General features: G+C 70.8%; 56 protein-coding genes (2 of these 56 cut by a window edge). 36 read left to right on the top strand and 20 right to left on the bottom strand.

Features of this window, described 5'->3' with window-relative positions:
* On the top strand, positions 1 to 1,157 hold the 3' portion of the coding sequence (locus tag ACWD2L_RS17175) for a haloacid dehalogenase-like hydrolase (RefSeq protein WP_351339606.1). The gene continues 124 nt to the left of window position 1, outside the view; 1,157 of the gene's 1,281 nt are visible here — the last part of the coding sequence; the start codon falls outside the window, past its left edge; the stop codon is at positions 1,155 to 1,157.
* 22 nt (positions 1,158 to 1,179) lie between these two features.
* Here the strand turns inward: ACWD2L_RS17175 and ACWD2L_RS17170 are convergent, their stop codons facing one another.
* Complete coding sequence (locus tag ACWD2L_RS17170; RefSeq protein ID WP_351339604.1) at positions 1,180 to 2,382, bottom strand: amino acid deaminase/aldolase; 1,203 nt, start codon at positions 2,380 to 2,382, stop codon at positions 1,180 to 1,182.
* Positions 2,383 to 2,989: 607 nt separating this feature from the next.
* Here ACWD2L_RS17170 and ACWD2L_RS17165 point away from each other — a divergent pair.
* Both ACWD2L_RS17165 and mycP read left to right on the top strand, forming a co-directional pair.
* Positions 2,990 to 4,090 carry a hypothetical protein gene (locus ACWD2L_RS17165; RefSeq protein ID WP_351339601.1) on the top strand — a complete coding sequence of 367 codons (1,101 nt, stop codon included), beginning with the start codon at positions 2,990 to 2,992 and terminating at the stop codon, positions 4,088 to 4,090.
* Positions 4,091 to 4,095: 5 nt separating this feature from the next.
* Positions 4,096 to 5,256, top strand: a complete 1,161-nt coding sequence (gene mycP, locus ACWD2L_RS17160) for a type VII secretion-associated serine protease mycosin (RefSeq protein ID WP_351339598.1) — start codon at positions 4,096 to 4,098, stop codon at positions 5,254 to 5,256.
* Here the strand turns inward: mycP and ACWD2L_RS17155 are convergent.
* Positions 5,240 to 6,124: a serine hydrolase gene (locus tag ACWD2L_RS17155; RefSeq protein WP_351339595.1), complete on the bottom strand. Its 885-nt coding sequence runs from the start codon at positions 6,122 to 6,124 to the stop codon at positions 5,240 to 5,242. The genes mycP and ACWD2L_RS17155 overlap by 17 nt on opposite strands.
* Before the next feature lie 95 nt (positions 6,125 to 6,219).
* On the opposite strand from ACWD2L_RS17155, the gene ACWD2L_RS17150 reads away from it, so the two are divergent.
* Positions 6,220 to 7,005: an SseB family protein gene (locus ACWD2L_RS17150; RefSeq protein WP_351339592.1), complete on the top strand. Its 786-nt coding sequence runs from the start codon at positions 6,220 to 6,222 to the stop codon at positions 7,003 to 7,005.
* 60 nt (positions 7,006 to 7,065) lie between these two features.
* Here ACWD2L_RS17150 and ACWD2L_RS17145 read toward each other — a convergent pair whose 3' ends face one another.
* Positions 7,066 to 7,428, bottom strand: coding sequence for a DUF1844 domain-containing protein (locus ACWD2L_RS17145; protein WP_351339589.1), 363 nt, complete (start codon positions 7,426 to 7,428; stop codon positions 7,066 to 7,068).
* A gap of 347 nt (positions 7,429 to 7,775) precedes the next feature.
* Between ACWD2L_RS17145 and infC the strand changes: the two genes are divergently transcribed.
* The 10 genes from infC to ACWD2L_RS17095 all read left to right on the top strand — a co-directional run bounded on the left by infC (position 7,776) and on the right by ACWD2L_RS17095 (position 19,022).
* A complete protein-coding gene (gene infC, locus ACWD2L_RS17140; protein ID WP_351339586.1) occupies positions 7,776 to 8,474 on the top strand; it encodes a translation initiation factor IF-3 in 699 nt (232 codons plus the stop codon).
* Positions 8,475 to 8,596: 122 nt separating this feature from the next.
* Entirely contained in the window at positions 8,597 to 8,791 is a 195-nt protein-coding gene (gene rpmI, locus ACWD2L_RS17135; protein WP_266721587.1) for a 50S ribosomal protein L35, read from the top strand.
* A 99-nt stretch (positions 8,792 to 8,890) separates the two neighbouring features.
* The gene (gene rplT, locus ACWD2L_RS17130; protein WP_351339582.1) at positions 8,891 to 9,274 is read left to right on the top strand and encodes a 50S ribosomal protein L20; all 384 of its coding nucleotides are present in this window, start codon (positions 8,891 to 8,893) and stop codon (positions 9,272 to 9,274) included.
* 266 nt (positions 9,275 to 9,540) lie between these two features.
* A complete protein-coding gene (locus tag ACWD2L_RS17125; RefSeq protein ID WP_351339580.1) occupies positions 9,541 to 10,383 on the top strand; it encodes a TrmH family RNA methyltransferase in 843 nt (280 codons plus the stop codon).
* Between the two features lie 46 nt (positions 10,384 to 10,429).
* Positions 10,430 to 11,545 carry a sensor histidine kinase gene (locus ACWD2L_RS17120; protein WP_351339577.1) on the top strand — a complete coding sequence of 372 codons (1,116 nt, stop codon included), beginning with the start codon at positions 10,430 to 10,432 and terminating at the stop codon, positions 11,543 to 11,545.
* Between the two features lie 347 nt (positions 11,546 to 11,892).
* On the top strand, positions 11,893 to 13,020 hold the full coding sequence (pheS, locus tag ACWD2L_RS17115; RefSeq protein ID WP_351339574.1) for a phenylalanine--tRNA ligase subunit alpha: 1,128 nt from the start codon (positions 11,893 to 11,895) through the stop codon (positions 13,018 to 13,020).
* Entirely contained in the window at positions 13,020 to 15,521 is a 2,502-nt protein-coding gene (gene pheT / locus ACWD2L_RS17110; RefSeq protein WP_351339571.1) for a phenylalanine--tRNA ligase subunit beta, read from the top strand. The genes pheS and pheT overlap by 1 nt, the downstream gene beginning before the upstream one ends.
* Before the next feature lie 183 nt (positions 15,522 to 15,704).
* On the top strand, positions 15,705 to 16,790 hold the full coding sequence (locus tag ACWD2L_RS17105; protein ID WP_351339568.1) for a PP2C family protein-serine/threonine phosphatase: 1,086 nt from the start codon (positions 15,705 to 15,707) through the stop codon (positions 16,788 to 16,790).
* 288 nt (positions 16,791 to 17,078) lie between these two features.
* The gene (locus tag ACWD2L_RS17100; RefSeq protein WP_351339567.1) at positions 17,079 to 18,419 is read left to right on the top strand and encodes a tetratricopeptide repeat protein; all 1,341 of its coding nucleotides are present in this window, start codon (positions 17,079 to 17,081) and stop codon (positions 18,417 to 18,419) included.
* Positions 18,420 to 18,491: 72 nt separating this feature from the next.
* Positions 18,492 to 19,022 carry an NUDIX hydrolase gene (locus ACWD2L_RS17095; protein ID WP_351339565.1) on the top strand — a complete coding sequence of 177 codons (531 nt, stop codon included), beginning with the start codon at positions 18,492 to 18,494 and terminating at the stop codon, positions 19,020 to 19,022.
* An 11-nt stretch (positions 19,023 to 19,033) separates the two neighbouring features.
* On the opposite strand, the gene ACWD2L_RS17090 is transcribed toward ACWD2L_RS17095, so the two are convergent.
* Positions 19,034 to 19,291: a hypothetical protein gene (locus ACWD2L_RS17090; protein ID WP_351339563.1), complete on the bottom strand. Its 258-nt coding sequence runs from the start codon at positions 19,289 to 19,291 to the stop codon at positions 19,034 to 19,036.
* 183 nt (positions 19,292 to 19,474) lie between these two features.
* Entirely contained in the window at positions 19,475 to 20,335 is an 861-nt protein-coding gene (locus tag ACWD2L_RS17085) for a 3-hydroxybutyryl-CoA dehydrogenase (protein WP_351339561.1), read from the bottom strand.
* A gap of 186 nt (positions 20,336 to 20,521) precedes the next feature.
* Between ACWD2L_RS17085 and ACWD2L_RS17080 the strand changes: the two genes are divergently transcribed.
* The gene (locus tag ACWD2L_RS17080; protein WP_451190017.1) at positions 20,522 to 21,724 is read left to right on the top strand and encodes a glycoside hydrolase family 10 protein; all 1,203 of its coding nucleotides are present in this window, start codon (positions 20,522 to 20,524) and stop codon (positions 21,722 to 21,724) included.
* Here ACWD2L_RS17080 and ACWD2L_RS17075 read toward each other — a convergent pair.
* Together ACWD2L_RS17075 and ACWD2L_RS17070 are read right to left on the bottom strand one after the other, a co-directional pair.
* A complete protein-coding gene (locus tag ACWD2L_RS17075) occupies positions 21,712 to 21,924 on the bottom strand; it encodes a DUF1918 domain-containing protein (RefSeq protein WP_351339557.1) in 213 nt (70 codons plus the stop codon). The genes ACWD2L_RS17080 and ACWD2L_RS17075 overlap by 13 nt on opposite strands.
* Positions 21,925 to 22,014: 90 nt before the next feature.
* On the bottom strand, positions 22,015 to 22,980 hold the full coding sequence (locus ACWD2L_RS17070; protein ID WP_351339554.1) for a DMT family transporter: 966 nt from the start codon (positions 22,978 to 22,980) through the stop codon (positions 22,015 to 22,017).
* Here ACWD2L_RS17070 and ACWD2L_RS17065 point away from each other — a divergent pair.
* A complete protein-coding gene (locus ACWD2L_RS17065; RefSeq protein WP_351339551.1) occupies positions 22,979 to 24,448 on the top strand; it encodes an aminotransferase-like domain-containing protein in 1,470 nt (489 codons plus the stop codon). The genes ACWD2L_RS17070 and ACWD2L_RS17065 overlap by 2 nt on opposite strands.
* A 10-nt stretch (positions 24,449 to 24,458) precedes the next feature.
* Positions 24,459 to 24,893, top strand: a complete 435-nt coding sequence (locus ACWD2L_RS17060; RefSeq protein WP_351339549.1) for a GNAT family N-acetyltransferase — start codon at positions 24,459 to 24,461, stop codon at positions 24,891 to 24,893.
* Positions 24,894 to 24,953: 60 nt separating this feature from the next.
* On the opposite strand, the gene ACWD2L_RS17055 is transcribed toward ACWD2L_RS17060, so the two are convergent.
* Complete coding sequence (locus ACWD2L_RS17055; protein WP_351339547.1) at positions 24,954 to 25,406, bottom strand: DUF6314 family protein; 453 nt, start codon at positions 25,404 to 25,406, stop codon at positions 24,954 to 24,956.
* 125 nt (positions 25,407 to 25,531) lie between these two features.
* Between ACWD2L_RS17055 and ACWD2L_RS17050 the strand changes: the two genes are divergently transcribed.
* Positions 25,532 to 28,045 carry an alpha-L-arabinofuranosidase C-terminal domain-containing protein gene (locus ACWD2L_RS17050; RefSeq protein WP_351339544.1) on the top strand — a complete coding sequence of 838 codons (2,514 nt, stop codon included), beginning with the start codon at positions 25,532 to 25,534 and terminating at the stop codon, positions 28,043 to 28,045.
* A 17-nt stretch (positions 28,046 to 28,062) separates the two neighbouring features.
* On the opposite strand, the gene ACWD2L_RS17045 is transcribed toward ACWD2L_RS17050, so the two are convergent.
* Positions 28,063 to 29,055, bottom strand: coding sequence for an aldo/keto reductase (locus tag ACWD2L_RS17045; RefSeq protein ID WP_351339542.1), 993 nt, complete (start codon positions 29,053 to 29,055; stop codon positions 28,063 to 28,065).
* 139 nt (positions 29,056 to 29,194) lie between these two features.
* Between ACWD2L_RS17045 and ACWD2L_RS17040 the strand changes: the two genes are divergently transcribed.
* The 6 genes from ACWD2L_RS17040 (at position 29,195) to ACWD2L_RS17015 (ending at position 35,420) form a co-directional block, all read left to right on the top strand.
* Positions 29,195 to 30,415, top strand: coding sequence for a hypothetical protein (locus ACWD2L_RS17040; protein ID WP_351339540.1), 1,221 nt, complete (start codon positions 29,195 to 29,197; stop codon positions 30,413 to 30,415).
* 101 nt (positions 30,416 to 30,516) lie between these two features.
* Complete coding sequence (argC, locus tag ACWD2L_RS17035; protein ID WP_351339537.1) at positions 30,517 to 31,545, top strand: N-acetyl-gamma-glutamyl-phosphate reductase; 1,029 nt, start codon at positions 30,517 to 30,519, stop codon at positions 31,543 to 31,545.
* A complete protein-coding gene (gene argJ / locus ACWD2L_RS17030; protein ID WP_351339535.1) occupies positions 31,542 to 32,693 on the top strand; it encodes a bifunctional glutamate N-acetyltransferase/amino-acid acetyltransferase ArgJ in 1,152 nt (383 codons plus the stop codon). Before argC ends, argJ begins: the two co-directional genes overlap by 4 nt.
* Entirely contained in the window at positions 32,690 to 33,634 is a 945-nt protein-coding gene (argB, locus tag ACWD2L_RS17025) for an acetylglutamate kinase (protein WP_351339533.1), read from the top strand. Before argJ ends, argB begins: the two co-directional genes overlap by 4 nt.
* 14 nt (positions 33,635 to 33,648) lie before the next feature.
* The gene (locus tag ACWD2L_RS17020; protein WP_351339617.1) at positions 33,649 to 34,845 is read left to right on the top strand and encodes an acetylornithine transaminase; all 1,197 of its coding nucleotides are present in this window, start codon (positions 33,649 to 33,651) and stop codon (positions 34,843 to 34,845) included.
* Between the two features lie 14 nt (positions 34,846 to 34,859).
* Positions 34,860 to 35,420, top strand: coding sequence for an arginine repressor (locus ACWD2L_RS17015; protein WP_351339530.1), 561 nt, complete (start codon positions 34,860 to 34,862; stop codon positions 35,418 to 35,420).
* 111 nt (positions 35,421 to 35,531) lie between these two features.
* Here ACWD2L_RS17015 and ACWD2L_RS17010 read toward each other — a convergent pair whose 3' ends face one another.
* The 7 genes from ACWD2L_RS17010 to ACWD2L_RS16980 all read right to left on the bottom strand — a co-directional run bounded on the left by ACWD2L_RS17010 (position 35,532) and on the right by ACWD2L_RS16980 (position 42,332).
* Positions 35,532 to 36,497 (bottom strand): PfkB family carbohydrate kinase, encoded by a 966-nt coding sequence (locus ACWD2L_RS17010; RefSeq protein WP_351339528.1) that lies wholly within the window; start codon positions 36,495 to 36,497, stop codon positions 35,532 to 35,534.
* Positions 36,494 to 37,969 (bottom strand): purine-cytosine permease family protein, encoded by a 1,476-nt coding sequence (locus ACWD2L_RS17005; RefSeq protein ID WP_351339526.1) that lies wholly within the window; start codon positions 37,967 to 37,969, stop codon positions 36,494 to 36,496. The genes ACWD2L_RS17010 and ACWD2L_RS17005 overlap by 4 nt, the downstream gene beginning before the upstream one ends.
* A gap of 58 nt (positions 37,970 to 38,027) precedes the next feature.
* Positions 38,028 to 38,981: an ADP-ribosylglycohydrolase family protein gene (locus ACWD2L_RS17000; RefSeq protein WP_451190014.1), complete on the bottom strand. Its 954-nt coding sequence runs from the start codon at positions 38,979 to 38,981 to the stop codon at positions 38,028 to 38,030.
* Between the two features lie 77 nt (positions 38,982 to 39,058).
* The gene (locus ACWD2L_RS16995; RefSeq protein ID WP_451189978.1) at positions 39,059 to 39,778 is read right to left on the bottom strand and encodes a GntR family transcriptional regulator; all 720 of its coding nucleotides are present in this window, start codon (positions 39,776 to 39,778) and stop codon (positions 39,059 to 39,061) included.
* A gap of 88 nt (positions 39,779 to 39,866) precedes the next feature.
* The gene (locus ACWD2L_RS16990) at positions 39,867 to 40,904 is read right to left on the bottom strand and encodes a bile acid:sodium symporter family protein (protein ID WP_351342968.1); all 1,038 of its coding nucleotides are present in this window, start codon (positions 40,902 to 40,904) and stop codon (positions 39,867 to 39,869) included.
* A gap of 120 nt (positions 40,905 to 41,024) precedes the next feature.
* Positions 41,025 to 41,741 carry a L,D-transpeptidase family protein gene (locus tag ACWD2L_RS16985; RefSeq protein WP_351342970.1) on the bottom strand — a complete coding sequence of 239 codons (717 nt, stop codon included), beginning with the start codon at positions 41,739 to 41,741 and terminating at the stop codon, positions 41,025 to 41,027.
* A 3-nt stretch (positions 41,742 to 41,744) separates the two neighbouring features.
* Complete coding sequence (locus ACWD2L_RS16980; RefSeq protein ID WP_351342971.1) at positions 41,745 to 42,332, bottom strand: pyridoxamine 5'-phosphate oxidase family protein; 588 nt, start codon at positions 42,330 to 42,332, stop codon at positions 41,745 to 41,747.
* Between the two features lie 135 nt (positions 42,333 to 42,467).
* Here ACWD2L_RS16980 and argH point away from each other — a divergent pair, with 135 nt between their 5' ends.
* A complete protein-coding gene (gene argH / locus ACWD2L_RS16975) occupies positions 42,468 to 43,895 on the top strand; it encodes an argininosuccinate lyase (protein WP_351342973.1) in 1,428 nt (475 codons plus the stop codon).
* 63 nt (positions 43,896 to 43,958) lie between these two features.
* On the opposite strand, the gene ACWD2L_RS16970 is transcribed toward argH, so the two are convergent.
* Complete coding sequence (locus tag ACWD2L_RS16970; RefSeq protein WP_351342975.1) at positions 43,959 to 44,228, bottom strand: hypothetical protein; 270 nt, start codon at positions 44,226 to 44,228, stop codon at positions 43,959 to 43,961.
* 121 nt (positions 44,229 to 44,349) lie between these two features.
* Here ACWD2L_RS16970 and ACWD2L_RS16965 point away from each other — a divergent pair, with 121 nt between their 5' ends.
* Positions 44,350 to 44,901: a TetR/AcrR family transcriptional regulator gene (locus tag ACWD2L_RS16965; protein ID WP_351342977.1), complete on the top strand. Its 552-nt coding sequence runs from the start codon at positions 44,350 to 44,352 to the stop codon at positions 44,899 to 44,901.
* Positions 44,898 to 46,430 (top strand): MFS transporter, encoded by a 1,533-nt coding sequence (locus tag ACWD2L_RS16960; RefSeq protein ID WP_351342979.1) that lies wholly within the window; start codon positions 44,898 to 44,900, stop codon positions 46,428 to 46,430. The genes ACWD2L_RS16965 and ACWD2L_RS16960 overlap by 4 nt, the downstream gene beginning before the upstream one ends.
* A 289-nt stretch (positions 46,431 to 46,719) precedes the next feature.
* On the opposite strand, the gene ACWD2L_RS16955 is transcribed toward ACWD2L_RS16960, so the two are convergent.
* Positions 46,720 to 47,409, bottom strand: coding sequence for a lysophospholipid acyltransferase family protein (locus tag ACWD2L_RS16955; RefSeq protein WP_351342981.1), 690 nt, complete (start codon positions 47,407 to 47,409; stop codon positions 46,720 to 46,722).
* A 333-nt stretch (positions 47,410 to 47,742) separates the two neighbouring features.
* Between ACWD2L_RS16955 and ACWD2L_RS16950 the strand changes: the two genes are divergently transcribed.
* From ACWD2L_RS16950 to ACWD2L_RS16940, 3 genes are all read left to right on the top strand, one after another.
* Positions 47,743 to 48,894 carry a glycerophosphodiester phosphodiesterase gene (locus ACWD2L_RS16950; RefSeq protein WP_351343003.1) on the top strand — a complete coding sequence of 384 codons (1,152 nt, stop codon included), beginning with the start codon at positions 47,743 to 47,745 and terminating at the stop codon, positions 48,892 to 48,894.
* Positions 48,895 to 48,967: 73 nt separating this feature from the next.
* Positions 48,968 to 49,486 carry an RNA polymerase sigma factor gene (locus tag ACWD2L_RS16945; protein ID WP_351342983.1) on the top strand — a complete coding sequence of 173 codons (519 nt, stop codon included), beginning with the start codon at positions 48,968 to 48,970 and terminating at the stop codon, positions 49,484 to 49,486.
* A gap of 39 nt (positions 49,487 to 49,525) precedes the next feature.
* Positions 49,526 to 50,029 (top strand): GNAT family N-acetyltransferase, encoded by a 504-nt coding sequence (locus tag ACWD2L_RS16940; RefSeq protein ID WP_351342985.1) that lies wholly within the window; start codon positions 49,526 to 49,528, stop codon positions 50,027 to 50,029.
* A 9-nt stretch (positions 50,030 to 50,038) separates the two neighbouring features.
* On the opposite strand, the gene ACWD2L_RS16935 is transcribed toward ACWD2L_RS16940, so the two are convergent.
* The gene (locus ACWD2L_RS16935; RefSeq protein WP_451189971.1) at positions 50,039 to 50,500 is read right to left on the bottom strand and encodes a hypothetical protein; all 462 of its coding nucleotides are present in this window, start codon (positions 50,498 to 50,500) and stop codon (positions 50,039 to 50,041) included.
* On the bottom strand, positions 50,481 to 50,840 hold the full coding sequence (locus ACWD2L_RS16930) for a hypothetical protein (RefSeq protein ID WP_351342986.1): 360 nt from the start codon (positions 50,838 to 50,840) through the stop codon (positions 50,481 to 50,483). Before ACWD2L_RS16930 ends, ACWD2L_RS16935 begins: the two co-directional genes overlap by 20 nt.
* Before the next feature lie 71 nt (positions 50,841 to 50,911).
* On the opposite strand from ACWD2L_RS16930, the gene ACWD2L_RS16925 reads away from it, so the two are divergent.
* The 6 genes from ACWD2L_RS16925 to cbiE all read left to right on the top strand — a co-directional run.
* Positions 50,912 to 51,562: an HAD-IA family hydrolase gene (locus ACWD2L_RS16925; RefSeq protein ID WP_351342988.1), complete on the top strand. Its 651-nt coding sequence runs from the start codon at positions 50,912 to 50,914 to the stop codon at positions 51,560 to 51,562.
* Between the two features lie 416 nt (positions 51,563 to 51,978).
* Positions 51,979 to 53,019 carry a methionine ABC transporter ATP-binding protein gene (locus ACWD2L_RS16920; protein WP_351342990.1) on the top strand — a complete coding sequence of 347 codons (1,041 nt, stop codon included), beginning with the start codon at positions 51,979 to 51,981 and terminating at the stop codon, positions 53,017 to 53,019.
* Positions 53,016 to 53,747: a methionine ABC transporter permease gene (locus ACWD2L_RS16915; RefSeq protein WP_351342992.1), complete on the top strand. Its 732-nt coding sequence runs from the start codon at positions 53,016 to 53,018 to the stop codon at positions 53,745 to 53,747. Before ACWD2L_RS16920 ends, ACWD2L_RS16915 begins: the two co-directional genes overlap by 4 nt.
* A 61-nt stretch (positions 53,748 to 53,808) precedes the next feature.
* Complete coding sequence (locus tag ACWD2L_RS16910) at positions 53,809 to 54,648, top strand: MetQ/NlpA family ABC transporter substrate-binding protein (protein ID WP_351342994.1); 840 nt, start codon at positions 53,809 to 53,811, stop codon at positions 54,646 to 54,648.
* 176 nt (positions 54,649 to 54,824) lie between these two features.
* Positions 54,825 to 55,463 (top strand): GNAT family N-acetyltransferase, encoded by a 639-nt coding sequence (locus ACWD2L_RS16905; RefSeq protein WP_351342996.1) that lies wholly within the window; start codon positions 54,825 to 54,827, stop codon positions 55,461 to 55,463.
* Between the two features lie 120 nt (positions 55,464 to 55,583).
* Positions 55,584 to 55,763 carry the start of a precorrin-6y C5,15-methyltransferase (decarboxylating) subunit CbiE gene (gene cbiE / locus ACWD2L_RS16900; protein WP_351342998.1) on the top strand. 1,035 nt of this gene lie beyond the right edge of the window, so 180 of the gene's 1,215 nt are visible here — the first part of the coding sequence; the start codon lies at positions 55,584 to 55,586; its stop codon lies off the right edge, out of view.

The raw sequence follows: 55,763 nt of genomic DNA, 5'->3' as shown, positions 1-55,763 counted from the left end.
TGTCGACGAAGCTGCCCTGGTACGGCCAGAACCGGGCCAAGCTCCAGCGCATGATCGACGAACGGGGAATCTGCGGCGGGCACAAGGGCCCGCGTCCCGTCGCCGCGTTCGACTGGGACAACACCGTCAGCAAGAACGACGTCACCGACGCGACCATCGCCTGGTCGCTCAAGCACAACAAGATCCTGCGGCCCGCGAGCTGGAAGAAGACCAGCAAGTGGATGACCGACGACGCCGACAAGGCGCTCACCGCCGCCTGCGGCACGGACGTGCCGGTGGGCACCCCGCTGCCCACCTCCACCGACACCGACTGCACGGACGAGATCTTCAACATCCGTGAGTCCGGCGAGACGATGAGCGGCGCCGCCGCCTTCGCGGGCGAGTGGAACCACCGGCGCACCGTGCCCCAGTACGCCTGGGTGCCGCAGCTGTTCGCGGGCCACACCGTCCCCGAAGTGGAGTCGTACGCCGCCGCGGCCCGCACGGAGGCGCTCGCCGCCCCCGTCGGCTCCACGCAGAAGCTGGGCACGCACACCATCCCCGGCTACGTGCGCTATTACGACCAGCAGCGCGACCTGATCCGTACGCTGCAGCGGGCCGGCTTCGACGTCTACATCGTGTCGGCCGGGTCCGAGCCGGTGACCGAGGTGTGGTCGCGGGGCGTCGGCATCGACCGCAAGCACACCATCGCCATCCGCTCGATCCTCGACCGCGAGGGCCGCATCACCACGTACAACGAGGGCTGCGGCGGCGTCGGTGTGAACCAGGGCGAGGCCATCCCGTACATCGACGGCAAGCGCTGCTGGATCAACCAGGACATCTTCCACATCAAGGGGAAGTCGGCCTGGGAGAAGCAGCGTTGGGACAAGCGCATCGCGCTCGGCGGCGGTGACGCCGACACCGACGTGACCTTCGTCGGCGACGCGACCGGCGCGCACCTCGTCCTCAACCGCAACAAGCCCGAGATCATGTGCCGGGCCTACGACAACGCCGACGGACGCTGGGTCGCCAACCCGATGTTCATCGAGCCGCTGCCGCAGAAGACGGGCACGTACCCGTGCTCCACGGCCGGGTACAACGAGCCGGAGGGCGGCTTCGGGCCGCTGCTCAGGGACGACGGTTCGGTCGTCCCCGACCAGGTCGACTCGATCTTCTGAGCCCTACGTCGGTGGGTGGGGGCTACAGGAACGTGTAGCCCTCGCCCCGGTACGTCGGCACCGTCTCCACGATCCGGTCGCCCGACACCAGGCGCAGTGTCTCGAACCGCTCGCACAGCTCCCCGGCCTTCGCGTGCCGGAACCACACCTTGTCCCCGATGAGCAGGTCGTCGGCGGCGGAGCCCAGCAGCGGCGTCTGCACCTCGCCCGGACCCTCCTGCGCGTCGTAGCGCAGCCCCTCCGGCAGATACGGCACCGGAAGCCGGTCGGCGCCCGCGGCGCCCGAGGCCGGATAGCCGCCGCCGAGCACGGTGACGACACCGACGCCTGGCCTGCGCACCACGGGCTGCGCGAACAGTGCGGCCGGACGCCCCGTGAACGACGTGTAGTTGTCGAACAGCCGCGGTACGTACAACCCCGAGCCCGCGGCGATCTCGGTCACGGCCGCCTCCGCCGCCGTGTGTTGCACGCTCCCCGTGCCGCCCCCGTTCACGAACTCCAGGTCCGGCGCCACGGACCGCACCGCGCGCACCACTTCCGCCCGCCGCACCGCCAGCTCCTTGCGCGCCGCGGCCTGCATCAGCCGGATCGCCCGCGAGCGCACGGGCCGCCCCACGAGCGAGTCCCCGACGCCCGCCACATGGCCCTCGTACGCCATGATCCCCGCGAGCCGGAAGCCGGGGCGGCGGGTCACGATGCGGGCCAGGTCGGCGAGTTGGGACGGCGTACGCAGGGGTGACCTGAGCGCGCCGATCCGGACCCGGCCGCCGACGGCGCGCCACGAGGTGTCCAGCTCCACGCAGACCCGGATCTCCTCGCGGCCGCCGTCCCGCGCGCCCTCGATGAGACGCAACTGGGCCGGGTCGTCGACCATCACGGTCACGGCCGCGGCCAGCTTCGGGTCGTGGGCGAGCTCCGCGAAGCCGGAGCGGTCGGCGGAGGGATAGGCGAGGAGCACGTCGTCGAACCCGGAGCGCGCGAGCCACAGCGACTCGGCGAGGGTGAACGACATGATCCCGGCGAAGCCGTCCCTGGCGAGCACCCGTTCCAACAGGGCGCGGGAGCGCACGGACTTGCTGGCGACGCGGATCGGCTTTCCGGCGGCCCGGCGTACCAGGTCGTCGGCGTTGGCGTCGAACGCGTCCAGGTCCACGATCGCCAGTGGGGCGTCGAGATGAGCGGTGGCCCGGTCGTACCGGGCCCGATCGGCGGCGCGCGGTGTCATGGCCGAAGCCTGCCAGACAGGATTACCGCAGGGTAGGGGGACGGATGGTGATGGATCGGTCGATCCCGTGTACGGAGTACGCGTTGACCTGGTCGGGCCCGTTAGAGTGACGCGCACGTTGGCTTGAGGAGACGGGGGAGGCATGAGCACGGAAGCCCGACGCGTACCACCGCGCCCCACGACGCCGCCCCCCTCCGCCGAACTTCCCCCCACGGCCCCACCGTTGCCTCCCACACCTCCGCAGCCGACCTCGGCCGCTCCGTCGCCCCAGACCCCTTCGTCGTCTCCGGCCGCGTCGTCTCCCGCATCCCCGCCGCCGCCGAGCGCGTCCTCCCGCCTGCCCGACGGGCCGCCGCCGGCCAACAAGGGGGAGGGCCCGACGGCTTCACCGCGAACCCCGGACGGCCACCCCCGGCGCACACAGACGAAGAGCTCCGGCATCCCCCTTCCCCCCGAAACCCCGCCTGCGCAGCGCCCTGCCCCGGGCCAGGCGCCCGGCCTGCGCCCCGCGCCTGCCGGGACTCCCGGGATGACGGCGGCCTCCGATCCGCCGTCAGCCCCCGGCCAGGCGCCCGGCCCGCGGCCTGCTTCTGCCGGAGCTCCCGGTGTGCCGCCCGCTCCGGCGCCCGCCGCCCCGCTGCCGCCCGCCGCCGCCCCTTGCGCGCCGAAGGAAGCCCCCGCCGAGTCCACCACCCGGCTGCGCCCCGTGCCGCCCGCACCGACGGCGCCGCCCGGCACGCCGTCCGCGCCGCCCGGCACGCCGTCCGCGCCGCCCGGTGCGGTGGGAGCGCCGCCCATACCCCCGGCCCCGACCCAGCCGCCGCGGCGACCCGTCGGCGCGGTCGACCTGACGCCGCGCCCGGACACCGCCGGCCGGCCCTTCGTACGGTTCGCGCGCCCGGACCACTACGACGACAGCACCACGCTCCTGCGCCCCGTCGGCCCCCGCCTCAAACCGCGAACCGCGGCCATCGCGGCCTGCCTCGTGCTCGGCCTCGGCCTGCTCGGCGGCGCCACGACCGGCACCCTGCTCACCGGAGACGACAGCGGCCCGCCGTCCGTGCAGACCGCGTACCGGGAGGCGGGCCAGCTCTGGCACGGCGTCCCCGTCGACCAGCTGTTCCCGCGCACGCTGAAGGGCGAAGGCGCAGGCCCCGGCCGGGCCGACCGCACCTGGACGCGGATAGCGGTCGCCCCCGATACGAACTGCGCGGACGCCTTCGACCCGCTGCTGCACAAGGCCCTGCGTTCGGCCGGCTGCCTGCGCCTGCTGCGCGCCACGTACAGCGACGCCACACAGAGCAGCGTCACCACGGTCGGCCTGATGTTCACCAAGGCCGACGCGGAGGCCACCAAGGCGCTGCGCTCCCGCTTCATGGAGCAGGGCCTGGACCGGCGCGACGACCTCATGCCCCGGCCCTACGCCGCCAAGGGCACCCCGGCCGCCGGATTCGGCGACCGCCAGCGCGCCGCTTGGGCGATCAACATCCTGACCGACGCCCCCGTCGTCGTCTACGCGGTCTCCGGCTTCGCCGACGGCCGCACCGTCAGCGAGCCGCAGCCGGCCGCCGAAGCCATGAAGTCCGGTGCCACCAGCGCCCCCGCCCAGGCGGGCCTCGGCCACGACGCGCAGGGCGTCGCCGACCGGATAGAACGCGACCTGCGCAAGACGGTCAAGAAGGCCGCCGACCGGGACACGGAGCAGTAGCAGCCATGAAGCGTCGCCACACGATCGCCGCGGCCGGCACCGCGGTCCTCCTCGCGCTGCTCCCCGCCACCGCCGCCCACGCCGACTCGGTCCGATCACAGCAGTGGGGCCTCACCGCGCTGCACACCGACGAGGCCTGGAAGACGACGCGCGGCAAGGGCGTCACGGTCGCCGTCCTGGACACGGGCGTCGACGACAAGCACCCGGACCTCAAGGGCAGCGTGCTCCCGGGCAAGGACCTCATCGGCTTCGGCGCCGAGCGCGGCGACCGCCCCTGGGCCCGGCACGGCACCGCCATCGCCGGCATCATCGCGGGCCACGGGCACGGCAAGGGCGACGGCGACGGAGTCTTGGGCGTCGCCCCGGAGGCGAAGATCCTGCCGGTCCGGGTGATCCTGGAGGACGGCGACCCGGACCGCTCGAAGGCCCGCGAGACCCGCGGCAACGCCCTGGCCGAGGGCATCCGCTGGGCCGCCGACAACGGCGCCGATGTCATCAACCTGTCCCTCGGCGACGACTCGAACACGGCACATCCCGAGGCGAGCGAGGACGCGGCTGTCCAGTACGCGCTGAAGAAGGGCGTCTCCGTCGTCGCCTCCGCGGGCAACGGTGGCGAGCAGGGCGACCGCGCCTCCTACCCGGCCGCGTACCCGGGCGTCATCACCGCCACCGCCGTCGACTCGACCGGCACCCGCGCCTCGTTCTCCACCCGCCGCTGGTACGCCTCCGTCGCCGCGCCGGGCCGGGGCATCGTCACGGCCGACCCCGACGGCAAGTACTACTCGGCGTGGGGGACGAGCGCCGCCTCCGCGTTCGTGTCCGGCGCCGTCGCCCTGGCCAGGGGCGCCCACCCCAGCCTGGGCCCAGCGCAGATCAAAAAGCTCATGGAGGACACCGCCGACGATCCGCCCTCCGGCGGCCGCGACGACTCGCGCGGATTCGGCCTCGTCGACCCGGCCGCCGCGATCACCGCGGGCGCGAAACTGAAGCCGCAGCGCCTGGCCTCGGCCTCGTACGGCCAGAAGTACTTCGGCCCGGGACCCGACGACGACTCCGCCGGCTCCCTCGCCACCTGGGCGGGCGTGCTCGCGGGCACCGTCGGGGTGCTGCTGCTCGGCGCGGCCGGCTACCTGTGGCGCGGCCACCGCCTCACGCGCCGCCGCTGACCACCCGCACCGCCGCCTTCGCCACGTCCTCGACGAGCTCGACGCCCGCGTCCTTGGTGGCGCTCCCGTTGGACACCACAGAGACCAGGTACCGCTTCCCGTCGACGGTGACCCGACCGACGCTGTTGATGTCCCACAGCCCGGTCGTGCTGCGCCGCAGCCACCCGTTCTTCAGCGCGGCACCCCCGTCCCCGGCCGCGGACACGCCCCACGCCTGATCGCTCTCCACGTTTCCCATGAGCTTTTGGACGTACGCCTGCGAGTCCTCGCTCAGTACGAGACCGTCGCCGACCCCGAACACCTGCTTGAGGAGGGTGAGTTGGTCGCCGGAGGTCGTCTGCGTGAGACCCCACAGCGCCCCGTCCCCGCCGCTGGTGTCCGTCAGGCCCATCCGCTCGTTCGCCGCGTCGAGCGCCTCGGCCTGCCCGATCTCGTCCCACAGCGCGGTCGTCGCGGCGTTGTCACTGTTCTCGATCATCGCGATGGCGTACGTCCGCTCCCGCGCGTTCAGCGTCCGCCCCGCGTCCTGCGCCCGCAGCAGCAAGGTGGCGAGCACGTCGACCTTCACGATGCTCGCGGTGTCGTACGTCCCGGCCCCCGACGCGTATGAGGCGCCGCTCCCGCTCGTCTCGTCGTACACGGCGACGGAGACCTCGCCGCCGTGCCCCTTCGTGGCCGCCTTCACGGCAGTGGCCAGCTCGGCTTCGGTGTCCACGGTCGTGGGACTCCTCTGTGCGGAGGCGGTGTGCGAGACGAGGGCGGTCGCGTCGTGCGGCCGTGTCTGTGCGTAGACCGTAGTGCCGCCGAAGGCGGCGGCGAGTATGACGGCGGCGGCGGCGAAGCCGCGTCTTCTCGTTCGGCGGGACATGCCGCGATGCTCCGTCGCCGCCCTGTGCGGACCCTGAGTTCCGTCTCAGGGTCCGCTGAGAATCCGCCCTCGCCCGCTCGGTAGGCTCGGTGAACGTGGCGAACAAGAACATTCCCGACCCCGGCTTCTCCGACGACGACGGTACGGCGGACCCGCACCTGACCGAGGCCCTGGCCGCGTGGTCGAAGGACCGCACGGCCCACGGCCCGGTCCTGGCGGCGCTCCGGGGCACCCGGCTGCTCGTCCCCGTGGTCGCCGTGCTCGGCGAGGTCGAGGAGGACAGTGAGGAGGGGCGCGAAGCTCCCTGGAAGGGCGGTGGTGGGAGACGGGCGGGCGGCCTGCGCCGCGAGAAGACGTCCGACATGGCGGTCCCGACCCTGAAGGCGGGCGAGCGCACCGCCCTCCCCGCCTTCACGTCCACGCAGTCGCTCGCCCTGTGGGACCCCGAGGCCCGCCCCGTGGCCGTCCCGCTGCACCAGGCGCTCCAGGCCGCCGCCCACGAGCAGGCCGACACCGTCGTCCTCGATATCGCGGGCCCCGTCCCGTACGAGCTGACGGGCCCGGCCCTGTACGCCGTCGCGGAGGGCCGCACCGACGCCGACCCGCTCGCCGACCCGGCCGTCAGGGGCGCTGCGCGCGCGGCGGTCGCCGCCGAGCCGTCCGTGGCCCGCGCCTACCTGGGCCGCGGCCACTCGGATGCGGACGGCGCCCTGGCCCTGGTCCTCGACGCGGCCGCCGACGTCCAGGCCACGGCCCAGGCCGTCGCCGGCCGCATCGCCGCCGACGAAACACTGAGGGCCCGCCTGGTGCGCGGCCTCGATCTGGCACTCCTGCCGACCGAGGCGACGCCGCCGGGCGAGCCCCTCTACGTACGTCAGTGATGCGTACGTCAGTGACTTTCGCTACGTACGTAGTACGTAGCCCATTGATTGCTTGACCGCTCAGCCGTATACGGGGCCCGTGTACTTCTCGCCCGGGCCCTTGCCCGGCTCGTCCGGTACGACGGAGGCCTCGCGGAACGCGAGCTGCAGCGACTTCAGGCCGTCCTTCAGGGGCGCCGCGTGGAAGGAGCTGATCTCCGTCGCGCTGCCGTCGAGCAGGCCCGCCAGGGCGTGGATCAGCTTGCGCGCCTCGTCGAGGTCCTTGTGGGCATCGCCCTCCTCGGTGAGGCCGAGCTTCACCGCGGCGGCGCTCATCAGGTTCACCGCGACCGTCACGATGACTTCTACGGCGGGAACCTCGGCGATGTCGCGGGTCAGCGCGTCGTAGTCGGGGCTGTCGGTTGCGGGGGTCGCGTCACTCATGGGCCCCACGATATGTCGCGCGCACCCGATTGGGCGCACCCCCCAAGTCCTGCTAACCTTGTGTAACGACCGGCCGGACACACGTCCTCGCGGATGCAGTGACCGGCCCACAAGTGGAGGCTCCGATCTCCCACCTGACCGTCCGACCAGGGCGGTGGGTCACCGGTCAGACGGCCCCCGTCGTTCCGTACGGACGACGGAGCCGTCCGAGTCTGCGCCCCGCGGTTCACCGTGGTGGTGCTCCGGTATTCCTTGGAGCCCCGCCTGTGTACCGTCCGGGGCATTTTCTGTGTTTCGGCGCGGTTGGTACTTACGTCAAAACGTACGCGGCGGTCCGCCAGGCCGTCGTGTGGTGCTACCGAGGAGGATCCATCAGCGCCGAGCCCCGCATCAACGACCGGATTCGCGTTCCCGAAGTGCGACTTGTCGGTCCAAGCGGCGAGCAGGTCGGGATTGTTCCGCTTGCCAAGGCCCTTGAGCTTGCTCAGGAGTACGACCTCGACCTGGTCGAGGTGGCGGCGAATGCCCGTCCGCCCGTATGCAAGCTCATGGACTACGGGAAGTTCAAGTACGAGTCGGCCATGAAGGCCCGTGAGGCGCGCAAGAACCAGGCGCACACGGTCATCAAGGAGATGAAGCTCCGGCCGAAGATCGACCCGCACGACTATGACACCAAGAAGGGTCACGTCGTCCGGTTCCTCAAGCAGGGCGACAAGGTCAAGATCACGATCATGTTCCGTGGTCGCGAGCAGTCCCGTCCGGAGCTCGGCTTCCGGCTGCTGCAGCGTCTCGCGAACGACGTCCAGGACCTCGGGTTCATCGAGTCGAACCCGAAGCAGGACGGCCGAAACATGATCATGGTCCTCGGTCCGCACAAGAAGAAGACCGAGGCCATGGCCGAGGCTCGCGAGGCGCAGGCCGCCCGCAAGGCCGACGCGAAGGCCAACCCGGGCAAGTCGCAGAACGCGGCTGAGGGCGATGAGGACGTAGACGGAGCGGTCGAGGCCGACGCCGAGACCCCCGCCGAGGCTCCGGCCGAGGCATGATCCGTGCGGCGCACAGCCTGTGCGTCACGGATACCAACTGACACAACTGACGTTCCACCACGGCCGGTTCGCGCCACGCACGGACCGGCCGGGAATGCCACTGACGAGGAGAGAACGGCGCCATGCCGAAGAACAAGTCGCACAGCGGTGCCAGCAAGCGCTTCAAGATCACCGGCTCCGGCAAGGTCATGCGCGAGCGCGCCGGCAAGCGCCACCTGCTCGAGCACAAGTCGTCCCGCGTGACGCGTCGCCTCACCGGCAACGCCGAGATGGCCCCGGGCGACGCCGCGAAGATCAAGAAGCTTCTCGGCAAGTGATGTACGGGCGTTTTTGCGCCCAGTACGTCGGCTAGACCGGGACCCATTCGAATTCGGGTCGGGTGACAACAACCCCGGCCCCGCTACAAGGAGTTAACAGTGGCACGCGTCAAGCGCGCGGTGAACGCGCACAAGAAGCGTCGGGCGATCCTCGAGCAGGCCAGCGGCTACCGCGGTCAGCGTTCGCGTCTGTACCGCAAGGCCAAGGAGCAGGTCACCCACTCCCTGGTCTACAACTACAACGACCGCAAGAAGCGCAAGGGCGACTTCCGTCAGCTGTGGATCCAGCGCATCAACGCCGCTGCCCGCCAGAACGGCATGACGTACAACCGCCTCATCCAGGGTCTGAAGGCCGCCAACATCGAGGTGGACCGCAAGATCCTGGCCGAGCTGGCCGTGAACGACATCAACGCGTTCGCCGCCCTCGTCGAGGTTGCGCAGAAGGCGCTGCCGTCGGACGTGAACGCGCCCAAGGCTGCGTGAACGCTCCGCTGAGCTGCATGTGACGTGGGACCCGCAGGCCGGTTGGCTTGCGGGTCCCACGTTGTTCGGGGGTCGTCGCCGCGTGCCGCACCGCACGGGGCTCCCGCCCCGGACCCCGGCTGCTCAATCGCCGCAGGGGCTTAATCAGGTGACCCACATCAAGCCCCGCCGGCGATTGAGGCGCGGGGCCCGGGGCGGAGCCCCGTGCGGTGCCGTGCAACCGTTCCTAAGGCCCCAACCCCGTCACCCTCCCGAAAGTTAGGCGCATGGTTGCAACGCCCGAGTTGATTTCTCCCAAGTCGCCCCGCGTGAGCGCCGCGCGGCGGCTTGCCAAGCGGAACTTCCGGGGGAAGGAGCGGCTGTTCCTCGCCGAGGGGCCGCAGGCCGTGCGGGAGGGCGCTGCGCACGGCGGGCTCGTCGAGATGTTCGCGACCGTCGAGGCCGCCGAGCGCTACGCCGACATCGTCGGGGAGGCCAGGGACGCGGGCGCCCGGGTGCACCTCGCCGAAGAGGACGTCATCGGTGAGATCTCCACCACCGTCACCCCGCAGGGCCTCGTGGGCGTGTGCCGGTTCCTGGACACACCGTTCGAGGAGGTCCTCGCCGCACGGCCCAAGCTCGTCGCCGTCCTCGCGCATGTGCGTGATCCGGGGAACGCCGGGACCGTGCTCCGGTGCGCCGACGCCGCCGGTGCCGAGGCCGTCGTGCTGACCGATGCCTCCGTGGACCTCTACAACCCGAAGGCCGTACGGGCTTCGGTCGGGTCGCTGTTCCACCTGCCCGTCGCCGTGGGCGTACCCGTCGAGGAGGCCGTCGCCGGGCTCAAGGCGGCGGGCGTGCGGATCCTCGCCGCCGACGGAGCGGGCGAGGACGACCTCGACGACGAGCTGGACCAGGGGACCATGGGCGCCGCGACCGCCTGGGTGTTCGGCAACGAGGCCTGGGGCCTGCCGGAGGAGACCCGCGCACTCGCCGACGCCGTCGTGCGCGTGCCCATTCACGGCAAGGCCGAAAGCCTCAACCTCGCGACGGCCGCCGCCGTGTGCCTGTATGCCTCCGCGCGTGCGCAGCGTGCCCCCGGAGGGTGCCGCTCCGTCACTCCCGGCTAGTAGGGTGACTCCTCCGGATCGACCGCCGGAAGGGGGAGTGCGGGAGATGAGCGTCGTCAACGGCAGCGGATCGCGGGGCCTTGCCGGTCCCGGCGCGTCCGGGCCCGACGAGCTCGCCGCTCTCGGCATCCACCCCGACGACCTGCCCGACGGACTCGTCGTCGCGGACGAGCGTGGCCACGTCATCTGCTTCAACGCCGCCGCGGAGCGCATCACCGCGGTCCGCGCGGACACCGCCCTGGAAGCTCCGCTCGAGCGCGTCCTCCCGCTGGAGGACCTCGAAGGCCGCCGCTGGTGGCAGCTCACCGATCCGTACGGGGGGCTCGCCACGCGTGTCGGACAGCCCGAGCGGAACCTGTTACTGCCCGGCGGCCGGGAGGTTCTGGTCACCGCGCGTTACGTACGGACCCGGCCGACAGGACCCGTGGGCCGCGTCGTCGTGTCGCTCCGGGACACCGAGGCCCGGCGGCGTACCGAACGCAGCCACGCCGAGCTGATCGCCACCGTCGCCCACGAGCTGCGCTCCCCGCTGACGTCGGTCAAGGGCTTCACGGCGACGCTGCTCGCCAAGTGGGAGCGGTTCACGGACGAGCAGAAGCGGCTGATGTTGGAGACGGTCGACGCCGACGCGGACCGCGTCACGCGGCTGATCGCCGAGCTGCTCGACATCTCCCGGATCGACTCCGGCCGGCTCGAACTACGGCGCCAGCCCGTCGACGTCGCGGCCGCCGTCTCCCGGCACATCCAGGCGCACGTCGCCGCGGGCCGGTCGGCCGACCGGTTCCTGCTGCGCGTCAAGCATCCGCTGCCCGACCCGTGGGCCGACCCGGACAAGGTCGACCAGGTCCTGAGCAACCTGCTGGAAAACGCCGTGCGCCACGGGGAGGGAACCGTCACCATAGATGTCGAGCCAAGCCGGCCCACCGGCACGTCGGTCACCGTGAGCGACGAGGGCCCCGGCATCCCGGAGGAGTCCATGAACCGCGTCTTCACCCGCTTCTGGCGGGGCAGCAAGCGCGGCGGGACGGGCCTCGGGCTCTACATCGTGAAGGGCATCGTCGAGGCCCACGGCGGAACGATCACCGTCGGCCGCGCCCCCGGCGGCGGCGCCGAGTTCCGATTTACGTTGCCCGTGGCGACGCCGGCGTATCTCACCAGCTGACCGCCAGGCACCACGGGCGCATTCGTACACCTCACCCCCGCCAGACGAGTAGATCCGCGCTCCCGCCTGACCGGATCGGCCTGGCACGCACTCTCCCAAGCTCTTAAGGAGCAGGGGGACCCCCCCCTCGGCGTTGTCGTCGGTCCACGACGCTCCGCGTCGCCTCCCTCCTCTGCCTTGCGATCGCACGCACCAGGCCGATCCGGTCCCGCCCTGCGGTCGGACGACGGGAGCGCGGATCTACTCGTCTAGACTCGTCCTTTGGCACGTTTGCGTCCCCGCCACTCGACGGCCGTCGAACGCGTCTGCGGGACCATCAGCCACGCCAATCGGAAGCACGGGAAGAGATGTCGGCACCGAACAAGTCGTACGACCCTGTCGAGGTCGAGGCACTGAAACCGGAAGAGATCGAGCGCGTGCAGGCGGAGGCGCTCGCCGCCTTCGCCGCCGCGGACTCGCTCGACGCGCTTGCGGAGGCCAAGACCGCGCACGCCGGCGGCACCTCGCCGCTGTCGCTCGCCAACCGCGAGATCGGCGCGCTGCCGCCGCAGGCCAAGGCCGCCGCGGGCAAGCTCGTCGGGCAGGCCCGCGCCGCCGTCGGCCGGGGCCTCGCCGCCCGCCAGGCCGAGCTGGAGGCCGAGCGTGACGCCCGCGTCCTGGTCGAGGAGGCCGTGGACGTCACGCTGCCCCACGACCGCGAGCAGGCCGGCGCCCGGCACCCGCTGACCACGCTCTCCGAGCGCATCGAGGACGTCTTCGTGGCCATGGGCTACGAGGTCGCCGAGGGCCCGGAGATCGAGGCCGAGTGGTTCAACTTCGACGCGCTCAACATCGGGCCCGACCACCCCGCCCGCGGCACCCAGGACACCTTCTTTGTCGAGGGCGCCACGGAGCAGGGGGACGACGGGGCGGGGCTCGTGCTGCGTACGCACACCTCGCCCGTGCAGATCCGCTCGATGCTCGACCGCGAGCCCCCGGTCTACGTGATCTGCCCCGGCCGCGTGTACCGCGCCGACGAGCTGGACGCCACGCACACCCCCGTCTTCAACCAGGTCGAACTGCTCGCCATCGACGAGGGCCTGACCATGGCGGACCTCAAGGGCACCCTCGACCACATGGTCCAGGCGCTCTTCGGCCAGGGCATGAAGACGCGGCTGCGGCCGAACTTCTTCCCGTTCACCGAGCCGTCCGCCGAGATGGACATGGTCTGCTACGTCTGCCGTGGCGAGTCCGTGGGCAACCCCGACCGCCCCTGCCGCACCTGCGGCAGCGAGGGCTGGATCGAGCTGGGCGGCTGCGGCATGGTCAACCCGAAGGTGCTCGTCGCCTGCGGTGTGGACCCCGAGAAGTACAGCGGATTCGCCTTCGGGTTCGGCATCGAACGGATGCTGATGTTCCGCCACAACGTCGAAGACATGCGAGACATGGTCGAGGGTGACGTCCGGTTCACCCGACCGTTCGGGATGGAGATCTGATGCGTATCCCGCTTTCCTGGCTGCGGGAGTACGTCGACCTCCCCGCCACCGAGACCGGCCGTGACGTACAGGCCAAGCTCGTCTCCGCCGGCCTCGAGGTCGAGACGGTCGAGCAGCTCGGCGCAGGCCTCAAGGGCCCCCTCGTCGTCGGTCAGGTACTGACCATCGAGGAGCTGGAGGGCTTCAAGAAGCCCATCCGCTTCTGCACCGTCGACGTCGGGCAGGCCAACGGCACCGGTGAGCCGCAGGAGATCGTCTGCGGCGCCCGGAACTTCGCCGTCGGCGACAAGGTCGTCGTGGTCCTGCCGGGCGCCGTGCTGCCCGGCGACTTCGCGATCGCCGCGCGCAAGACGTACGGCAAGACCTCGCACGGCATGATCTGCTCCGGCGACGAGCTGGGCATGGGCGACGACGGCAGCGGCGGCATCATCGTGCTGCCGCCGGAGCACGAGGTCGGCACCGACGCCATCACGCTGCTCGAACTGGTCGACGAGGTGCTGGACATCGCGGTGACCGCCAACCGCGGCGACTGCCTGTCCATCCGCGGCGTCGCCCGCGAGGCCGCCATCGCCTACGGTCTGCCGCTGCGCGACCCGGCCCTCCTCGACGTGCCGACGCCGAACGCCGACGGCTACCCGGTGCAGATCACCGACCGCCTCGGCTGCGACCGCTTCACCGCGCGCACGGTCGCCGGGCTCTCGCCCGACTACCGCTCCCCGGTCTGGCTCCAGCGCCGCCTGCAGAAGGTCGGCATGCGCCCGATCTCACTCGCGGTCGACGTCACGAACTACGTGATGATGGAGCTCGGCCAGCCCCTGCACGCCTACGACCGTTCGCTGGTCCAGGGCGCGATCGGCGTCCGCCGCGCCGAGCAGGGCGAGCAGCTCACCACCCTCGACGGCGTCAAGCGCAAGCTCGATGCCGAGGACCTGGTCATCACCGACGACCGCGGCCCCATCGGCCTCGCCGGCGTGATGGGCGGCGCCAACACGGAGATCGCGGACCACGCGGAGGACGCCGGCACCACCGACGTCGTCATCGAGGCAGCGCACTTCGACGCCGTCTCCATCGCCCGCACCGCGCGCCGCCACAAGCTGTCCTCCGAGGCGTCCAAGCGCTTCGAGCGCGGCGTCGACCCGCAGGCCGCGTCGGCCGCCGCCCAGCGCGTCGTCGACCTGCTCGCGCTGCTCGCGGGCGGCAAGGCGGAGCCCGGCGTCACCGAGGTCGTCGCCCCGTCCGGGCCGCATACCATCACCGTCCCGGCCGACCACCCGGACAAGGTGGCGGGCGTGACGTACGGCCGTGAGACCGTGGTGCGCCGCCTCCAGGAGGTCGGCTGCGACGCGTGCGGCCAGGACGTCCTGACGGTCACCGTGCCGTCCTGGCGCCCCGACCTCATGGACCCGAACGACCTCGCCGAAGAGGTCATCCGCCTGGAGGGCTACGAGAACCTGCCCTCCACGCTGCCGAAGCCCCCGGCGGGCCGTGGCCTGACCGCGCGGCAGCGTCTGCACCGCCGCGTCGGGCGCGCCCTGGCCGGCGCCGGGTACGTCGAGGCGCTCAACTACCCGTTCCTGGGCGAGGGCGTCTTCGACCAGCTCGGCCTGGAGGCGGACGACGCCCGCCGCAAGGTCGTCAAGCTGATCAACCCGCTCAACGACGAGGAGCCCGCGCTCCGTACGACGCTGCTGCCGGGGCTGCTCTCCGCGCTGCGCCGCAACGACGGCCGGGGCAGCCACGACCTGGCGCTCTTCGAGACCGGTCTGGTGTTCCGGCCGACCGGCGAGGAGATCGCCCCGGTCCGCCTCCCCGTCGACCGCCGCCCGACCGACGAGGAGATCGCCGGCCTGAACGCCGCGCTGCCCGCGCAGCCGCGCCGTGCCGCCGTCGTCCTCGCGGGCGCCCGCGAGCAGGCGGGCTGGTGGGGCAAGGGCCGCCCGGCCGACTGGGCCGACGCCATCGAGGCGGCGCGCATCCTCGCCCGCGAGGCGCACGCGGAGCTGACCGTCCGTGCCGACCGGCACGAGCCGTGGCACCCGGGCCGCTGTGCCGCCCTGTACGCGGGTGACCAACTGATCGGCCACGCCGGTGAGTTGCACCCGCGTGTCGTCAAGGCGCTGAACCTGCCCGAGCGCACCTGCGCGATGGAACTGGACCTCGATGCTCTGGAGCAGGCCGGTACCGGCGCGCTCGAGGCGCCGCGGATCTCCACGTTCCCCGTCGCCACGCAGGACGTCGCCCTGATCGTGGACAGGACGGTGCCGGCCGCCGAGGTCGAGAAGGCGCTGCGCGAGGGCGCCGGTGAACTCCTCGAGTCCATCCGGCTGTTCGACGTGTACGAGAACGCGGAGCAGCTCGGCGACGACAAGAAGTCGCTCGCCTACGCGCTGGGCTTCCGGGCCGGCGACCGCACGCTGAAGGCCGACGAGGCCTCGGCCGCGCGCGACGCCGCGGTGGCGCTCGCCGCCGAGCGCACGAGCGCGGTGCTGCGCGGCGCGTAACCACGCCCGCCGGCGCACGCAGCCGCACCTTGAGGGGTGCACCCGGGAGACCGGGTGCACCCCTCACTCATTCGAGTGAGGATTCTCGATGATCCGGTCCCGAACGGGCAGGCGGTAGACAGAATCATTGCGGCTGCCGGGCCGACCGGCGAGCGCGCTGCAGTGGCCGAGGGAGCCGTCGGCATGATCCGTATCAAGACCAGGGCACCCACCGGAATCGGAGCCAGGCGCTCGCGGCGTACGTTGATGCTGGGGCTGCCGACCGTCTGGGGTGCGGTCGCGATGACGTACAAATACGTCTGCCCGCTCGCGCAGTTGGACGGGCTGGGGGCGCGGGTCGCGACCAGCGCCGTCTTCTTCGCCGTCGGCACCGGGCTGATATTGCGCGTACGCCACACCCTGATGCGGGAGTTGAGCGAGGCGCGGGCCGTCGCGGACGCCGCGCAGTCCGCGCTGCTGCGCCCGCTGCCGCCCCGGCTCGACGGGCTCGCGCTCGCCGCTGGGCAGCTCTCAGCGGACCGCGCCGCCAGCGTCGGCGGTGATCTGTACGACGTCGTCGCCACCGATCACGGCGTCCGTGTGGTCATGGGGGATGTACGAGGGCATGGCATCAGCGCGCTCGGCACCGTCGGCGCCGTCCTCGGCAGTTTCCGCGAGGCCGCACACGACGAGGACGAACTCGGTCCCGTACTAAGGAGGTTGGAGCGCGCGCACGCCCGCTACCTGCGCCAGCGCGCCCCTGACGAGCACCCTTCCGCCTGTGCGACGGAGCCGGAGAACCCGATCGCGGAGGAGTTCGTTACGGTGCTGCTCCTGGAGATCCGGCAGGACGGCGCGGTGCACGCCCTCAACTGCGGTCACCCGTGGCCGTATCTGCTGCGCCCCGGCGCCGAGCACTGCGTGGAGCCTCTGAGTGGCGGCGATCCGATGCCTCCGCTCGGCCCGTTCCCGCTGCCCGCTGAGCTGCCGCCGGTGCGCTGCGGGCGGATCCGGCCCGGCGAGGGGCTCCTGCTGCACACCGACGGTGTCGAGGACGCCCGCGATCACCAGGGTCGGTTCTTCCCGCTGCGGTCCACGCTCGACGGGGCGGTGCGCCGCGGTCCCAGCACGCCGCAGGCCGTCATCCACGCCGTCTACAGTCGGCTCCTGTGCCACGTCGGCGGACCGCTCGACGACGACGCCGCGCTGCTCGTGCTGCGCAACGACCGGAGCCGGGTCCCCGCCCAGCATGCCGGGCCCGCCGTGCGCACCGCCCACAAGGTGCTCTGAACTTCCGGGCGTTCACGACCGTACGAGGCCGGGGGCCGCGCCGTCCGCCCGTCGCGGAGTGGGTCGGGCAGGCGAGCGGGCGGACGACGCGGGTTCGGGCCGCCGCGCTGTACGAGGGGGAGCCGACGGCCCGGCCGGCCTCTTGCGAGGCAATTCAGTCAACCGGGCTCCAATCAGCCACAACAGCGCGCACACGCCACGGACTTGGGCATTCCGATCACACCCCGTGTGAACGCGGCTCGACTAGGCTGGCGCCACCGAGCCAATGGCGGGCAACGGAGGCTCTTGATGCAGCCCAACACCCTGCTCGACGCGATTCTCGACGAAGCCGGGATCTCCCATGCGGGACTCGCGGCCCACGTGAACCAGGAGGGCAAGGCGCGCGGCGTCGCTCTCCGCTACGAACACACCGCGGTCGCCCGCTGGTTGAAGGGCCAGCGGCCGCGCGGCCAAGTCCCCGACCTGATCTGCGAGGTGCTGGCGGCGCGGCTGCAACGGCACGTCACCCTCGACGACATCGGCCTCGGCGTCTCCTGCGAGCCCGCCGCAGCGCACGTCACGACGCTGTCCGGTTTCGTGGAGCGGGCCACCGCTCTGTGGCGCTCCGACCAGCAGCAGCGCCGGCACATCCTGGACGCGCCCGCCGTCACCGGCACCCCGGCCGTGATGCCGGTGTGGGAGTGGGAGAACCCGCCCGAGGACAACGACGTGTCGCGCGGCGGCCGTCACCCGGTCAGCGTCGCCGACCTGGAGATGATGCGCTCGGCCCGCGCCCACTACGAGCAGATGTACCGCAAGGCGGGCGGCATCGCGACGCGCAGCCGCATCGTCGGCTTCCTCAACACCGAGGCGGCGCCCCTTCTGCGCGGTAGCTACACGGACGACACCGGCCGCCAACTGCACCGCGCCACCGGCGGATTGGTGGCCATCGCGGGCATCTGCGCGTACGACTCCGATGCGCACGGACTGGCGCAGCGCTACTTCCATCAGGCGCTGCGGCTCGCGAAGGCCAGTGCCGACAGGGGACTTGGGGCGTATGTCATCGCGCTGCTCGTCAACCAGTCGCTGCACATGCGCGATCACCGGCAGGCGGTCGCCTTCGCGGAGGCCGCGCTGCGCGCCGCCGGCCGGCACATCTCGCCCGCGCTCGCGTCGGATCTGTACGCGATGCAGGCGAAGGCGTACGCGCACCTCGGTGACGGTACGAGCGCCCTGGAGTGCATCCGGCGTGCCGAATCCGCCGCCGATCGCATCCGGCGCGGGCACGAGCCGGACGAGACGGGTTACGTGCAGCCCGGATTCGTCAACGTACAGGTGGCGGAGGCCCTGTTGAGCCTCGGGGACTACGCCGCCGCCAAGGAGCACGCGCAGGAGGCGGTGCACACCCCGGCGCACGATCGGGGGCGTGTGCACCGACTCGCCGTGCTCAGCCAGATCCAGCTCAGACAGGGGAACGCGGAACAGGCCGTGGCCACCGCCGTGGAAATGGCCGAGACCGCTCGGGGAATGGAGTCGCAGCGGCTGCGCGACAGACTCCGGGCGGTGCGCGAACACCTCGTGCGCAGCGGCTGTGCAGGTACGGCCGAGGCCGCCGAACTCATCGACGGAGCGCTGCGCGTGCCGCTGTGACCCATTGCGCGGGGAGCCCACGAACGCCACTGCTGCGATATTGCCAGCAACTCGGCGGAAGGTGGCAGAACCGTGCAGTGGACGAAACAGAACGAACAAACTGTGTATGCAAACCGATGGTTCAGCGTCAACCTGGCAGACGTCGCTCTACCGGACGGCCGGCACCTCGACCACTTCGTGATACGGCTGCGGCCCGTGGCCGTCGCCACGATCGTCAACGAGGCGCACGAAGTGCTCCTGCTGTGGCGGCACCGCTTCATCACCGACAGCTGGGGCTGGGAACTGGCCGCGGGTGTCGTCGAGGACGGGGAGGACATCGCGTACGCGGCGGCAAGGGAACTGGAGGAGGAGACCGGCTGGCGGCCGGGACCGCTGCGGCACCTGATGAGCGTCGAACCGTCCAACGGCCTGACCGACGCCCGACACCACATTTACTGGACCGACGAGGGAACGTACATCGGCCACCCCCAGGACGATTTCGAGTCGGACCGCAGGGAATGGGTCCCGCTCAAACTCGTCCCCGACATGATCGCTCGCGGAGAGGTCCCGGCCGCCAACATGGCGGCCGCACTACTTCTCCTGCACCACCACAGCCTCGGCTAGCGCCCTTTGGGCTAGTGGCCGAGTGCCTGCCACACCACGACGGCCAGTGCGCAGACCGAGGTCAGCGCGGCCACCGTGGGCAGCGGCCAGCGGGTGTTCTCGAGCGCGCTGAGCCGGGTGCCGAGGTCGTCCTGATCCTTGACGGTCTGGTCGTCGCGGTGTGTGTGCAGCGCCAGTTGACCGTCGATGCGGGCCAGTTGGACCTCGACGACCCGTCGTAACTCTGCGAGTTCCTCCGGGACCACGGGATTATCCGGGTCGGTGGTCACGAGTTGGCTCCTTTCCATGGGCGCACATCCCTTGATGTACGTACCGGAAGTCAACTCGCCTGGTGGGCGCGGAGGGAGCGTGTGCGAACGGCATATGCGGGTCACCCGCGCGCTCCCCGTGCGAACGCGATGGGCCCGGTGCTCGAAAGAACACCGGGCCCATTCGGGCGTCACGCTGTGTGGTCAGGCGTAGGTGTAGAAGCCCGAACCGCTCTTGCGGCCGAGCCGGCCCGCGTCGACCATCCGCTGCAGCAGCGGGGGAGCGGCGTACAGCGGCTCCTTGTACTCGTCGTACATCGAGTCCGCGATGGAGACGATGGTGTCCAGGCCGATCAGGTCGGCCAGCTTGAGCGGGCCCATCGGGTGGGCGCAGCCGAGCTCCATGCCGTTGTCGATGTCCTCGCGGCTCGCGATGCCCGACTCGAACATCCGGACGGAGGAGAGCAGGTACGGCACCAGCAGCGCGTTCACCACGAAGCCCGAGCGGTCCTGGGCGCGGATGGCGTGCTTGCCGAGGATCTTCTCCACCATGACCTGGGCGCGGCTGATCGTGCCCTCGGACGTGGTGAGCGCGGGGATCAGCTCGACGAGCTTCTGCACCGGCGCCGGGTTGAAGAAGTGGATGCCGACCACGTGGTCGGGGCGGGACGTCGCCACGGCCAGCTTCACCAGTGGGATGGAGGAGGTGTTCGAGGCGAGGATCGCGTCGGACCGGGTCACGACCTGGTCGAGGACCTGGAAGATCTCCGTCTTCACCTGCTCGTTCTCGACGACCGCCTCGATGACGAGGTCACGGTCGGAGAACTCCCCGAGGTCCGTGGTGAAGGTGAGGCGCTCCTGCGTCTCGGCCAGCTCCTCCTCGGTGATCTTGCCGCGCGAGGCTGCCTTGGAGAGGGAACTGAGCAGTCGCGTGCGCCCGTACTCCAGGGCCTCGCCGGTGGTCTCGGCCACCTTCACGTCGAGTCCCGCACGGGCGCAGACCTCCGCGATTCCGGCGCCCATCTGGCCGCAGCCCACTACGCCGACGCGTTGGATGTCACTCAAGGGGTCCGTCACCTCGTGCCTTTCGCTCTTCTTCCGGGGCGCACCGGTGCCGGGGCACGGTGTCTCTCCGGGGGCTTCCGGATCCGCACGTTACCCCGTAGACATGGGTGGGGTGGAGCCCGGGTTAACGCCTGTTCATGCGGTCCACACCGTGTCACATGTGTTTGGGGGGAACCTATGGGACGTATCTCACGTATGTCGCGGCGCGCTTTCACGCTCGGGTCGGCCCTCGCGCTGACCACCTTGACGGCGGCGGACGCCGCTTCCTCGGTGCCGGTGCGGCGGCAGTTGCGGGGCATGTGGCTGGCCACGGTGGCGAACCGGGACTGGCCCTCGCGGGCGGGCCTGGGCGCCGCCGAGCAGCGCGCCGAACTGATCGCGCACCTGGACACGGCCGTTCGCCGCCGGCTCAACGCCGTGATCTTCCAGATCCGGCCGACCGCCGACGCGCTGTGGCCCTCCGCTCACGAACCGTGGTCCGCCGTCCTCACCGGAACGCAGGGGCAGGACCCGGGCTGGGACCCGCTGGGCACGGCGGTGGCCGAGGCGCACGCGCGCGGCCTGGAGCTGCACGCCTGGTGCAACCCGTACCGGATCGCCAACCACACGGACCCGAGCCGGTTGATCCCCACGCATCCGGCGCGGCTGCACCCCGACTGGGTCGTCGTCTACGGCGGCAAGCTCTACTACAACCCCGGTCTGCCGGAGGTCCGTCGTTTCGTCGTGGACGCGATGCTGGACGCGGTCGAGAAGTACCCCGTCGACGCCGTGCACTTCGACGACTACTTCTACCCGTATCCCGTCGCGGGCCAGACCTTCGACGACGACGCGGCCTACGCCACGTACGGCGGCGGCTTCCCGGACCGGGCGGCCTGGCGGCGCGCCAATATCGACCGGCTGATCCGGGAGATGGCGGCGCGCATCAAGAAGACCAGGCCGCGGGCGAAGTTCGGCATCAGCCCCTTCGGCGTGTGGCGCAACAAGGTGACCGATCCGAACGGTTCGGACACCATGGCAGGCGTGCAGACCTACGACGACCTGCACGCGGACACCCGCAAATGGGTGCGCGAGCGGTGGATCGACTACATCTGCCCGCAGGTGTACTGGAACATCGGGTTCGCCGCCGCCGACTACGCCAAGCTCGTGCCGTGGTGGGCCGACGTCGCACACGGCACGGGTGTGCGCCTCTACGTGGGAGAGGCCCTCTACAAGGCGGGCGATCCGGCGCAGCCCGCCGCCTGGCAGGACCCCGCCGAGCTGTCCCGGCACCTCACGTTCGCGGACGGCTTCCCGGACGTGCGCGGGCACGTCTTCTTCTCGGCCAAGGAGGTCGGGCAGGACAGGAACGGCGCGATGGCCCGCGTGGTGGCGGACCACTACACGCCCTGAGGCCGGTCCCGCCGTGTGGTGGGGTGCCGGACGACGGCGTCGGGCCCCGGCGACATGATCGCCTCGTGGCCGTCCTCGAACCGCACGCGGAACGGCGGATCACCGTCCGCGCCGAGCACTTCGACGATCTGCGCCACCCGGTCGTGCTGCCCGACGATCCGGCCGTGCACCAGGAGCTGGTCCCCTATGGTCGCGCGCATCAGGAGTGACCTCCTCTACGTGCCGTACGTGCCTGCCGTACTGTGCGGCAAGTGTACGGCCGTGCAAGGGAGTTGAGACCTGCCGGGCGTTCAGCCGCGTGCGCGTTGGGTGGCCGCGATGCACAGCAGGACCGCCACCGCGGTGAGCGGCGCCGCGACCGGCAGCGTCTCGCCGAGCAGGGCGACCGACCAGATGAGGGTCAACAGCGGCTGCGCGAGCTGGAGTTGGCTCGCCTTCGGGATACCGATCATCGCCATGCCCTTGTACCAGACGATCAGGCCGAGGAACTGCGAGCCGACCGCCACCCACAGCAGCCCCGCCACGGCGTGCCCGGTCAGGTGCGCGGGCTCGTACGGGAGGGAGATCGCCGCGCCCGCCACGGCGAGCGGCAGGCACAGCACGAGCGCCCACGCGATGACCTGCCAGCCCGGCATCACGGACGCGAGTCGGCCGCCCTCTGTGTAGCCCGCCGCGCAGATCAGCAGCGCCCCGAAAAGGAACAGGTCGGCCCGGGTGAGGGCGCCGCCGCTCTGCTGCACCGTGAACGCGATCACCGCCGCCGCGCCCACGCACGCGGCGACCCAGAAGGTGCGCGAGGGGCGGGTCCCGGTGCGTATCGACGAGAAGACGGCCGTGGTCAGCGGCAGCAGGCCGACCACCACAGCTGAGTGCGCGGTCGTCGCCGTCTCGAGCGCGAGCGTGGTGAGCAGCGGGAAGCCGACCACCACTCCGGCGGCGACGACGGCGAGGCCCGCCCAGTGCCGCCGCTCGGGAAGCCGGACGCGCAGGGCCAGCAGGCAGGCGCCCGCGACGAGCGCGGCCAGCACGCAGCGCACGCTGATCAGGGAGTAGGGGCCGAAGCCCTCGAGGCCCCAGACGGTGGCGGGGAAGGTGAGCGAGAAGGACGTGACACCGATGGCGGCGAGCAGCGTTCCGGCGAGCCTGCCCGGCGGCCGGACCGGGGGCGCGAGGGCTTCGGCCGCGGTGGCCGGGGCGGTCGGCCGACCGGCAACTGCTACCCGGTCCCGCTCGATAGCGCTATTCTGTGCTCTCATGCAACAGAGTAGCAGCGTGGGCGAACTGGCGAAACAGCTCCGATCCGAGCTGAACCGCTACTCACCAGGGGAAAAGCTGCCGTCGAGCCGCTCCCTCGTCGAGCGCCTCAAGGTGAGCCCGGTGACGGTCTCCCGCGCCCTCGCCCAGCTCGCCGCCGAGGGCCTCGTCGTCACCCGCCCGGGAGCCGGCGCCTACCGGGCCGAGGCGCGGGCCTCCGCCGGACCCGTCGGCGACACGTCCTGGCAGGAGGTCGCGCTGAGCGCCGACGCCGCGACGGAGGTCGTGCCGCGCGCGGTCGACGCGGCGGGCGTCCTGGTCACCCTCTCCGCGCCGCCACCCGGCGTGATCGAGCTCAACACCGGCTATCTGCACCCGGTACTGCAACCGGTCAGCGCGATGTCCGCCGCCCTCGCGCGCGCCGGACGACGCCCAGGGGCCTGGGCCAAGCCGCCAGTCGACGGCCTCCCCGAACTGCGTGAGTGGTTCGCGCGCGGCATCGGCGGGGCGGTCTCCGCCTCGGACGTGCTGATCACGTTCGGCGGGCAGTCGGCGCTCACCACGGCGCTGCGCGCACTCGCGCCGCCGGGTGCCCCCGTCCTCGTCGAATCGCCCACGTATCCCGGCATGTTGGCGATCGCGCGCGCGGCGGGCCTTCGGCCGGTGCCGGTGCCGGTGGACCGGGACGGTGTGCGCCCCGAACTCCTCGCGCAGGCCTTCAAGGCGACCGGTGCCAGGCTCTTCGTGTGCCAGCCGCTGTTCCAGAACCCGACGGGGGCGGTGCTCTCCGCCGAGCGGCGGCCCGAGGTGCTGCGGATCGCGCGGGAGGCCGGGGCGTTCGTCGTCGAGGACGACTTCGTGCGCCGCCTCGTCCACGAGGACGTGGGCCCGCTGCCGAGACCCCTCGCGTCCGACGACCCGGACGGCGTGGTGGTCCACGTCTGCTCGCTCACCAAGGCGACGTCGCCGAGCCTGCGCATCGGCTGCCTCGCCGCCCGCGGACCCGTCCTGGAACGGCTCCGCGCGATCCAGGTCGTCGACCACCTCTTCGTACCGCGCCCCCTCCAGGAGGCCACCCTCGAACTCGTCGGGTCCCCGGCCTGGCCGCGCCATCTGCGCACCCTGGCGGGGAAGTTGAGGACCCGCCGCGACATCCTGGCGGCCGCGATCACCACGGACCTCCCCGCGCTCGACCTCACGCACATCCCGGCCGGCGGCTACCACCTGTGGCTGCGCCTGCCGGAGGGCAGCGACGAGGCGGCGCTGGTCGCGGGCGCCCTGCGCGCGGGCGTCGCGGTCGCCCCCGGCCGCCCGTACTTCTCCGCCGAACCCCCGGCGCCGCACATCCGGCTGAGCTTCGTCGGTGTCGCGTCGACCGAGGAGATCACCGAGGGCGTACGCCGCCTGAAGCAGGCCTGCGCGAAGGTCCTGGCCCCGAATCCACTCGACGCGCACGCGTCCGACCTGTGAGGATCCCGGAATGACCAGCTCCCTGCCCGACGGCTACGCGATATCCACCGACCCCGCCCGCATCGACGCGGACCGCGTCCACAGGTGGCTCTCCGAGGACGCGTACTGGGCACTCGGCCGACCGCGCGCCCAGCAGGACAAGGCGCTCGCCGGTTCCCTCAACTTCGGCGTGTACGACGCGGCCTCGGGCGAACAGGTCGCCTACGCGCGCGTGGTCACGGACGAGGCGACGTTCGCCTGGCTCTGCGACGTGTACGTGGACCGCTCGGTCCGCGGCAAGGGCATCGGCAAGGCGATGGTGTCGTCGGTCCGCAACCACCTCCAGCCACTCGGCATCCGCCGGATCCTGCTGGCAACGCGCGACGCCCACGGCGTCTACGAGGAGCTGGGCTTCGCCCCTCTGGAACACCCGGACCAGTGGATGGCGCTGTACTTCACCCAATAAAGCCCCTGCGGCGATTGGGCAGCGGGGTCCGGGGCAGCGCCCCGCGACCGCACCCCCGGACTACCGCTCCTCGACGACCCGCCGATAGTCCGTCGTGAGCACCAGATCCTTGGCAGGCCCCTTCACGCGCCACACACTCCGCCACCGCCGCGAGTCATACACGGTGAACTCCCCCCGATAGAGATCCGCCGAACACGGATGGTCGGCAACGTGCTGCCCCGCCCGTAGATCCAGGCCATGGAAGAACCGCCCGTCGGCGAACCGCACCACCGCGGTCCCCGGCTCCTCGCCCGGCAGGTAGCGAAGCGTTCGCTCGGCAGGCCGCGCAACCCCATGCCACTCGAACGTCCCCGACTCGAAGTGCAGCAGTCCTTCGCCCTCGTCCGTGAACACCGTGGTCCCGCCGAACACCCCCGTCACCCCCTCGGAGAGATCCCGCACCGTCCGCTCGACCCGCCAGCGCCCCGCCAGAAACGCCAACACATCGGAAACCGGCCTGAGTTCCCCTGCCACGCACACCACTCCCGCTCACCTCTGCGCGAACCGTTGACGCGCGTACCGCTGGTTCCTATCTTGCCGTTCGCAGTTTAGGACTTCGTACGAGATATCGAACACTCGCCTAGGCTTGAGGAGCGCGCATGACACATGGACGACGCAGACGCTGGAGCTGGAGGACCTGGGGCCTCGGAGCCACCGCGGGTTCCCTGCTGGTGAGCGCGGCCGTGCTGCCGTCATCGGCCTCGGAGGCGGGCGACGGGGGAACGGCGGCCGATGTCACCGACTACTCCGTCACCGTCGACCCGAACCGCTCGGGCGCGGCCATCGACGACACGATGTACGGCGTCTTCTTCGAGGACATCAACCGGGCCGCCGACGGCGGGCTCTACGCCGAACTCGTACAGAACCGGTCCTTCGAGTACTCCACCGCCGACAACAGCGCCTACACCCCGCTCACCGCCTGGAAGACGAGCGGCACGGCGAAGGTCGCCGACGACGCCGGGCGCCTCAACGCACGCAACCGCAACTACCTCTCCCTGACCGCCGGTTCGAACGTCACCAACTCCGGCTACGGCACCGGATACACCCTCACCAAGGGCAAGGCGTACGACTTCTCGGTCTGGGCCCGCGGCGACGCCGAACTCACCGTGACCCTCGGCGACGCCGACGGCTCCCTCGCCACACCCCGCAAGCTGCGGACGCGCGGCGACTGGGCCCAGTACAGGGCGACGTTCACGCCGACCCAGGACACCACGGCGGGGCGCCTCACCGTCACCACCACGAAGGACGCCGCGCTCGACATGGTGTCGCTCTTCCCGCGCGACACCTACAAGGGCCACAAGAACGGCCTACGTAAGGACCTCGCGGAGAAGGTCGCGGCCCTCAAGCCCGGCTTCGTCCGCTTCCCCGGTGGCTGCCTGGTGAACACCGGCTCCATGAAGGGGTACGACGAGGCCTCCGGCTACGAGCGCAAGCGTGCGTACCAGTGGAAGGACACGGTAGGGCCGGTCGAGCAGCGCGCCACCAACGCGAACTTCTGGGGCTACAACCAGAGTTATGGGCTCGGTTACTACGAGTACTTCCAGTTCGCCGAGGACATCGGCGCGATGCCGCTGCCCGTCGTCCCTGCCCTCGTCACCGGCTGCGGCCAGAACAAGGCCACCGACGACGACGCGCTGTTGAAGCGGCACATCCAGGACACGCTCGACCTGATCGAGTTCGCCAACGGGCCGACGAGCACCAAGTGGGGCAAGCTGCGCGCCCAGATGGGCCACCCGAAGCCCTTCCAACTCACGCACCTCTCGGTCGGTAACGAGGAGAACCTGCCGAACGAGTACATGGCACGCTTCAAGCAGTTCCGCGCCGCCATCGAGGCGAAGCACCCGGACGTCACCGTCATCTCCAACTCCGGCCCCGACGACAGCGGTACGACCTTCGATACGGCCTGGAAGCTCAACAAGGACGCGAAGGTCGACATGGTCGACGAGCACTACTACAACAGCCCGCAGTGGTTCCTTCAGAACAACGAGCGCTACGACTCCTACGACCGGCAGGGCCCCAAGGTCTTCCTCGGCGAGTACGCCTCGCTCGGCAACCAGTGGTCCAACGCCATGTCCGAGGCCGCCTACATGACAGGGCTCGAACGCAACGCGGACGTCGTCAAGCTCGCCTCCTACGCACCGCTGTTCGCCCGCACCGACACCGTGCAGTGGAAGCCCGACATGATCTGGTTCAACGACCAGAAGTCGTGGGGCTCGGCCGACTACGAGGTGCAGAAGCTCTTCATGCGCAGCGTCGGCGACCGCGTGGTCCCGTCCAGCGCCACCGCCACCCCGTCGACCCTGGAGCCGATCACCGGCGCCGTGGGCCTGTCGACATGGGCCACCAGCGCCGCGTACGACGACGTAAAGGTCACGGACGTCGACGGGAAGACGCTGCTGAGCGACGACTTCAGCGGTGACGCCGCGCAGTGGAAGGGGACCGGCAGCGGCAGTTGGAGCGTCCAGGACGGCCAGTACGTGCAGTCCGACGCCGCCGCCGAGAACACCCTCGTCACGGCCGGTGACCCGAGCTGGCAGGACTACGACCTGCACGTGAAGGCCACCAAGAAGTCCGGCAAGGAGGGCTTCCTCGTCGCCTTCGGGGTCAAGGACACCGGGAACTACTACTGGTGGAACCTCGGCGGCTGGAACAACACGCAGTCCGCCGTCGAACAGGCCGTGAACGGCGGCAAGTCGACGCTGCTGTCCAAGGCCGGATCGATCGAGACGGGCCGCGCGTACGACGTCGACGTCAAGGTCCGTGGCCGCCAGGTCACCCTGTACCTCGACGGTCAGGAATGGGGCTCCTTCAAGGACGACAAGCCGGCCGAGCCGTTCCGGCAGGTCGTCACGCGCGACAAGAAGACCGGTGACCTGATCGTCAAGGTCGTCAACGCGCAGGACTCCACGGCCCGTACGAAGGTCGACCTCGGCGGCGCCGATGTCGCGCACTCGGCGGCGGTGACGACGCTGACCGCGGCGCCCGACGCCGAGAACACGGCGACCGACCGGCCCGTGAAGCCGGTGACGTCGACCTTCACGGGCGTGTCCGACAGATTCACGTACACGTTCCCGGGCAACTCGGTGACGTTCCTGAGGATCAAGAAGGGCTGACCCGACCCCCGCGGGCCTCAGCCGTTCACGAACCGCATGCTGCCCGCGTCGTAGCGGTCCCCGGCCACCTCACCGGCCGGGGCCGCCGCGTCGATCGCGGCCAGCTCGTCCGCCGACAGCTCGAGCGTCGCTGCCGCCACGTTCTCCTCCAGGTACTTCTGGCGGCGCGTGCCGGGGATCGGCACCACGTCGTCGCCCTGGTGCTGCACCCAGGCGAGCGCCAACTGGCCCGCCGTGACGCCCTTCCGGTCCGCCAGCTCCTCCAGGCGGGCGACGATCGCGAGGTTGCGCTCCAGATTGCCGTCCGTGAAGCGCGGCTGGGTGCGGCGCAGGTCGCCCTCCTGGAACTGCTCCGTCGACTTGTAGGCGCCCGTGAGGAAGCCGCGCCCCAGCGGCGAGAACGGCACGAGTCCGATGCCCAACTCCCGGCACACCGGCAGAATCTCCGCCTCCAGGTCGCGCGTCCACAGCGAGAACTCGCTCTGCAGCGCCGCGATGGGATGCGTCGCGTACGCCTTGCGCAGCGTGTCCGTGCCCGCCTCGGAGAGGCCGAGGTGGCGCACCTTGCCCTCCTTCACCAGCTCCGCCATGGCGCCCACGGTCTCCTCGATGGGCACGCTCCGGTCGACGCGGTGCAGGTAGTACAGGTCGATGTGGTCGACGCCGAGCCGGCGCAGTGAGGCCTCGCATGCCTGGCGCACGTAGGCCGCGTCGCCCCGGATCGCGGTCGGCTCGCCGCGCTTGTTGGCGAAGCCGAACTTCGTGGCCAGGACGGCCTGTTCGCGGCGGCCCGGCGCGGCGAGGGCGCGGCCGATCAGCTCCTCGTTGTGCCCGCTTCCGTAGAAGTCCGAGGTGTCGAGCAGGGTGACACCGAGGTCGAGGGCGCGGTGGATCGTGCCGATCGACTGCTCGTCGTCGGACGGGCCGAAGCCGGTGCTCATGCCCATGCAGCCGAGGCCCTGCGCGGAGACGGTGAGCGCGCCCAGGCGGCGAGTGGGAAGGTTCGACATGGGTGCTGCCTCCTGTGATGGTGCCGGTGCCGTATGTGCTCGACCGTATGACGTGGAGCGCACTCCAGGGCAAGCCGTGCGCCTCCGGGTACGCTGCCCGCGCGCCGGGCAGGCCGGCGGGCGACAAGGGGGAGCGGTCATGAGCGCAGCGCGCATCCGGAGGAGAGGGGCGGCGGTGTGCGCCGCCTTCGTGGCCTCCCTGCTCGCCGTCGCGGGGTGCGGAACATCCGGCGGGCAGGCGAAGGCGCCGGCCCCGTCCAAGGCCCACGAGACGGAACTTTCCTGGAAGTTCGAGCACATCGCGGACTTCAACGGTGAGCTGACCGACGTCGCGGCTCTCGCCGAGGACGACATCTGGGCGACCGGCGCCGAGAACGACGGCAGCTACTCGCCCCTGCTCCTTCACTACGACGGCGAGCGGTGGAGCCGCGAACCCTTCCCCGACGCGCTCGGCACGGGCGAGGGCTATCCGCCGGTGCTCGAAGAATTCGGCGACAAGACCGTGTGGATGCGGTCGAGTCCGCGCCGGGACGGCGTCCCGCAGGAGGACACGGCGGCGGCCAAGTGGGCCCAGTGGGACGGCGACCGCTGGTCCCCCGTGCCGAACCCGCCGCCCGGAGCGGCGTCCGACCTCGACGCCGCGTCCCCCGACGACATCTGGGCACTCACCGGTGAGCAGACCGCCGCCCACTGGGACGGCGCCCGCTGGACCACGACCCGGCTCCCGTACAAGGTGGGCGATCTGGCCGTCGTCGGCCCCGACGACGTCTGGGCCGTCGGCTTCCGCGCCACTGGGCCCGGCACGAAGACGGCGCACGGCGAGTCGTACGACCAGCCCGCCTCCGCGCACTGGGACGGCACGTCCTGGAAGCCGGTGGACACGCCCCTGGCCCGCTTCGAGGAGCCGATCCCGACCGAGCCCGCCGCACGCCTGACCCGCGTCGTCGCGCTCGAAGGCGGGGAGGTGCGCGCGTACGGCATCAACTCCTTCAACCACGGCGAGGGCGAACCCGAACCGGAGGACCAGTACATCCGGCTGCGCCGCGATGGCGTGAAGTGGGTCGACCAGAAGCCCGACCCCGGACAGTGCGAGCTGCGGGTCCCGCTCGCCCAGGGAAAGGGCGGTCTCTTCCTCGACGGCAACTGGTACCTGACCGACGACAACCGCTGCGTGAAGATCGAACGCCGGCGGCTGCCCCAGTCGACCGGCGCCCGCAAGACCTCGAACCAGGGGCTGTGGCTCAATGAGATCTACCGGATCCCGGGCACCGACGAATGGCTCGGCGCGGGAAAGGTGGAGGTCAGCCAGTCCGGCGGCCCGTTCAACGCGCCCGTCGTCGTACGCCTGGAGCGCGGCTGAGCCGCCCGCACCGCGTCCCGTGGCCGGAGTGTGCCGATCACTCACTCGTTGCATAAACGTGCACAGCGACGTATAGTCATGCCATCCAAGAGGAGGGTTCCATGGCGGTACGCGCAGCAGTGGCGGGAGCGAGTGGATATGCAGGCGGCGAAGTGCTGCGCCTGCTGCTCGCCCACCCCGAGGTGGAGATCGGCGCCCTGACGGGCAACTCGAACGCGGGGCAGCGCCTGGGCGCGCTCCAGCCCCACCTCTTCCCGCTCGCCGACCGAGTCCTCCAGGAGACCACGACGGAGGTGCTCTCCGGGCACGACGTCGTCTTCCTGGCGCTGCCGCACGGGCAGTCCGCCGCCGTCGCCGAGCAGCTCGGCCCGGACGTCCTCGTCGTGGACATGGGCGCCGACTTCCGGCTGAAGGACGCGGGCGACTGGGAGAAGTTCTACGGCTCCGCGCACGCCGGGACGTGGCCCTACGGCCTGCCCGAGCTGCCCGGTGGCCGCGCTGCTCTGGAAGGGTCCAAGCGCATCGCGGTGCCCGGCTGCTACCCGACGGCCGTCTCGCTCGCCCTCGTCCCCGCGTACGCCGCGGGGCTCGTGGAGAGCGAGGCCGTGATCGTCGCCTCCTCCGGCACCTCCGGCGCGGGCAAGGCGGCCAAGCCGCACCTGCTCGGCAGCGAGGTCATGGGGAACATGTCGCCGTACGGGGTGGGCGGCGGTCACCGGCACACCCCCGAGATGATCCAGAACTTCAGCGCCGCGGCGGGGGAGCGGGTCTCCGTCTCCTTCACGCCGACGCTCGCGCCGATGCCCCGCGGCATCCTCGCCACGTGCAGCGCCAAGGCGAGGCCCGGCGTCACCGCCGACCAGGTGCGCGCCGCCTACGAGAAGGCGTACGGCGACGAGTCGTTCGTCCGTCTGCTGCCCGAGGGCCAGTGGCCGCAGACGGCCGCCGTGTACGGGTCGAACGCGGCGCAGATCCAGGTCGCGCACGACGAGGAGTCGGGCCGCGTCATCGTCATCAGTGCGATCGACAACCTGACCAAGGGCACCGCCGGCGGTGCCATTCAATCCATGAACATCGCCCTCGGTCTCGACGAGACCACCGGGCTCTCGACGATCGGAGTCGCGCCGTGAGTGTGACGGCAGCCAAGGGATTCCAGGCCGCGGGCATCGCAGCCGGAATCAAGAACAGCGGGAACGCGGACCTGGCCCTCGTGGTCAACCGCGGCCCCCGCCTGGCGGCCGCGGGCGTGTTCACCTCCAACCGCGTGAAGGCCGCCCCGGTCCTCTGGTCCGAGCAGGTCCTCAAGGGCGGCCAGGTCTCCGCCGTCGTCCTCAACTCCGGTGGCGCCAACGCCTGCACGGGCCCCAAGGGCTTCCAGGACACGCACGCCACGGCCGAGAAGGTCGCCGAGGTCCTCGAGCTGAACGCCGGGGAGGTGGCCGTCGCGTCCACCGGACTCATCGGCGAGCTGCTCCCCATGGACAAGGTGCTGCCCGGTGTCGAGGCGGCCGCGTCCCAGCTCTCCGAGCACGGCGGCGAGAAGGCCGCCATCGCCATCAAGACCACCGACAGCGTGCACAAGACGGCGGTGCACCAGGGCAAGGGCTGGACCGTCGGCGGCATGGCGAAGGGCGCCGGCATGCTGGCACCCGGCCTCGCCACCATGCTGGTCGTCCTCACCACGGACGCCGCGCTCGACAGCGACGTCCTGGACAAGGCGCTGCGCGACGCCACGCGCGTCACCTTCGACCGGGTCGACTCCGACGGCTGCATGTCGACGAACGACACGGTGCTGCTGCTCGCCTCCGGCGCCGCCGAAGTCACCCCGGAGTACGAGGAGTTCGCCCAGGCCGTCCGCGAGGTCTGCGACGACCTCGGCCGGCAGCTCATCGGCGACGCCGAGGGCGCCAGCAAGGACATCAAGGTCGAGGTCGTCAACGCCGCGAGCGAGGACGAGGCCGTCGAGGTGGGCCGCTCCATCGCCCGGAACAACCTCCTCAAGTGCGCCATCCACGGCGAGGACCCCAACTGGGGCCGCGTCCTCTCCGCGATCGGCACCACGCGGGCCACCTTCGAGCCGGACGAGCTGAACGTCGCGATCAACGGCGTATGGGTCTGCAAGAAGGGCGGCGTCGGCGAGGACCGCGAGAAGGTCGACATGCGCTACCGGGAGGTCGTCGTCACCGCCGACCTCGCCGCGGGCACGGAAACCGCGACGATCTGGACGAACGACCTGACCGCCGACTACGTCCACGAGAACAGCGCGTACTCCTCATGAGCGAGACGAACGACACCAAGCAGGCCACAGCGCGGAAGCACACCGCGCTCCCCAAGGCCCAGACGCTCATCGAGGCGCTGCCCTGGCTGACCCGGCACAACGGCAAGACGGTCGTCATCAAGTTCGGCGGCAACGCCATGATCGACGAAGACCTGAAGGCCGCCTTCGCGCAGGACGTCGTCTTCCTGCACCACGCCGGACTCAAGCCGGTCGTGGTGCACGGCGGCGGCCCGCAGATCAGCAAGGCGCTCGACAAGCACGGCATCGTCAGCGAGTTCAAGGCGGGCTTGCGGGTCACCACCGAGGACGCCATGGACGTCGTACGGATGGTGCTCGCCGGGCAGGTGCAGCGCGAGCTGGTCGGCCTGCTCAACCAGCATGGTCCGCTCGCCGTCGGCATCACCGGCGAGGACGCGCACACCATCACCGCAACCAAGCATCAGCCCCGCATCGAGGGCGAGTTGGTCGACATCGGCCGGGTCGGGGAGATCACCGAGATCGACACCGGCGCCATCGAGGCCCTGCTCGCCGACGGCCGGATCCCGGTCGTCTCCTCGATCGCCCGCTCCCAGGACGACTCGCATGTCTACAACGTCAATGCTGATACGGCGGCTGCGGCACTCGCTGCTGCGCTGGACGCCGAGACGCTGATGGTGCTGACCGACGTCGAGGGCCTCTACGAGGACTGGCCGCACTCCGACGAGGTCATCAGCCGGCTCACCGCCACCGAACTCGAGAAGCTGCTCCCGGAGTTGGCGAGCGGCATGGTCCCGAAGATGGAGGGCTGCCTGCACGCGGTGCGCAACGGCGTGCACACGGCCCGCGTCATCGACGGGCGGGTCCAGCACTCGATCCTGCTGGAGATCTTCACCGACGAAGGCATCGGCACGATGGTCATGGCCGACAAAGAGACCGGCAAAGAGGGGGAGGGCAACTCGTGACTGCTGACCAGGAGTTGACGGCCAACCAGGAGCTGACGGCGCGCTGGCAGGGCGCCCTCATGAACAACTACGGCACCCCGCGGCTGCCCCTCGTCAAGGGCGCGGGCGCCAAGCTGTGGGACGCCGACGGCAAGGAGTACCTGGACTTCGTCGGCGGCATCGCGGTCAACGCGCTTGGGCACGCCCACCCGGCGATCGTCGAGGCCGTCTCCACGCAGATCGCCTCCCTCGGCCACGTGTCGAACCTGTTCGTCGCCGAACCGCCGGTCGCGCTCGCCGAGCGGCTGCTCCAGCACTTCGGCCGGGACGGCGCGGTCTTCTTCTGCAACTCGGGCGCCGAGGCCAACGAGGGCGCGTTCAAGATCGGCCGGCTCACCGGCCGGACGCACATGGTCGCCACCACCGGCGGCTTCCACGGCCGCACCATGGGCTCCCTCGCGCTGACGGGACAGCCCGGAAAGCAGGACGGCTTCACGCCGATGCCGGGCGACGTCACGCACGTCCCGTACGGGGACGTGGACGCGCTCAAGGCGGCGGTGACGACCGACACGGCGTTCGTCATCATCGAGCCCATCCAGGGTGAGAACGGCGTGGTGGTACCGCCCGCCGGCTACCTGAAGGCGGCCCGCGAGATCACCCGCGCCACCGGCACCCTGCTCGTGCTCGACGAGGTGCAGACCGGCGTCGGCAGGACCGGGCACTGGTTCGCGTACCAGGCGGAGGAGGGCATCGAGCCCGACGTCGTCACGCTCGCCAAGGGCCTCGGTGGCGGCCTCCCGCTCGGCGCGACGATCGCCTTCGGCGAGACGGCGAAGCTGCTGAAGCCGGGCCAGCACGGCACGACGTTCGGCGGCAACCCGGTCGCCTGCGCGGCGGGCCTCGCGGTCCTCGGCACCATCGCGGGCGACGGCCTCCTGGAGAACACCAAGGCGGTCGGCGAGCGCCTCAAGGCCGGCATCGAGGCACTCGGCCACCCGCTGGTCGGTCATGTCAGGGGCGCGGGCCTGCTGCTGGGTATCGTGCTCACCGGGCCGCGCGCCCCGCAGGTGCAGCAGGCGGCCCAGGACGCGGGCCTCCTGGTGAACGCGCCCGCACCCGACGTCGTACGGCTCATGCCGCCGCTGAACCTTAAGCACGCCGAGGCGGACGCGTTCCTCGCGGCGCTGCCCGCCGTACTGGACGCGGCCGCCGACGACGAAGGACGAGCCTGAGGAATGGGACGACGATGAGCAGCAAAGCGGAGAGAGACGTGGCCGCGGCCACGCACCTGGCGCACGCCGCGGCGGGCGTGCCGCAGACCCGCGCCGCGCGGCACCGCCGGATAGTGGACATCCTCAACCGTCAGCCGGTTCGCTCCCAGAGCCAGTTGGCGAAGCTGCTGTCCGACGACGGGCTCACGGTCACGCAGGCGACGCTCTCCCGCGACCTGGACGAGCTGGGTGCGGTCAAGATCCGCAACACCGGTGGTGAGCTGATCTACGCCGTGCCCAGTGAGGGCGGCTTCCGCACCCCGCAGGCTCCGCTCGGCGAATCGGCCAAGGAGGAGCGGATGCGCCGCCTGGCCGGCGAGCTGCTCATCTCGGCGGAGGCCTCGGCCAACCTGGTGGTGCTGCGTACGCCCCCGGGCGCGGCCCAGTTCCTCGCCTCCGCGATCGACCAGGCCGAACTGCACGTCATCCTCGGCACGATCGCGGGCGACGACACGGTCATGCTGATCAGCCGCGACCCGGCAGGCGGCCAGTCCCTGGCGAACCACATGCTCCGCCTGGCCCAGAACGACCACTGACCCCCACCCCGCCCCTCAATCGCCGCAGGGGCTATTTATAGCCCCTGCGGCGATTGAGCAGGCCCGTCCGGCAGGACTTTCGGGAAGGGGCGGGGTGGGGGAGAAACGCCCTCAGCCCAGCCCCACCGCCCGCGCCCCATCCGCCCCGAGGAACGCCACCAGCTCACCCACGGTGGGCGCGGTGGCGGGCCCCCGCCGCGTCACCGCAAGCGCCGCCGCCGCATTGGCCCCCCGCGCAGCGTCATACGCCGAAACCCCCCGCCCGAGCAACGCCAGAAACGCCCCGACATGCGCATCCCCCGCGCCATTGCTGTCCACGGCGTCCACCGGAAACCCCGGAACATGCACCACGTCCCCCGAGCCCGGCGCAGCCAACCAGCACCCGTCCTTGTCGGCCCGCACCAACACCCCCGCCCCGTCCCGCAACCGCCCCCGCAAGGCGGCGGCCGCCTCCCGGGGATCACCGCCCCCGGCCATGATCCCGGCCTCGCGCGCATTGCAGCTCAGCCAGTCCGTCCGGGCCAGGACCGGTTCGAGGACCTCGGCCGGAATGTCCGCCACCAGCGGCGCCGGATCGAAACAGACCCGTACGCCATCGGGGAGCCCCGCCACCAGCTGCGCGAGCAACGGCCCGTTGACCTCCATGACAAGGCCGTACCCGGACACCTGCACGAGGTCGCCGCCCCGCACGGCGCCCGCCACCGCAGCCGCCTCGCCCTCCGTCATCCGCGCATCGACTCCGAAACTGGTCACGAACGTCCGCTCGCCGCCGCCGTCGACAAGGGCCACACAGAACCCGGTGTCGCCGTCGGTACGCGCCGGATGCAGTGTCCCGATGCCCTCCGCGGCGAGCGCGGAACGCACCAACTCCCCATAAGGGCCGGTGCCGTGAAGCCCCGCGTACACCGCTTCGGCGCCCAGCCGCCGCGCCGCCGTGAGCGCGTTGAAGCCGCCGCCCGCGTACAACTCCGTACGTGTACCTATGACATCGCCACCCCGCTCCGGCAGGGCGGGCACGTCGATGACGAGATCGGCGATGACGTTCCCGGCGAGAACGACGCGGGAGTCGGCGGTCATCGTGTGGCCTCCTTGAGAGCGGCGGAATCGGTGTCGGGGGAGTCGAGGGTCACCTTCGTGCGGCGCCCGAGCAGCGCGTACAGCACACCGCCCACGACGATCGCGACGAGCCAGCCGAGCCCGTTGACACCGAGCCAGGACCCGGCCAGCGGGCCCTTGAACCACACGTCGTCCGCGCTGGTCGAGGCCGTGGTGAACAGCAGCCCGGCCACGATCGCCACCACCCACGCGACGACGGCGGGCAGATGGAAACCGCCGGTGTACCAATAGCGGCTGGTGCGCCCGGTGTCCATCACACCCTCGGGGTCGTACTGCCGACCGCGGACGCTGTCGACGACGATGACCCCGATCCATGCCGAGATCGGCACGGCGAGCAGCGTCAGGAACGTACTGAACGGGCCGTAGAAGTCGCCCGCGATCAGCATGAAGTAGACGCCGCCGAGGAACATCAGGCCGACATCCACGCAGACCGCCCAGGCCCGCGGCACCCGCAGACCGAGCGTGATCATCGTGAGCCCGGCCGAGTACGTGGACAGGTGATTGGACATCAGCAGTCCGCCGAACGCCGCGATCAGATACGGCACGGCCATCCACGACGGCAGCATCGCGTTGATCGCCGCGACCGGGTCGGACGCGGTCGCGAGCGTCGGATCGCCGGCCGTGAGCAGCGATCCCAGCGAGATCAGCAGCACCAGCGGGATGCCCGCGCCGAACGCGGAGGCCTGTACGAGCCGCCCGCCCGGGATGGACCGCGGCAGGTAACGGGCGTAGTCCGCACCGGCGTTGGCCCAGCCGATGCCGGTGCCCGCGGCGATGAAGCCGATGCCCGCGATGACACCGCTGAGCGGTCCGGCCGGGGCGTCGAGGACCTTCGCCCAGTCGACGGTCGCGACGAGGAAGCCCATCACGACCAGGTTCAGGATCCCGAAGGCCACCGTCGCCCACTTGTTGATCCACATGATCGTGGCGTGCCCGAGCCCGCTGATCAGCAGGGTGCAGGCGATGAAGACCAGCAGACAGATCAGGGTGAGGACGGTGCCCTGGCCGAACCCGAAGAGCGTGTTGAGCAGAGCGAGCAGTGCGTACGCCGCCGTGGTCGTGGTGATCGTCTCCCAGCCGACCCGGCTGAGCCAGCTGATCAGTGTGGGCCCGTGGTTGCCGCGCTGGCCGAACACCGCGCGCGACAGGGTCAGGGCGGGCGCGCCGCCCTTCTTGCCGGCCAGGCTGAGGGCGCCGACGAGCGCGAAGGAGCCCACCGAGCCGACGATCGCGACGATCACGGCCTGCCAGATGTTCAGGCCGCGGAAGGCGACGAGGGTCGCGCCGAGCGGCAGCCCGAGGATCGAGATGTTGGCGGCGAACCACGTCCAGAACATCTGGCTCGCGTGGCCGTGCCGCTCGCTGTCGGGGACCGGTTCGATCCCTCGGGTCTCCACGGTGCCGACGCGGTCGTTCTTCGTTGAATCGGCCATGGCGGAACCTCCTTGCTCTTGCTCGGTGCGGTCGGGGTGCGGACCGCCGGCGGTTGGTTCAGCGGTCGGTTCTGCGGTTGGTTCGGTAGGTGAGCAGCTGCCGGGTCAGCGGCTCCAGGTCGAGCCCGTTGACCTCGCGCAGGGTGCGTACGGCGTCGGCGGGCAGGGCGGTGAGGCCGTGCAGGGAGCCGGCGATCGCGCCGGCCATCGCGGCGATCGTGTCGCTGTCGCCGCCGAGGTTCGCCGCGAGGAGCGTGGCCCGCCACGGGTCGCCGCCGGTCAGCGCGAGCATCGCGAACGCCGCGGGGACCGACTCCTGGCTGGCGACGCTGGTGCCGATGAGCGCGACGACACGGTCGAGTGCCGCGGCCTCGTCGAGGCCCGCGATCAGCTCGCGCACCGAGGCGATCCGCGCCGGGATGCTGGCGCCCGCGATCCAGTTGCCGCGCCGCTCACCGGCCGCGGAGGCGGCGATCGCGGCGTCGAAGACGTCATCGAGGGTGCCGCCCGCGATACCGGTGGAGACCGCCGCGGCGACGGCCGCCGCGCCCGCGATACCGATGTTCGTGTCGTGCGTGACCTGGCAGGACTCGACGACCCGGTCGAGGAAGGTCTCGGTGTCGGCAGGGGCGTAGGAGTAGGCGATGCCGACCGGCGCGACGCGCATCGCGGAGCCGTTCGTCGTGCCGTACTTGCCGGCCTCCTTGGGGTCTGCGCCCCGGTCCACGGCGTCGAGCGCCGCCTTGGTCGAGGGGCCCAGCAGGTCGAACGACCCCTTGGCCTTCATCTCCCGTTCCCAGGACAGGAGTTCCTCGGCGAACCGCAGCGGGTCGACGTGCCCCCCGCCCTCCACGATCAGCCGCGCCACGATGACGGCCTGGTCGGTGTCGTCCGTGACGGACCCGGCGGGCATTCCGGCACTGACCGGGTTGTCGGGCCGCGCGGGCTCGAAGCCGGTCAGGGTGCCGTAGGCGCGGACGACGTCCTCGCGCGACATGACCTGGGTCGGCATGCCGAGCGCGTCGCCGAGCGCGAGCCCGTAGAAGGCACCGGCGGCGCGGTCGAAGAGGGCGGGATCGGGGGTGGTACTCACGGTTGGCCTCCTCGGCCGGTACGTACGTGCAGTTGGAACCGGGACGGGTCGAGCAGGCTCGTGACCTGCTCGACCACGCCCCCGTCCGCGTCGCGGAACACCTGGGCGACGCGGAGGAAGGAATCGCCGGGGGAGCGGCGCAGGGCCGCGGCGTCGGCTTCGTCGAGTCCGGCGACGGCGATGTGCGCGTCACTGGAAGCGCGGACCCGGCCCGCCGCGGCGAGCGTCTGGTCGAGGGAGCCGCCGTCGAGCCCGCGCTCGACCAGATCGGCCAGCGGCCCGACGGCGGGCACCCGGCTGAACTCCAGGGAGACACCGTGCCCGTCGGACAGCCGGCGTACGCGGTCGAGGGCGATGAACTCCGGGTTTTCCAGGCGGAGTTCGGCGGCGAGTGCCGCATCCTGTATCCGCTCGAAGCGCAGCGTCCGCGTCGTCAGCTCGGTGCCCTGCGCCGCCAGCGCCCTGGTCCAGCCGAGATGCTGGTCGAGCGGGGCGCCGTCGAACGTGACGAGCGAGCCGATCCCGGCGTGCGTCTCGATGAGCCCCTGCTCGCCGAGGACGCCGAGGGCCTGCCGCACGGTCGTCCGGCTGACCCCGAACCGCTCCCGCAGCGCGTGCTCACCGGGCAGCTTGCTGCCGTCGGCGTGCACGCCCGTACGGATCTCCTCGGCGAGGACGTGGGCGATGCGATGATGCTTGTGAACCTGTCCAGGCATGTCTAGAAGGTAAGCACGAAGAAGCCGACCTGTCTACACCTGTCCAGTGTCGACTCGGCCGGCTTCTTCGGCGCCCCGGCGTGTGGAGCTACTTCTTCTCCGCGACCCTCGACCGGTGCGACATCCACGCCGCGACCAGCGCGCCCGACACGTTGTGCCAGACCGAGAACACGGCGGCGGGCAGTGCGGCCAGCGGGCTGAAGTGGGCCGTGGCCAGGGAGGCCGCGAGGCCCGAGTTCTGCATGCCGACCTCGAAGGCCATGGCGCGCGACGCGGGCTTGCCGAGCCGGCCGAGCTTGCCCGCGCCATAGCCGAGCGCGAGGCCGAGACCGTTGTGCAGCACCACGGCGACCATGACGAGGGCGGCGGCCGACTTGATGGCGTCGGCGCTGCCCGCCACGACCACGGCCACGATCACGGCGATGGTCAGCGCGGACAGCCACGGCAGGACCTTGAGCAGCCGGTCGACGTACCGGCCGAGCACGAGCCGCACGACCAGGCCCGCGATCACCGGGAGCAGCACGGTCTTCAGGATGTCCGTCATCATCGAGCCGGCGTCCACCGGCAGGTACGCGCCCGCGAGCAGCAGCGTCAGCGGAGGCGTGATCAGCGGCGCGAGCACCGTGGAGACGGTCGCGACAGACACCGAGAGGGCGACGTCGCCGCGCGCGAGATACGTCACGACGTTGGACGCGGTGCCGCTGGGCGCGCAGCCGACGAGGATGACACCGGCCGCCAACTGCGGGGACAGGCCGAGCGCGTGGGCGATCGCCCAGCCGAGCCCCGGCATGATCACGTAGTGCGCGACGAGGCCGAGTCCGACGGCCCAGGGCCGCTGCGCGACGCCCTTGAAGTCCGCGAGGGTCATGGTGAGGCCCATGCAGAACATCACGACGCCCAGCAGGTAGGGCACGTTGGGGCCCCAGTCGGCGAACGTGGCGGGAGAGGCGAGCCCCCACGCGCCCGCGACGAGGACGAGCACGGGGAAGACGGTGACCGCGAGCCGGGCGGCGCGGCCGGTGGCCCCGCTCTCCGCGGCTGCCCCGGCGGCGGTCTCGGCCGTGTCCTCGGCGGCGGGCTCCGCCGCGGGGGAGGTGGGGGACGTCTGTTCGGATTCGCTTCGCACCGGGCGATGCAACGCCTCGGCGGCGAACCCACGCAACCCCGTCTCGTTATGTGGTCCCTACACGAGAGCCGGTACGGGCATAAGTGCCCATATCCGCATACCTATCGGTACCAAGCGATTTCAATACCTGGTGATCGCCGTCGCCCCGCCCGCCGTCCCGATCGCGATGTGCGGCGACCGCTCGGGGTGCGCCCAGGTCAGGATGCGGCGCATGGCGTCCTTCGGTACGGATACGCAGCCGGCCGTGGCCCCGCGCCCGTTGACGTGCAGGAAGATTCCGGCCCCGCGGCCGTGCACGGGGCGGTGGTAGTTGAAGCCGACCACGAGCGCGTGCGCGTACTGCGTCGCGTAGTCGGCGAGGTGCTCGGACTCGGCGGCGCGGCAGTCGCGGGGGCGCGGCTCGGTCCAGCGGTTGTACGAGCGGGACGCGTTGTCCTGGCACCACCAGGAGTCGCCGTGCACGCGCCGGTATGTCGTCGTGGTCCCCGCCGGCGCCGCCTTGACGCCGAACGCGAAGGGCAGGTCGTAGAGGCCGGTCGGCGTCGTGTTGGTGCTCTGCCTGCGCTTGCTCCCCGCCACGAGCCCCTTCGCCCCGAACCGCGCGGGCGCCGAACCGGCCTTCACCCAGCCGCCGTTCGCGCCCCGGTCCCACCAGGTGACGGTGCCGGTGGTCGAGGACGTCCGGGGCGCCTCGGCGGTGATCAGCTGACGGCCGCCGCCCGTGTCCGCCATGCGGGCGGGCAGTGGAGCGGCGGCGGAGACGGAGGCGGAGGGGGCCGCACCGAGGGCGGCACAGGCGGCGACGGCGGTGGCGATACCTGCTCGAAAGGGGCGCATGGGTCAGAACGTAGCGGGCGGCAGCGGCAACGGCAGCCCGGGCAGGCCGTCCAGGCTCTTCGCGATGTACTCCTTCTTCTGGAAGTACGCGTCGAGCCCCGCGTCGTCCTCGCGCTCGAAGCGCCTGCCGTGCAGGTCACGGTCCTCGTCGTACGTCATGAAGGGCACGGCGTAGCCGCAGGTGTCGCGGATGTGCTCGGCGTGCACGACGATGATCGCGCGCAGGCCGTTGCGGGTCGGGTCGATGTCCGGGAAGCGGCCGACCAGCTCGGCGAAGCGCGGGTCGTCGCGGAACACGGGCTCGCCGCGACCGTGCACCCGGACGATGTTCGGCGGGCCCTGGAACGCGCACCACATCAGCGTGATCCGGCCGTTCTCGCGCAGGTGGGCGATGGTCTCCGCGTTGGACCCCGCGAAGTCCAGGTAGGCGACGGTCCGTTCGTCGAGCACGGCGAAGGAACCCTTGAGGCCCTTGGGGGAGAGGTTGACCGTTCCGTCGTCGGAGAGCGGAGCGGTGGCGGTGAAGAACATCGGCTGGTCCTCGATGAACGTGCGCAGCCGACCCTCTATGCGTTCATGACTTTTTCCCATACCGGGATGATGCCGCTGTCGGCGGCCCCTGAGGCACCCGTAAGTGCGATTGACGAAACATGCAGGACCCTGCATAATCATGCACAGCGACAAACGCACCGGCATTCAGATCCACCGGCCCGAGGAGCAGAGCACGTGAGCAGCAACACCGGCGATGTCCGCCTCTGGGGCGGCCGGTTCGCCGACGGCCCGGCCGAGGCCCTGGCGAAACTCTCCGCCTCCGTCCACTTCGACTGGCGCCTCGCCCCCTACGACATCGCGGGCTCCCGTGCCCACGCACGCGTGCTCAACAAGGCGGGACTGCTCACCGAGGACGAGCTGACCCGCATGATCGCCGGCCTCGACCGGCTGGAGACGGACGTCGAGGGCGGCACCTTCGTCGGCACGATCGCCGACGAGGACGTGCACACGGCCCTCGAGCGCGGCCTCCTCGAGCGCCTCGGCCCGGACCTCGGCGGCAAGCTGCGCGCGGGCCGCTCGCGCAACGACCAGGTGGCGACGCTCTTCCGGATGTACCTGCGGGACGAGGCCCGGGCCATCGGCGGCCTGATCGCCGACCTCCAGGAGGCCCTCGTCGGCCTCGCGGATGCGCACGCCGACGTCGCGATGCCGGGTCGTACGCACCTCCAGCACGCCCAGCCGGTGCTCTTCGCCCACCACGTCCTGGCGCACGTCCAGGCCCTGTCCCGGGACGCGGAGCGGCTGCGCCAGTGGGACGAGCGGACGGCGGTCTCGCCGTACGGCTCCGGTGCCCTGGCCGGCAGCAGCCTCGGCCTCGACCCGGAGGCGGTGGCGCGGGACCTCGGCTTCGAGCACGGCAGCTCCGCCAACTCCATCGACGGCACGGCCTCCCGCGACTTCGTCGCCGAGTTCACCTTCATCACCGCGATGATCGGCGTGAACCTCTCGCGGATCGCCGAGGAGGTCATCCTGTGGAACACGAAGGAGTTCTCCTTCGTCACGCTCCACGACGCCTTCTCCACCGGCTCGTCGATCATGCCGCAGAAGAAGAACCCGGACATCGCGGAGCTGGCGCGCGGCAAGTCGGGCCGCCTCATCGGCAACCTCACGGGCCTGATGGCGACGCTCAAGGCGCTGCCGCTCGCGTACAACCGTGACCTCCAGGAGGACAAGGAGCCGGTCTTCGACTCCTGCGACCAACTCCGGCTTCTGCTCCCGGCGTTCACCGGCATGATGGCCACCCTCACGGTCAACCGGGAGCGCATGGAGGAGCTGGCCCCGGCCGGCTTCTCGCTCGCCACGGACATCGCCGAGTGGCTCGTCAAGCAGGGCGTGCCGTTCCGCGTCGCGCACGATGTCGCGGGCGAGTGCGTCAAGGTCGCCGAGGCGGAGGGCAAGGAGCTCGACGGCCTCACGGACGGGCAGTTCGCCAAGATCTCCGAGCACCTCACGCCCGAGGTGCGCACGGTGCTCAACGTTCCGGGCGCCCTGGCCTCCCGCTCGGGCCGCGGGGGCACGGCGCCGAGTGCGGTCGCCGTCCAGCTCGCCGAGGTCAAGCAGGACCTGACGGTGCAGCGCGGCTGGGCCGACGCGAAGAAGTAGCCGCAGCACACGGAGAGGCCCGGTTCGCCCGTAAGGGGTGAACCGGGCCTCTCCGTCTGTATGTCAGCGGCGTGCCCGCGCGCCGCCTCCGTAGCTCGACAGGTCGAGCAGCAGACCGATGAGGATGACGATCCAGCCGATCCCGCGGACGCCGACCACGGGCGCGTACGCGAGGACATAGCCCAGGGTCGTCCACGGCAGCAGGACCAGGCCGATGAGCGGCAGCAGGACACCGCTGAAGGCGCGGTCCACAAGGTTGGTGAACAGCCACGCGATCACCAGGGCCACGCGTGGCCCGATGGCGGCCATCGCCGCGAAGATGCAGCACCCCATGCCGGTACCTCCCGAGAGTCGGACGTCCCGACAGTCGTAGCACCGCGTGGAGGGGGAGACCACTGGAGACGACCGAGCCTCGGGTGAGACAGGAGTGTCTCACCTGAGGTATTCTCGTCTCATGCCAGTCGATCGCGCTCAGGTACTGCACAGCGCCGCCGCCCTGCTGACCCGCAAGTCAACGGCCACCATGGACGAGGTGGCGCGGGCCGCCGGCATCAGTCGCGCGACCCTGCACCGCCAGTTCGCGGGCAGGGACGCGCTGGTCCGCGCGCTGGAGGAGCTCGGCCTCGCCGAGTGCGAAGCGGCGCTCGACCGCGCCGGGCTCGCCGAGGGGCGGGCCGCCGACACGCTGCGCGCCCTCGTCCGCGAACTCGAACCGGCGGCGCCGCTGCTCGCCTTCCTCGTCACGGAGAACCAGCTCTTCGAGGGCGAGCAGCAGAACGCGGGCTGGGCCCGTCTGGACGCCCGCATCGAAGCACTGTTCCGACGCGGGCAGGAGACGGGCGAGTTCCGGATCGATCTGACACCCGCCTGGTTGACCGAGGCGCTCTACGGCCTCATCGGCAGCGGCGCCTGGGCGGTACAGGACGGCCGCGTCGCGGTAAAGGACTTCCAATACATGATCGTCGAGCTGCTGCTCGGCGGCGCACTACGGAGAGTGGAACCATGACCAGCACACCACAGCGCACTCCTGCGGCGGAGGTGGTGGCCTCCCGTCCCGCGCGGTGGCTCGCCCTCTCCGTCCTCGTGCTGGCCGTGCTGCTCGTCGCCGTCGACGCGACCGTCCTCGGCCTCGCGACCCCGTACATCAGCGAGGACCTGAAGCCCTCCGGCACCCAGCTGCTCTGGATCGGCGACGTCTACTCGTTCGTCATCGCCGGACTGCTCGTCTCGATGGGCAGCCTCGGTGACCGCATCGGCCGCAAGAAGCTGCTCCTCGTGGGTGCGGTCGCCTTCGGCACGGTCTCCGTCCTCAACGCGTACGCGACGACGCCCGAGCTGATGATCCTGGCGCGCGCCCTGCTGGGCGTCGCGGGCGCGACCCTCATGCCCTCCACGCTGGCCCTGATCCGCAACATCTTCCACGACCCGCGCGAGCGTTCCCTGGCCATCGGCATCTGGGGCGCCATGGCCTCCGCGGGTGCGGCGGTCGGCCCTGTCGTCGGCGGCTTCCTCCTCGAACACTTCTGGTGGGGCTCGGTCTTCCTGATCAACCTGCCCGTGATGGCGATCCTGGTGGTCGTCGGCGCGAAGCTCATCCCCGAGTCGAAGAACCCGGTGCCGGGGCCGTGGGACCTGCTGAGCGTGGTGCTGTCCCTCGTCGGCATGATCGGTGTCGTCTACTCGGTGAAGGAGGCGGCGGCGCACGGCTTCGGTCTCGCCGTGGCGGCGTCGCCAGTGCTCGGCGTGGCGGCGCTCTTGTGGTTCGTACGCCGCCAACTCACGCTTCAGGCGCCGCTGTTGAACATGCACCTGTTCCGCAACCGCGGCTTCTCGGGCGCGGTCCTCGCCGACCTGCTGACGATTCTGGGCTTGGCCGGGCTGGTCTTCTTCCTCTCCCAGTTCCTGCAACTGGTGCAGGGGCGTGCGCCGTTCGAGGCCGGGCTCGCCGAACTCCCCGCCGCTGTGGGGGCGGTGGCGGCCGGACTGGTCGCCGGTACGGTGGCGCGCCGCTTCTCGGTACGTTCCGTGGTCGCGGGCGGGCTCGCGGCGGTGGGCCTGGCCCTCGCCGCGCTCACGACGCTGAGCCAGTCGACCGGATACCCGCTGCTTGGCGTGGTGCTGCTCGTCGTCGGCGTCGGCGCGGGCTTCTCGTTCACGGTGACGGCCGACGTGATCCTGTCCAGCGTGCCCAAGGAGCAGGCGGGCGCGGCGTCGGCGGTGTCCGAGACGGCGTACGAGCTCGGTACGGCGCTCGGTATCGCGCTGCTCGGCTCGATCGTGACGGGCGTCTACTCGGGGTTCACGGTGCCGGCGGGTACGCCCGAGGATGTCGCGGTGGCTGCGCACGATTCGCTCGGCGGGGCGGTCGAGGCGGCGAGTGGCCTGCCGGCCGGGCAGGGGGACGCGCTTCTCGCCGGGGCGCAGTCGGCCTTCGTGGACGGGCTCCAACTGGCGGCGGGTATCGGAGCGGGGGTGCTGCTGGCCACGTCGGTGGCGGCGTGGTTCCTCCTCCGCGGCCAACACCTGGAACAGTGACCCGTCCCCCGGCCCCGGGGCTCCGCCCCGCGCCCCGCGGGCTCTCGTCCAAAGTGCGGGGCTTGAAAGGCCGGGGCTCCGCCCCGTACCCCGCGCCTCAATCGCCGGCGGGGCTTGATAGGCCCACCCGCCCCTCCGGGGGCGTCGGCCCGGCGCATTTGGAGCCCCTGCGGCGATTGAGCAGCGGGGTCCGGGGCGGAGCCCCGTGAGCGGAGGACGGCGCAGCAGAAGGAAGGCCCGGTCGACCGAAAGAACTCGGTCGGCCGGGCCTACGCACCCGTAAGCGCGGCTACGCCGCCTTCGCCTTCGAGGCGTACATGTCCACGTACTCCTGACCCGAGAGCCGCATCACCTCGGTCATGACCGAGTCCGTCACGGCCCGCAGCACGTACCGGTCGCGCCCCATCCCGTCGTAGCGGGAGAACTCCATCGGCTCACCGAACCGCACGGTCACCTTGCCCGGCCGCGGAATCCCCGACCCCCCGGGCTGCAACTTGTCCGTGCCGATCATGGCGAAGGGGACGACGGGCGCACCCGTCATCAACGTCAGACGGGCGATACCGGTCCGGCCGCGGTACAGGCGGCCGTCGGGGGAGCGCGTGCCCTCGGGATAGATCCCGAAGATGTTGCCCTCCTCCAGGATGCGGCGGCCCGTCATCAGCGCGGCCACACCACCGTTCGCCCCGTCGCGGTCGACCGGGATCATGCCGACCCCGGTGAAGAACCACGCCATGAGGCGGCCCTTGAGGGACTTGCCGGTGACGTACTCGTCCTTGCCGATGAAGAAGACCTGCCGGTCACAGACGAGCGGCAGCAGCATCGAGTCGATGAACGTCAGGTGGTTGCCCGCCAGAATGACGGGACCGTTCCCCGGAATCTTCTCTGCGCCTTCCACACGTAGGCGGAACATCAGGCGCATGATCGGACCGAGCACTGCCTTGATGAGCGCGAAGCGGGACAACGAGCCCTCCGATGTCAAGGAATGAGCAGGGATGGATACCTGTTTTGGACTGAGGAGTCTGTGCAGGTGAGGACGATACTCGCGGACGAGTACCCGTTGCACATCGGGTTCACGGACTGGATACGCGGAGTTGACCGAAGTTCGTGCCCCATTGATGTGCCGGCAACGCCCGGATGCCACGCCGCATCACCCTGACGTTCTGTCCAGGGTCTCCCACTCGCCACTTCCCCACCCATACGATCGATCTCGCTTTGACAGGTGCAAGGCAGTATTTCGTGGGAGGAGTGCTTCATGGGGAACAAGGGGAACGAGAAGTCACAGGCCGCGCAGGGGGCGCAGCAGCCACGGACCATGGCGGCGCTCGGCCGGCGCTCGCTGCTCGGCGCGGCGGCCCTCGGCGCGAGCGCGACGGCACTCGGGGCGGCAGGAACGGCGAGAGCCGCCGACAGAGAGAGTGGCGCGAATAACATGAACAAGGGCCTCGCGGGCCTCCCCGTGCCCACGGTCATCGCGCACCGCGGCACCAGCGGCTACCGGCCGGAGCACACCCTCGGCTCGTACCAGCTGGCGCTCGACATGGGCGCGCACATCATCGAGGCGGGCGACCTCTGCCCGACCAAGGACGGACATCTTGTATGCCGTCACGAACCGGAAATCGGCGGCACGACCGATGTGTCCGCGCACCCCGAGTTCGCCGGCCGCAAGACGACGAAGAGCCTCGACGGGGTGGCCACCACCGGCTGGTTCACCGAGGACTTCACGCTCGCCGAGCTGAAGACGCTGCGGGCCAAGGAGCGCATCCCGGGCACCCGCCAGCACAACACGCTCTACGACGGCCGCTGGGAGATCCCCACCTTCGAGGAGGTCCTGCGCTGGCGCGCCGAGCAGAGCAAGAAGCTCGGCCGCGAGGTCTGGATCTACCCGGAGCTCAAGCACCCCACCTACTTCCGCAAGCAGAACCTCGCCCTGGAGGAGCGCCTCGCCAAGGTGCTGCGGGCGCACGGGCTGCACCGGAAGAACTCGCCCGTCATCATCCAGTCCTTCGAGCCGACGAGCATCGAGCGCATGAACAAGCTGGTCGCCAACCCGCTCGCCGTGCTGCTTTCGACGGCCAACTCCCACCCGTACGACTTCGTGGACATCGGCGACCCGCGCACCGTCGCCGACCTGATCACGCCCAAGGGGCTCGCGGAGATCGCGACGTACGCGAACGGCATCGGCCCGACCCTCGACCTGATCATCCCGAAGGACGCGAACGGCAAGCTGACCCAGCCCACGACCCTGGTCAGGGACGCGCACAAGGCGGGCCTCGTCCTGCACCCCTACACGATGCGCAACGAGAACACCTTCCTGCCCGCCGACTTCAAGAAGGGCACGGACCCGAACGCGTACGGCGACGCGTTCGGCGCCTTCAAGGCGTACTACGAGACCGGTATCGACGGCCTCTTCTCGGACAACTGCGACACGGCGCTCCTCGCCCGCGAGGATTTCGTCAACGGGTGACCCCAGCAAGCCGGTTGGAGTGAGACCCGGCCGCCCCGGCAACCGTCGCCGGGGCGGCCCCGTCCCGCCGTACATGACGTACGACACCGTGATCGAACCCCTGCGTCCCCTCCTCGCGGCCGAGGTCCGAGCCGAACTCCCGGGCACCGCCGGCGACCAGGGCGACCTCGAACAGGCCGTCTGGGTCCGCCTCCTGGAACACCTCGCCGCCCAGGGCGCTCCGGACAACCCCGCCGCCTGGCTCCGCGACGCGGTCGGCGCCGAGGCCCGCCTCCAGCGGAGTACGGCACTGCGCGAGCTGCCGTACGGACTGCGGCCCGCCGCCGACCCGGACGCCGTCGACCCCGAATGCCGCGCGCTCGCCGACGAACGTGACCGGGCGCTGCGCAGCGCGGTACGCCGATTGCCCGGACGCTGCCCACGCCTCATCGCTGCGCTGCTGTCCCCGCACGACCTCACTTACCGTGAGATCGCGGGTGAGTTGGGTATCTCACAGGGCAGCCTTGGGCCGGAACGTTCCAGATGTCTGGGTTGCCTGCGCAGAATCCTGCCCTCCGAGGTTGCGCGCGCGGCCCGTCGGGGAAAAGGGTGAAGGACAACTGGCGAACAGGTGAGCGGGAGGCGTGCACACATGGGCATGAGCGTGACCATCACTGCGGCGACCGAAGCGGATGCCGAGCAGATCCTCAAGCTGCAGTACCTCTGCTACCAGAGCGAGGCACAGCTCTACGGGGACTACTCGATCGAACCGCTCACACAGTCCCTGACCTCGATCAGGGCCGAACTCGACAGCGGCACCGTGCTCGTGGCGCGCCTCGGCGACGAGGTGGTGGCGTCCGTGCGCGGCACCGTCGACACCGACGGCACGGCGCACATCAACAAGCTGATCGTCCACCCGCGTATGCAGCGGCACGGCCTGGGCGGCCGGCTCCTGACCGCCGTGGAGGGCCAGTTGGGCGCCGCGGGCACGGCCAAGCGCTTCCAGTTGTTCACCGGCCACCGCAGCGATCACAACCTGCGCCTGTACCGCCAGCACGGCTACGCGCCCGTGTCGACCGAGCGCGTGGACGAGCGGCTCACGCTGGTGACGCTGGCCAAGGACACCGAGGCGAACGCGTTCGCGGCGAGCGCCTGAGCCGGACGGTCAGCCCTCCGACTGCTGCCGCTGCGGCACACCCTTGCGCAGCCGGTACATCGCGCTCAGCGGCAGCAGGACCGGGATGAACAGATAGCCCACCCCGAAGTCCGACCACACGGTCGCGTCCGGGAACGCGGACGGCTCCACCAGCGTCCACGTACCGACGATCAGCACACCCGCCAACTCCAGGGCGCAGCACACGAACGCGGCCCTGCGCGCCGTCTCCCCGCCGCGCACCAGCGAGTACGTGATGAAGGCGTACACGAGTCCCGCCACCGCCGACAGCGAGTACGCCAGCGGCGCCTTGTCGAACTCGGTGGAGATCTGCACCGCCGAGCGCGACACGGCCCCGACGACCATCACGCCGTAGAGCCACACGAGCAGCATGCCGGGCCCGCTGATGAGACGGCTCCGCTTGGCTTCCTTCTTCGCGGCGGTCACAGCCACCTCAGCCTCCCCAGATGTCAAAGAGCCGGACCTCGAGAACGGCGAGCACGACGCCGCCCGCGGCGACCGTCACCGAACCCCAGCGGGTGCGCTCCGCGAGCGACATGAAGCCCGCCGCCGGCACGCAGGCGAACGCCCCGATCAAATACGCGACGAAGATCGTCGTGCCCTGGTCCGGCTTGTCGCCCCGTGCGAGCGCGACGACCCCGACCACCAGCTGCGCCAGCGCGAGCACCGACACCACGGCCATCCCGATGAAGTGCCAGTCCTTGGTCGGCTGGTCGCGGTACGCGGCGAACCCGCACCAGGCCGCGAGCGCCAACGCGGCGAGACCCGTCACCAGGGTCAGGGCATCAAGCATGGCCGTGAGCCTATTACGGGCCAAAAGACCTGATGCGCTCGACCCCAGGGTCACCCGTACCCTCGGGTTACATGAAGATCACCGCTGACGCCCTGCTGTTCGACAACGACGGAACCCTGCTCTCGTCGATGGAGTCGGTGTACCGCTGCTGGACCCGCTGGGCCGAGGAGTACGGGATCACCGCCGAGGCCTTCGCCGCCGTTGAGCTGCACGGCCGCCCCGCCGCCGAGATCGCCGCCGATCTGCTGCCCGCCGAGAAGGTCCCGGGCGCCGTCGCCCGCATCGAGGAACTCGAGGTCGAGGACGTGCCCAATGGCGGCACCCACGTCCTGCCCGGCACGCTCGACCTGCTCACGTCGCTCCCCGACGAGCGCTGGGCCGTCGTCACCTCCGCCACCCGCCGGCTTGCCGAGGCGCGGCTCGCGGCCGTCGGGATCAAGACGCCGCTGCTGATCGCCGCGGACGACATCACGCACGGCAAGCCCAACCCCGAGCCGTTCCTGCTCGCCGCGGGGAAGCTGGGCGTGGACCCGGAGCGCTGCGTCGTCTTCGAGGACGCCCCGGCTGGTCTCACCGCGGGCCGCGTCGGCGGCATGAAGACCGTGGCGTTGACCACAACGCACGAGGCGGACGAGCTCTCCGCGGACGTCGTGGTGAAGGACCTCTCCGCGGTGTCCGCGCAGGTCACGGACGCGGGCGTGGAGATCACCGCCGCGCTCTGACCCGCCTTGAACGATCGGCCCCTGCTGTCCGGATACCGGACGGCGGGGGCCTCTCGCGTCCTCACGTCTGCTTTACTTGCCGACATGACCACGACGAGCAGCCGCACCCTTGCGACCGAGGCGACGATGACGCCCGGTACTGCTTGTATGTGTCGAATGTGCGCCTTCTGAGGGCCCCACGACGCCTGCTCTCGCGCCCCGAAGCGAGACCCGCGCGCCCTGTTCCGTAGGGAGTGACTCCGCAGGGAGAAACCGTCCGCCTACGTGACCGGGCCCGCCCCGCGCACAGCTTCTCCTCACGGGTTCATCCGCCTCTGCGAGACCTGTCGCGCGCCCGGAAACTTCGCAAGTTCCCGACCGAATGCCCCGTGCCCGGCGCCACCCGTGCCGCGCACTCGACAGCTACGGAAACCCACGTGATCACCACCCAGGGCCTCACCAAGGTCTACCGCTCGCGCGGCCGAGAGGTCACCGCCCTCGACGGCGTCGATCTGCACGTGCGCGAAGGCGAGGTGTACGGCGTCATCGGACAGTCAGGCGCCGGCAAGTCCTCCCTGATCCGCTGCGTGAACCTGCTGGAGCGTCCGACCTCCGGCACCGTGACCGTCGCAGGACAGGACCTCACCGCCCTCGTCGGCCGCGGCTCGCGCGCGGGCAAGGAACTGCGCGCGGCACGCAGCCGTATCGGCATGGTCTTCCAGCACTTCAACCTGCTGTCCTCGCGCACCGTGCAGGACAACATCGAGCTGCCGCTCGAGATCCTCGGCAAGTCGGGGAAGGAACGTTCCACCAAGGCGCTGGAACTGCTCGACCTCGTCGGCCTCGCCGACAAGGCCACGTCCTACCCCGCCCAGCTCTCCGGCGGCCAGAAGCAGCGCGTCGGCATCGCCCGCGCGCTCGCAGGCGACCCGAAGGTGCTGCTCTCCGACGAGGCGACCAGCGCCCTCGACCCGGAGACCACCCGCTCGATCCTCCAGCTGCTTCGCGACCTCAACCGGCAGCTCGGCCTGACCGTGCTGCTCATCACGCACGAAATGGACGTCGTCAAGACCGTCTGCGACTCCGCCGCCCTGATGGAGCGCGGGCAGATTGTCGAGTCCGGCACCGTCAGCGAGCTCCTCGCGACGCCCGGCTCCGAGCTCGCCTCCGCGCTCTTCCCGGTCAGTGGCGAGGCCTCCGGCGACGACCGCACCGTCATCGACGTCACCTTCCACGGCGAGTCGACGACCCAGCCGGTCATCTCGCAGCTCTCCCGCACCTACAACGTCGACATCTCGATCCTCGGCGCCGCGATGGACACCGTCGCGGGCAAGCAGGTCGGCCGCATGCGCATCGAACTGCCCGGCCGCTACGACGACAACGTCGTGCCGATCGGCTTCCTGCGCGAACAGGGCCTCCAGGTCGACGTCCAGGGCGCAGCGCCCGCCGCTCTGCTGAAGGAAGGTGTCACCAAGTGACCTGGTCGGAGATGCAGCCGCTGTTGTCCCAGGCGTGTTGGGACACCTTCTACATGGTCGGCTGGTCCACGCTGATCGCGATCGTCGTCGGCCTGCCGCTCGGCGTCCTGCTCGTCCTCACGGACCGCGGTGGACTGCTGCAGAACGCGTATCTGAACAAGGTCATCGGGCAGGTCGTGAACATCGTCCGCTCGATGCCGTTCATCATCCTGATGGTCGCCCTGATGGGCTTCACGCGCGCGGTCGTCGGCACCACCATCGGCCGTGAGGCCGCCATCGTGCCGCTGGCCATCGGTGCCATCCCGTTCTTCGCGCGGCTCGTCGAGACGTCCGTGCGTGAGGTCGACGGCGGCCTGATCGAGGCCGTCCAGTCGATGGGCGGCAACACCTGGACCGTCGTACGCAAGGTCCTCGTGCCCGAGTCGCTGCCCTCGCTGATCTCGGCGACCACCACGACGATCGTCGCGCTCATCGGCTACTCCGCCATGGCCGGCACGGTCGGCGCGGGCGGCCTCGGCGACATCGCCATCCGCTACGGCTACCAGCGCTTCGAGGCCAACCTGATGTGGATCACGGTGGCGATCCTCGCCGTCGTCATCTCCCTCATCCAGTTCGCGGGCGACAGCGGCGCCCGGGTCCTGCACCGCCGCGCGGGCAAGGGCGGCGACCCGATCCGCTTCAACCTCTTCGCCGGTCGCACTGCTGCCACCGCCACCAAGTCCGGCTGAATCGCCCCCTGTTCTCCCCGTCCTACCGGCGGGTTGCACCACTGATGGAAAGGCACTTTTCGTGCGTAACACCACCAAGATCACCGCAGCTGTCCTCGCCACCGGCGCTCTCACCCTGGGCCTGACGGCCTGCGGCTCCGACAAGGCCGACAGCGCAGGCTCCAAGGCCAAGGCCTCCGACCCGCTGGTCGTCGCCGCGACTCCTGTCCCGCACGCCGAGATCCTCGACTTCATCAAGAAGGACCTGGCGAAGAAGGAAGGCCTCAAGCTCGAGGTCAAGGAGTTCACCGACTACGTCACGCCGAACAACGCCACCGAGGACGGTTCGGTCGACGCCAACTACTTCCAGACGACTCCCTACCTGGAAGACTTCAACAAGAAGAACGGCACGCACCTCAAGTCGGTCGCCACCGTCCACCTGGAGCCGCTCGGCCTCTACTCGCAGAAGGCCAAGAAGCTCGACGGCCTCAAGAAGGGCGGCACCGTCGCCCTCCCGAACGACGCCGACAACGAGTCCCGCGCCCTGCGCTTCCTCGCCGCGAACGACCTGATCACCCTCAAGAAGGGCTCGGAGTCCGCCGCGACCCCGCAGGACATAGCGAAGAACCCGAAGAACCTCCAGTTCAAGGAGGTCGAGGCGGCGCAGACCCCGCGCTCCCTCAAGGACGTCGACGCCGCGGTGATCAACGGCAACTACGCGATCGGCGCGGACCTCAGCCCCGCCAAGGACGCCCTCGCCCTGGAGTCCACGAAGAACAACGAGTACAACAACGTGCTCGCCATCAAGGACGGCAACCAGGACGACCCGCGTATCAAGAAGCTTGCGAAGCTCCTGACCTCGCCCGAGGTGAAGAAGTTCATCGAGGACAAGTACAAGGGCTCGGTGCTCCCCTCCTTCTGACGGAGCCTCAGACCATCCCATGGGGGCCGCTCCTGGCAACAGGCGCGGCCCCCATGTGCAGTTACGTGCCTTCATGCTGCATGCTGGGCGCGGGGGTTCGGGGGGACCTCCGAAAAAACACAGGACGAGGCCCGACGCGAAGGTAGAAGGCCAAACCGAAGGTTACGGAGCGGCGCATGACGAACACCTTCCCCGAGATCTCCATCAGCACGGAGCGCTTGGTGCTGCGTCCGCTCGACGAGGACGACGTACCCGCGCTCGCGGAGATGATGAACGACGAGCTGGTCGCCGCGTGGACCGCGGTGCCGCAGCCGTTCACCGAGGAAGGCGCCCGCACCTGGACCTCCGAGGACGCGCCGAAGGAGCGGGAGTCCGGCGCCGGACTCACCCTCGCCGTCGCCGAGTTCCTCACCCAGCGGCTCGTCGGCGTCATCCAGCTGTCCAAGACCGACTGGCACGTGCGGTCCACCGAACTCTCGTACATCGTCGCCCCCTGGGCACGCGGCGAGGGCTACGCGTCCGAGGCCGCGCTCGCCACGGCCCAGTGGCTCTTCCGCGACCAGCGCCTGGAGCGCATCGAGCTGCGCACGGCCGCTGACAACACCGCCTCCCAGCAGGTCGCCCAGAAGATCGGCTGCATCAGCGAGGGCGTGCTGCGGGGCGCGTGCATAGCGCGTACGCGCACCGAGGACGGCGGCCTCGCCGAGGCCCGCACGGACTTCATCGTGTGGAGCCTGCTGCCCGAGGACCTGGAGGGTGTCACCGAGCAACTGGCGGAGGCCGGGGGTTTCACCGCCTTCTCGGACTGGAACTGACCTCACGGGCGGTCGAAAGGCCGGGCAGGTACGCTCACGGTGCCCCGGCCCCGGTGGCGCCATGATCCCCGTGCCGCATGGGCACATACGTACCCGAGCACACCCTGGAGACTGACGACGATGGCCGACCGGGTCACGGTGATCGGCTGGGACGGTTCGCCGCTGACGGACGCGGCCCGCTCGGCACTCGGCGCGGCCACGCTCGTGGCGGGCGCCGGGCACCACCTGGTGCTGCCCGAGGTGCCCGAGCGCGCCGAACGCGTCCGGCTCGGCAGCGTGGCCCTCGCCGCCCGCCGCATC

The sequence above is a fragment of the Streptomyces sp. NPDC002754 genome (assembly GCF_053592315.1).
This window is presented reverse-complemented; position numbering and strand designations above follow the sequence as displayed.

Excerpts from the sequence above, each read along its gene's own strand:
- ACWD2L_RS17170 (WP_351339604.1), bottom strand. The coding sequence starts at position 2,382 with ATGACACCGCGCGCCGCCGATCGGGCCCGGTACGACCGGGCCACCGCT.
- mycP (WP_351339598.1), top strand. The coding sequence starts at position 4,096 with ATGAAGCGTCGCCACACGATCGCCGCGGCCGGCACCGCGGTCCTCCTC.
- ACWD2L_RS17155 (WP_351339595.1), bottom strand. The coding sequence starts at position 6,124 with ATGTCCCGCCGAACGAGAAGACGCGGCTTCGCCGCCGCCGCCGTCATA.
- ACWD2L_RS17145 (WP_351339589.1), bottom strand. The coding sequence starts at position 7,428 with ATGAGTGACGCGACCCCCGCAACCGACAGCCCCGACTACGACGCGCTG.
- rpmI (WP_266721587.1), top strand. The coding sequence starts at position 8,597 with ATGCCGAAGAACAAGTCGCACAGCGGTGCCAGCAAGCGCTTCAAGATC.
- ACWD2L_RS17125 (WP_351339580.1), top strand. The coding sequence starts at position 9,541 with ATGGTTGCAACGCCCGAGTTGATTTCTCCCAAGTCGCCCCGCGTGAGC.
- ACWD2L_RS17120 (WP_351339577.1), top strand. The coding sequence starts at position 10,430 with ATGAGCGTCGTCAACGGCAGCGGATCGCGGGGCCTTGCCGGTCCCGGC.
- pheS (WP_351339574.1), top strand. The coding sequence starts at position 11,893 with ATGTCGGCACCGAACAAGTCGTACGACCCTGTCGAGGTCGAGGCACTG.
- pheT (WP_351339571.1), top strand. The coding sequence starts at position 13,020 with ATGCGTATCCCGCTTTCCTGGCTGCGGGAGTACGTCGACCTCCCCGCC.
- ACWD2L_RS17105 (WP_351339568.1), top strand. The coding sequence starts at position 15,705 with ATGATCCGTATCAAGACCAGGGCACCCACCGGAATCGGAGCCAGGCGC.
- ACWD2L_RS17100 (WP_351339567.1), top strand. The coding sequence starts at position 17,079 with ATGCAGCCCAACACCCTGCTCGACGCGATTCTCGACGAAGCCGGGATC.
- ACWD2L_RS17075 (WP_351339557.1), bottom strand. The coding sequence starts at position 21,924 with ATGCGCGCGACCATAGGGGACCAGCTCCTGGTGCACGGCCGGATCGTC.
- ACWD2L_RS17065 (WP_351339551.1), top strand. The coding sequence starts at position 22,979 with ATGCAACAGAGTAGCAGCGTGGGCGAACTGGCGAAACAGCTCCGATCC.
- ACWD2L_RS17070 (WP_351339554.1), bottom strand. The coding sequence starts at position 22,980 with ATGAGAGCACAGAATAGCGCTATCGAGCGGGACCGGGTAGCAGTTGCC.
- ACWD2L_RS17060 (WP_351339549.1), top strand. The coding sequence starts at position 24,459 with ATGACCAGCTCCCTGCCCGACGGCTACGCGATATCCACCGACCCCGCC.
- ACWD2L_RS17050 (WP_351339544.1), top strand. The coding sequence starts at position 25,532 with ATGACACATGGACGACGCAGACGCTGGAGCTGGAGGACCTGGGGCCTC.
- ACWD2L_RS17045 (WP_351339542.1), bottom strand. The coding sequence starts at position 29,055 with ATGTCGAACCTTCCCACTCGCCGCCTGGGCGCGCTCACCGTCTCCGCG.
- ACWD2L_RS17040 (WP_351339540.1), top strand. The coding sequence starts at position 29,195 with ATGAGCGCAGCGCGCATCCGGAGGAGAGGGGCGGCGGTGTGCGCCGCC.
- argC (WP_351339537.1), top strand. The coding sequence starts at position 30,517 with ATGGCGGTACGCGCAGCAGTGGCGGGAGCGAGTGGATATGCAGGCGGC.
- argB (WP_351339533.1), top strand. The coding sequence starts at position 32,690 with ATGAGCGAGACGAACGACACCAAGCAGGCCACAGCGCGGAAGCACACC.
- ACWD2L_RS17015 (WP_351339530.1), top strand. The coding sequence starts at position 34,860 with ATGAGCAGCAAAGCGGAGAGAGACGTGGCCGCGGCCACGCACCTGGCG.
- ACWD2L_RS17010 (WP_351339528.1), bottom strand. The coding sequence starts at position 36,497 with ATGACCGCCGACTCCCGCGTCGTTCTCGCCGGGAACGTCATCGCCGAT.
- ACWD2L_RS17005 (WP_351339526.1), bottom strand. The coding sequence starts at position 37,969 with ATGGCCGATTCAACGAAGAACGACCGCGTCGGCACCGTGGAGACCCGA.
- ACWD2L_RS17000 (WP_451190014.1), bottom strand. The coding sequence starts at position 38,981 with ATGCCGACCCAGGTCATGTCGCGCGAGGACGTCGTCCGCGCCTACGGC.
- ACWD2L_RS16995 (WP_451189978.1), bottom strand. The coding sequence starts at position 39,778 with ATGCCTGGACAGGTTCACAAGCATCATCGCATCGCCCACGTCCTCGCC.
- ACWD2L_RS16985 (WP_351342970.1), bottom strand. The coding sequence starts at position 41,741 with ATGCGCCCCTTTCGAGCAGGTATCGCCACCGCCGTCGCCGCCTGTGCC.
- ACWD2L_RS16980 (WP_351342971.1), bottom strand. The coding sequence starts at position 42,332 with ATGGGAAAAAGTCATGAACGCATAGAGGGTCGGCTGCGCACGTTCATC.
- ACWD2L_RS16970 (WP_351342975.1), bottom strand. The coding sequence starts at position 44,228 with ATGGGGTGCTGCATCTTCGCGGCGATGGCCGCCATCGGGCCACGCGTG.
- ACWD2L_RS16965 (WP_351342977.1), top strand. The coding sequence starts at position 44,350 with ATGCCAGTCGATCGCGCTCAGGTACTGCACAGCGCCGCCGCCCTGCTG.
- ACWD2L_RS16960 (WP_351342979.1), top strand. The coding sequence starts at position 44,898 with ATGACCAGCACACCACAGCGCACTCCTGCGGCGGAGGTGGTGGCCTCC.
- ACWD2L_RS16950 (WP_351343003.1), top strand. The coding sequence starts at position 47,743 with ATGGCGGCGCTCGGCCGGCGCTCGCTGCTCGGCGCGGCGGCCCTCGGC.
- ACWD2L_RS16945 (WP_351342983.1), top strand. The coding sequence starts at position 48,968 with ATGACGTACGACACCGTGATCGAACCCCTGCGTCCCCTCCTCGCGGCC.
- ACWD2L_RS16940 (WP_351342985.1), top strand. The coding sequence starts at position 49,526 with ATGGGCATGAGCGTGACCATCACTGCGGCGACCGAAGCGGATGCCGAG.
- ACWD2L_RS16930 (WP_351342986.1), bottom strand. The coding sequence starts at position 50,840 with ATGCTTGATGCCCTGACCCTGGTGACGGGTCTCGCCGCGTTGGCGCTC.
- ACWD2L_RS16925 (WP_351342988.1), top strand. The coding sequence starts at position 50,912 with ATGAAGATCACCGCTGACGCCCTGCTGTTCGACAACGACGGAACCCTG.
- ACWD2L_RS16905 (WP_351342996.1), top strand. The coding sequence starts at position 54,825 with ATGACGAACACCTTCCCCGAGATCTCCATCAGCACGGAGCGCTTGGTG.